General features: G+C 63.7%; 57 protein-coding genes and 1 pseudogene (2 of these 58 cut by a window edge). 26 read left to right on the top strand and 32 right to left on the bottom strand.

Annotated elements, in window-relative coordinates; translation table 11 throughout:
- Positions 1-255 carry the final stretch of an MBL fold metallo-hydrolase gene (locus ACAG21_RS07925; protein ID WP_342930128.1) on the top strand. Its footprint begins 369 nt before the window's first position, so 255 of the gene's 624 nt are visible here — the last part of the coding sequence; the start codon falls outside the window, past its left edge; the stop codon is at positions 253-255.
- Between the two features lie 152 nt (positions 256-407).
- On the opposite strand, the gene ACAG21_RS07920 is transcribed toward ACAG21_RS07925, so the two are convergent.
- A complete protein-coding gene (locus tag ACAG21_RS07920; protein WP_370495398.1) occupies positions 408-1,133 on the bottom strand; it encodes an SHOCT domain-containing protein in 726 nt (241 codons plus the stop codon).
- Positions 1,134-1,190: 57 nt separating this feature from the next.
- Between ACAG21_RS07920 and ACAG21_RS07915 the strand changes: the two genes are divergently transcribed.
- Both ACAG21_RS07915 and ACAG21_RS07910 read left to right on the top strand, forming a co-directional pair.
- Complete coding sequence (locus ACAG21_RS07915; RefSeq protein WP_370495397.1) at positions 1,191-2,147, top strand: SDR family oxidoreductase; 957 nt, start codon at positions 1,191-1,193, stop codon at positions 2,145-2,147.
- A 183-nt stretch (positions 2,148-2,330) separates the two neighbouring features.
- Positions 2,331-2,753, top strand: coding sequence for a hypothetical protein (locus ACAG21_RS07910; RefSeq protein WP_370495396.1), 423 nt, complete (start codon positions 2,331-2,333; stop codon positions 2,751-2,753).
- A gap of 4 nt (positions 2,754-2,757) precedes the next feature.
- Here the strand turns inward: ACAG21_RS07910 and ACAG21_RS07905 are convergent, their stop codons facing one another.
- The gene (locus tag ACAG21_RS07905) at positions 2,758-4,599 is read right to left on the bottom strand and encodes an Hsp70 family protein (protein WP_370495395.1); all 1,842 of its coding nucleotides are present in this window, start codon (positions 4,597-4,599) and stop codon (positions 2,758-2,760) included.
- Positions 4,600-4,733: 134 nt separating this feature from the next.
- Positions 4,734-5,819: a dihydrodipicolinate reductase gene (locus ACAG21_RS07900; protein ID WP_370495394.1), complete on the bottom strand. Its 1,086-nt coding sequence runs from the start codon at positions 5,817-5,819 to the stop codon at positions 4,734-4,736.
- 92 nt (positions 5,820-5,911) lie between these two features.
- On the opposite strand from ACAG21_RS07900, the gene ACAG21_RS07895 reads away from it, so the two are divergent.
- The 4 genes from ACAG21_RS07895 (at position 5,912) to ACAG21_RS07880 (ending at position 9,497) form a co-directional block, all read left to right on the top strand.
- Complete coding sequence (locus ACAG21_RS07895; protein WP_370495393.1) at positions 5,912-7,114, top strand: MFS transporter; 1,203 nt, start codon at positions 5,912-5,914, stop codon at positions 7,112-7,114.
- Positions 7,115-7,170: 56 nt separating this feature from the next.
- Entirely contained in the window at positions 7,171-7,518 is a 348-nt protein-coding gene (locus tag ACAG21_RS07890) for an MmpS family transport accessory protein (RefSeq protein WP_370495392.1), read from the top strand.
- 27 nt (positions 7,519-7,545) lie between these two features.
- A complete protein-coding gene (locus tag ACAG21_RS07885; RefSeq protein WP_370495391.1) occupies positions 7,546-8,841 on the top strand; it encodes a cytochrome P450 in 1,296 nt (431 codons plus the stop codon).
- Between the two features lie 71 nt (positions 8,842-8,912).
- Positions 8,913-9,497, top strand: coding sequence for an ester cyclase (locus tag ACAG21_RS07880; protein ID WP_370495390.1), 585 nt, complete (start codon positions 8,913-8,915; stop codon positions 9,495-9,497).
- Here the strand turns inward: ACAG21_RS07880 and ACAG21_RS07875 are convergent.
- The gene (locus tag ACAG21_RS07875) at positions 9,470-10,195 is read right to left on the bottom strand and encodes a haloacid dehalogenase type II (RefSeq protein WP_370495389.1); all 726 of its coding nucleotides are present in this window, start codon (positions 10,193-10,195) and stop codon (positions 9,470-9,472) included. The genes ACAG21_RS07880 and ACAG21_RS07875 overlap by 28 nt on opposite strands.
- Before the next feature lie 161 nt (positions 10,196-10,356).
- Between ACAG21_RS07875 and ACAG21_RS07870 the strand changes: the two genes are divergently transcribed.
- From ACAG21_RS07870 to ACAG21_RS07860, 3 genes and pseudogenes are all read left to right on the top strand, one after another.
- Positions 10,357-10,668: a DUF202 domain-containing protein gene (locus tag ACAG21_RS07870; protein ID WP_370495498.1), complete on the top strand. Its 312-nt coding sequence runs from the start codon at positions 10,357-10,359 to the stop codon at positions 10,666-10,668.
- On the top strand, positions 10,665-10,991 hold the full coding sequence (locus ACAG21_RS07865) for a DUF202 domain-containing protein (RefSeq protein WP_370495388.1): 327 nt from the start codon (positions 10,665-10,667) through the stop codon (positions 10,989-10,991). Before ACAG21_RS07870 ends, ACAG21_RS07865 begins: the two co-directional genes overlap by 4 nt.
- A gap of 179 nt (positions 10,992-11,170) precedes the next feature.
- A pseudogene (locus tag ACAG21_RS07860) lies at positions 11,171-11,893 on the top strand (lysophospholipid acyltransferase family protein); the annotation flags it as partial.
- 30 nt (positions 11,894-11,923) lie between these two features.
- Here ACAG21_RS07860 and ACAG21_RS07855 read toward each other — a convergent pair.
- Entirely contained in the window at positions 11,924-12,700 is a 777-nt protein-coding gene (locus ACAG21_RS07855; RefSeq protein ID WP_370495387.1) for an Rv3717 family N-acetylmuramoyl-L-alanine amidase, read from the bottom strand.
- A gap of 209 nt (positions 12,701-12,909) precedes the next feature.
- On the opposite strand from ACAG21_RS07855, the gene ACAG21_RS07850 reads away from it, so the two are divergent.
- Both ACAG21_RS07850 and ACAG21_RS07845 read left to right on the top strand, forming a co-directional pair.
- Positions 12,910-13,674 (top strand): cutinase family protein, encoded by a 765-nt coding sequence (locus tag ACAG21_RS07850; RefSeq protein WP_370495386.1) that lies wholly within the window; start codon positions 12,910-12,912, stop codon positions 13,672-13,674.
- Between the two features lie 38 nt (positions 13,675-13,712).
- Positions 13,713-14,882, top strand: coding sequence for an acyl-CoA dehydrogenase (locus ACAG21_RS07845; protein WP_370495384.1), 1,170 nt, complete (start codon positions 13,713-13,715; stop codon positions 14,880-14,882).
- Here ACAG21_RS07845 and ACAG21_RS07840 read toward each other — a convergent pair whose 3' ends face one another.
- The 6 genes from ACAG21_RS07840 to ACAG21_RS07815 form a co-directional block, all read right to left on the bottom strand.
- Positions 14,883-15,452 carry a TetR/AcrR family transcriptional regulator gene (locus tag ACAG21_RS07840; protein WP_370495383.1) on the bottom strand — a complete coding sequence of 190 codons (570 nt, stop codon included), beginning with the start codon at positions 15,450-15,452 and terminating at the stop codon, positions 14,883-14,885.
- Positions 15,453-15,577: 125 nt separating this feature from the next.
- Positions 15,578-15,892 carry a carboxymuconolactone decarboxylase family protein gene (locus ACAG21_RS07835; RefSeq protein WP_370495382.1) on the bottom strand — a complete coding sequence of 105 codons (315 nt, stop codon included), beginning with the start codon at positions 15,890-15,892 and terminating at the stop codon, positions 15,578-15,580.
- Between the two features lie 139 nt (positions 15,893-16,031).
- A complete protein-coding gene (locus ACAG21_RS07830; protein ID WP_370495381.1) occupies positions 16,032-16,901 on the bottom strand; it encodes a dioxygenase in 870 nt (289 codons plus the stop codon).
- Positions 16,886-17,881: a zinc-binding alcohol dehydrogenase family protein gene (locus ACAG21_RS07825; protein ID WP_370495380.1), complete on the bottom strand. Its 996-nt coding sequence runs from the start codon at positions 17,879-17,881 to the stop codon at positions 16,886-16,888. The genes ACAG21_RS07830 and ACAG21_RS07825 overlap by 16 nt, the downstream gene beginning before the upstream one ends.
- 14 nt (positions 17,882-17,895) lie before the next feature.
- Positions 17,896-18,918 carry an EcsC family protein gene (locus ACAG21_RS07820; RefSeq protein ID WP_370495379.1) on the bottom strand — a complete coding sequence of 341 codons (1,023 nt, stop codon included), beginning with the start codon at positions 18,916-18,918 and terminating at the stop codon, positions 17,896-17,898.
- Between the two features lie 24 nt (positions 18,919-18,942).
- On the bottom strand, positions 18,943-19,398 hold the full coding sequence (locus ACAG21_RS07815; RefSeq protein WP_370495378.1) for an HD domain-containing protein: 456 nt from the start codon (positions 19,396-19,398) through the stop codon (positions 18,943-18,945).
- Between the two features lie 1,161 nt (positions 19,399-20,559).
- On the opposite strand from ACAG21_RS07815, the gene ACAG21_RS07810 reads away from it, so the two are divergent.
- A complete protein-coding gene (locus ACAG21_RS07810) occupies positions 20,560-21,843 on the top strand; it encodes an ATP-binding protein (RefSeq protein ID WP_370495377.1) in 1,284 nt (427 codons plus the stop codon).
- Here the strand turns inward: ACAG21_RS07810 and dcm are convergent.
- The 9 genes from dcm to ACAG21_RS07765 form a co-directional block, all read right to left on the bottom strand.
- Positions 21,840-23,783: a DNA (cytosine-5-)-methyltransferase gene (dcm, locus tag ACAG21_RS07805; RefSeq protein WP_370495376.1), complete on the bottom strand. Its 1,944-nt coding sequence runs from the start codon at positions 23,781-23,783 to the stop codon at positions 21,840-21,842. The genes ACAG21_RS07810 and dcm overlap by 4 nt on opposite strands.
- A gap of 91 nt (positions 23,784-23,874) precedes the next feature.
- On the bottom strand, positions 23,875-24,381 hold the full coding sequence (locus tag ACAG21_RS07800) for a very short patch repair endonuclease (RefSeq protein ID WP_370495375.1): 507 nt from the start codon (positions 24,379-24,381) through the stop codon (positions 23,875-23,877).
- A 49-nt stretch (positions 24,382-24,430) separates the two neighbouring features.
- Complete coding sequence (locus tag ACAG21_RS07795) at positions 24,431-25,639, bottom strand: hypothetical protein (protein WP_370495374.1); 1,209 nt, start codon at positions 25,637-25,639, stop codon at positions 24,431-24,433.
- Complete coding sequence (locus ACAG21_RS07790) at positions 25,636-26,529, bottom strand: hypothetical protein (protein WP_370495373.1); 894 nt, start codon at positions 26,527-26,529, stop codon at positions 25,636-25,638. The genes ACAG21_RS07795 and ACAG21_RS07790 overlap by 4 nt, the downstream gene beginning before the upstream one ends.
- Positions 26,526-28,514 carry a hypothetical protein gene (locus tag ACAG21_RS07785; RefSeq protein WP_370495372.1) on the bottom strand — a complete coding sequence of 663 codons (1,989 nt, stop codon included), beginning with the start codon at positions 28,512-28,514 and terminating at the stop codon, positions 26,526-26,528. The genes ACAG21_RS07790 and ACAG21_RS07785 overlap by 4 nt, the downstream gene beginning before the upstream one ends.
- Positions 28,511-29,401, bottom strand: coding sequence for a PD-(D/E)XK motif protein (locus ACAG21_RS07780; RefSeq protein ID WP_370495371.1), 891 nt, complete (start codon positions 29,399-29,401; stop codon positions 28,511-28,513). The genes ACAG21_RS07785 and ACAG21_RS07780 overlap by 4 nt, the downstream gene beginning before the upstream one ends.
- Before the next feature lie 101 nt (positions 29,402-29,502).
- Complete coding sequence (locus tag ACAG21_RS07775; protein ID WP_370495370.1) at positions 29,503-32,166, bottom strand: Z1 domain-containing protein; 2,664 nt, start codon at positions 32,164-32,166, stop codon at positions 29,503-29,505.
- Positions 32,167-32,171: 5 nt separating this feature from the next.
- Complete coding sequence (locus ACAG21_RS07770; RefSeq protein WP_370495369.1) at positions 32,172-32,432, bottom strand: hypothetical protein; 261 nt, start codon at positions 32,430-32,432, stop codon at positions 32,172-32,174.
- 408 nt (positions 32,433-32,840) lie between these two features.
- Positions 32,841-33,293, bottom strand: coding sequence for a VOC family protein (locus ACAG21_RS07765; protein WP_370495368.1), 453 nt, complete (start codon positions 33,291-33,293; stop codon positions 32,841-32,843).
- A 65-nt stretch (positions 33,294-33,358) separates the two neighbouring features.
- Between ACAG21_RS07765 and ACAG21_RS07760 the strand changes: the two genes are divergently transcribed.
- A complete protein-coding gene (locus tag ACAG21_RS07760; RefSeq protein WP_370495367.1) occupies positions 33,359-34,612 on the top strand; it encodes a cytochrome P450 in 1,254 nt (417 codons plus the stop codon).
- Positions 34,613-34,619: 7 nt separating this feature from the next.
- Here the strand turns inward: ACAG21_RS07760 and ACAG21_RS07755 are convergent, their stop codons facing one another.
- On the bottom strand, positions 34,620-35,693 hold the full coding sequence (locus ACAG21_RS07755; RefSeq protein ID WP_370495366.1) for a serine/threonine-protein kinase: 1,074 nt from the start codon (positions 35,691-35,693) through the stop codon (positions 34,620-34,622).
- A gap of 287 nt (positions 35,694-35,980) precedes the next feature.
- Here ACAG21_RS07755 and ACAG21_RS07750 point away from each other — a divergent pair, with 287 nt between their 5' ends.
- On the top strand, positions 35,981-36,826 hold the full coding sequence (locus ACAG21_RS07750; RefSeq protein WP_370495364.1) for a phytanoyl-CoA dioxygenase family protein: 846 nt from the start codon (positions 35,981-35,983) through the stop codon (positions 36,824-36,826).
- Positions 36,827-36,830: 4 nt separating this feature from the next.
- Here the strand turns inward: ACAG21_RS07750 and ACAG21_RS07745 are convergent, their stop codons facing one another.
- Entirely contained in the window at positions 36,831-37,469 is a 639-nt protein-coding gene (locus ACAG21_RS07745; RefSeq protein ID WP_370495497.1) for an NAD(P)-dependent oxidoreductase, read from the bottom strand.
- 5 nt (positions 37,470-37,474) lie between these two features.
- A complete protein-coding gene (locus ACAG21_RS07740) occupies positions 37,475-38,185 on the bottom strand; it encodes a hypothetical protein (protein ID WP_370495363.1) in 711 nt (236 codons plus the stop codon).
- A 126-nt stretch (positions 38,186-38,311) separates the two neighbouring features.
- Between ACAG21_RS07740 and ACAG21_RS07735 the strand changes: the two genes are divergently transcribed.
- The 6 genes from ACAG21_RS07735 (at position 38,312) to ACAG21_RS07710 (ending at position 42,793) form a co-directional block, all read left to right on the top strand.
- Positions 38,312-38,758 (top strand): MarR family winged helix-turn-helix transcriptional regulator, encoded by a 447-nt coding sequence (locus ACAG21_RS07735; RefSeq protein ID WP_370495362.1) that lies wholly within the window; start codon positions 38,312-38,314, stop codon positions 38,756-38,758.
- Positions 38,759-38,961: 203 nt separating this feature from the next.
- Complete coding sequence (locus ACAG21_RS07730; protein WP_370495361.1) at positions 38,962-39,777, top strand: SDR family NAD(P)-dependent oxidoreductase; 816 nt, start codon at positions 38,962-38,964, stop codon at positions 39,775-39,777.
- A 46-nt stretch (positions 39,778-39,823) separates the two neighbouring features.
- On the top strand, positions 39,824-40,678 hold the full coding sequence (locus tag ACAG21_RS07725) for an LLM class F420-dependent oxidoreductase (protein WP_370495359.1): 855 nt from the start codon (positions 39,824-39,826) through the stop codon (positions 40,676-40,678).
- 75 nt (positions 40,679-40,753) lie between these two features.
- The gene (locus tag ACAG21_RS07720; protein ID WP_370495357.1) at positions 40,754-41,218 is read left to right on the top strand and encodes a MarR family winged helix-turn-helix transcriptional regulator; all 465 of its coding nucleotides are present in this window, start codon (positions 40,754-40,756) and stop codon (positions 41,216-41,218) included.
- A gap of 191 nt (positions 41,219-41,409) precedes the next feature.
- The gene (locus ACAG21_RS07715) at positions 41,410-42,285 is read left to right on the top strand and encodes an LLM class F420-dependent oxidoreductase (protein WP_370495355.1); all 876 of its coding nucleotides are present in this window, start codon (positions 41,410-41,412) and stop codon (positions 42,283-42,285) included.
- A gap of 43 nt (positions 42,286-42,328) precedes the next feature.
- Positions 42,329-42,793 carry a hypothetical protein gene (locus ACAG21_RS07710; RefSeq protein WP_370495354.1) on the top strand — a complete coding sequence of 155 codons (465 nt, stop codon included), beginning with the start codon at positions 42,329-42,331 and terminating at the stop codon, positions 42,791-42,793.
- 15 nt (positions 42,794-42,808) lie between these two features.
- Here the strand turns inward: ACAG21_RS07710 and ACAG21_RS07705 are convergent, their stop codons facing one another.
- Genes ACAG21_RS07705 through ACAG21_RS07695 form a run of 3 tightly spaced genes read right to left on the bottom strand, consistent with a single transcriptional unit; the run spans position 42,809 to position 45,085 of the window.
- Positions 42,809-43,345 (bottom strand): VOC family protein, encoded by a 537-nt coding sequence (locus ACAG21_RS07705; RefSeq protein ID WP_370495353.1) that lies wholly within the window; start codon positions 43,343-43,345, stop codon positions 42,809-42,811.
- 24 nt (positions 43,346-43,369) lie between these two features.
- On the bottom strand, positions 43,370-44,143 hold the full coding sequence (locus ACAG21_RS07700; RefSeq protein ID WP_370495352.1) for an SDR family oxidoreductase: 774 nt from the start codon (positions 44,141-44,143) through the stop codon (positions 43,370-43,372).
- A 45-nt stretch (positions 44,144-44,188) separates the two neighbouring features.
- Complete coding sequence (locus ACAG21_RS07695; RefSeq protein ID WP_370495351.1) at positions 44,189-45,085, bottom strand: NAD(P)-dependent oxidoreductase; 897 nt, start codon at positions 45,083-45,085, stop codon at positions 44,189-44,191.
- A gap of 200 nt (positions 45,086-45,285) precedes the next feature.
- Here ACAG21_RS07695 and ACAG21_RS07690 point away from each other — a divergent pair, with 200 nt between their 5' ends.
- A complete protein-coding gene (locus ACAG21_RS07690) occupies positions 45,286-45,972 on the top strand; it encodes a helix-turn-helix domain-containing protein (protein ID WP_370495350.1) in 687 nt (228 codons plus the stop codon).
- Between the two features lie 72 nt (positions 45,973-46,044).
- Here the strand turns inward: ACAG21_RS07690 and ACAG21_RS07685 are convergent, their stop codons facing one another.
- Together ACAG21_RS07685 and ACAG21_RS07680 are read right to left on the bottom strand one after the other, a co-directional pair.
- Positions 46,045-46,929 carry an alpha/beta fold hydrolase gene (locus ACAG21_RS07685; protein ID WP_370495348.1) on the bottom strand — a complete coding sequence of 295 codons (885 nt, stop codon included), beginning with the start codon at positions 46,927-46,929 and terminating at the stop codon, positions 46,045-46,047.
- 44 nt (positions 46,930-46,973) lie between these two features.
- Positions 46,974-47,714, bottom strand: coding sequence for an SDR family NAD(P)-dependent oxidoreductase (locus tag ACAG21_RS07680; RefSeq protein WP_370495347.1), 741 nt, complete (start codon positions 47,712-47,714; stop codon positions 46,974-46,976).
- Positions 47,715-47,819: 105 nt separating this feature from the next.
- Here ACAG21_RS07680 and ACAG21_RS07675 point away from each other — a divergent pair, with 105 nt between their 5' ends.
- Positions 47,820-48,395, top strand: a complete 576-nt coding sequence (locus tag ACAG21_RS07675) for a TetR/AcrR family transcriptional regulator (protein WP_370495346.1) — start codon at positions 47,820-47,822, stop codon at positions 48,393-48,395.
- A 78-nt stretch (positions 48,396-48,473) separates the two neighbouring features.
- On the opposite strand, the gene ACAG21_RS07670 is transcribed toward ACAG21_RS07675, so the two are convergent.
- Entirely contained in the window at positions 48,474-49,925 is a 1,452-nt protein-coding gene (locus tag ACAG21_RS07670) for a serine/threonine-protein kinase (protein ID WP_370495344.1), read from the bottom strand.
- Positions 49,926-50,062: 137 nt separating this feature from the next.
- Here ACAG21_RS07670 and ACAG21_RS07665 point away from each other — a divergent pair, with 137 nt between their 5' ends.
- The 3 genes from ACAG21_RS07665 to ACAG21_RS07655 all read left to right on the top strand — a co-directional run bounded on the left by ACAG21_RS07665 (position 50,063) and on the right by ACAG21_RS07655 (position 54,984).
- A complete protein-coding gene (locus tag ACAG21_RS07665; protein ID WP_370495343.1) occupies positions 50,063-51,448 on the top strand; it encodes an FAD-binding oxidoreductase in 1,386 nt (461 codons plus the stop codon).
- Positions 51,449-51,680: 232 nt separating this feature from the next.
- Positions 51,681-53,945 carry a putative bifunctional diguanylate cyclase/phosphodiesterase gene (locus tag ACAG21_RS07660; RefSeq protein WP_370495342.1) on the top strand — a complete coding sequence of 755 codons (2,265 nt, stop codon included), beginning with the start codon at positions 51,681-51,683 and terminating at the stop codon, positions 53,943-53,945.
- Positions 53,946-53,970: 25 nt separating this feature from the next.
- A complete protein-coding gene (locus tag ACAG21_RS07655; RefSeq protein ID WP_370495340.1) occupies positions 53,971-54,984 on the top strand; it encodes a TIGR03617 family F420-dependent LLM class oxidoreductase in 1,014 nt (337 codons plus the stop codon).
- Between the two features lie 80 nt (positions 54,985-55,064).
- Here ACAG21_RS07655 and ACAG21_RS07650 read toward each other — a convergent pair whose 3' ends face one another.
- The 3 genes in view from ACAG21_RS07650 to ACAG21_RS07640 are tightly spaced (at most 39 nt apart) and all read right to left on the bottom strand, a layout consistent with a single transcriptional unit that may run on beyond the window.
- Positions 55,065-55,766, bottom strand: coding sequence for a DsbA family protein (locus ACAG21_RS07650; protein ID WP_370495338.1), 702 nt, complete (start codon positions 55,764-55,766; stop codon positions 55,065-55,067).
- Positions 55,767-55,775: 9 nt separating this feature from the next.
- Positions 55,776-56,255 (bottom strand): hypothetical protein, encoded by a 480-nt coding sequence (locus tag ACAG21_RS07645; RefSeq protein ID WP_370495337.1) that lies wholly within the window; start codon positions 56,253-56,255, stop codon positions 55,776-55,778.
- A gap of 39 nt (positions 56,256-56,294) precedes the next feature.
- Positions 56,295-56,328 carry the end of a protease inhibitor I42 family protein gene (locus ACAG21_RS07640; protein WP_370495496.1) on the bottom strand. The gene runs 401 nt beyond the window's last position, so 34 of the gene's 435 nt are visible here — the last part of the coding sequence; its start codon lies beyond the right edge, outside the window; it ends in the stop codon at positions 56,295-56,297.

Raw genomic sequence — 56,328 nt, 5'->3', positions numbered from 1 at the left:
CCGGGCCACTCGCCCGGCTCGGTCTGCTGGTACGTGCACGACCTCGGTGTGGTGTTCAGCGGCGACACCTTGTTCTCCGGTGGCCCCGGCGCGACGGGTCGTTCCTACTCCGACTTCCCGACCATCCTGAAGTCGATCTCCGAGCGCTTGGGGACGTTGCCGGGTGAGACCGTCGTGCACACCGGCCACGGCGACAGCACCATCATCGGCGACGAGATCGTGCACTACGAGGAGTGGGTGGCCCGGGGTCACTGACCCAGTCACACCCACACCCATACCCGGGAGTCGGCGAGGCACGTTGTGCCCGCCTCTGAGCGACAACGTTTGTCTTGGTACTCGGCCCGCGCCTGGCGCATTCCCACCTCCCCCCAGTTTGTCGCTCAGAGGCGGGCAAAAGGCCGCACACCTCAGTGCCCTTCGAGGATCCGCCGCTTCTCGGCCTGGAACTCCTCTTCGGTCAACGCCCCGGAATCCCGCAGCGCCGCAAGCGTTTTGAGTCGCTCGAGCCGAACGCCGTCGTCGGTGGGTTCGTATGCCGTGGTGGGCGACGGCTGGGGTGTCGGCCGGACCCCGTCCACGACGGCCGTCGCTGCCTTGCGTCGGGTGCCGCGCAGCCACCGCCCCGCCACGATCGAAGCGGTCAGGCCCACCGCGAACATGCCGACGAACAGCCAGATCAGAAATCCGTAGGAGCTCGAGTGACCGAACGCGAGTCGCGGTGCGATGAATCCGTTGACCTGGCCGTCCGTCGTGATGTTGTAGGTGCCGTCGGCCGGAATCTGCGCCACCCACACCCGCACGTGCGCGTCATTGTTGACTGAGGTTGTGCTGCCGATGTTTTCCGTCATCGTCGGCTGCGCGACGCCGTCGGGCGGCGAAATCGTGATGCCCAGCGGCGGCACCGGCAACCCGCTGTCGGGGCTGCCGATCACGATGGTGTGCAGGCTGACGGTGACTTCACCTTTTGGCAGATGCAGGCTGCCCGAACCGGGGACCGGGACCTCGCCGTACGCGTTGTAATCGTCCAGGAAAAACACGTTGAGCACGATGGCGACGATGATGCCGGCCAATGACATGATCGTGACGACGACGGCCGAGACAAATGAAATCTTGGCGGGCAGTCTGCTCCACATCCCCGGAGTGTGTCACCGCTAGTGACCGGGGGCCAGCGAAAGAGCACACTGATACCCATGTCGAACGATCTCGTCGCCACCGTACCGGACCTCACCGGGAAGCTGGTCGTCATCACCGGAGCCAACAGCGGTCTGGGCTTCGGGTTGGCCAGACGGCTGTCGGCGGCCGGCGCCGACGTGATCATGGCCATCCGCAACCGCGCCAAGGGTGAGGCCGCGATCGACGAGATCCGCCGCAGCGTGCCCGACGCGAAGCTGACCATCAAATCCCTCGACCTGTCGTCGCTGGCGTCGGTCGCCGCGTTGGGCGAGCAACTCAACGCCGAGGGCCGCCCGATCGACATTCTGATCAACAACGCCGGGGTGATGACGCCCCCGGAACGCGACACCACCGCCGACGGCTTCGAATTGCAGTTCGGCAGTAACCATCTCGGGCACTTCGCGCTGACCGGGCATGTGCTGCCGCTGTTGCGCGCCGCGCAGCGGGCCCGCGTCGTCTCGCTGAGCAGCCTCGCCGCCAGCCAAAGCGGCAAGATCCACTTCGACGACCTGCAGTTCGAAAAGTCCTATGCGCCGATGTCGGCCTACGGTCAGTCGAAGATCGCGGTGCTGATGTTCGCCCGCGAGCTGGACAAGCGCAGTCGCGCCGGCGGCTGGGGCATCGTCTCCAACGCCGCGCACCCCGGTCTGACCAAGACCAACCTGCAAATCAGCGGCCCCTCCTACGGTCGCGAAAAGCCGGCGCTGATGGAGCGCTTGTACAAGGCGTCATGGCGCTTTACGCCGTTCCTGTGGCAGGAGATCGACGACGGGATCCTGCCCGCCCTGTACGCGGCGGCCACGCCGCAGGCCGAGGGCGGCGAGTTCTACGGACCCCGCGGCTTCATGGAGCTGGCCGGCGGCGGCGTGAAAGTAGCCAAGACGCCGGCCCGCGCCCGCAACGAGGACGATTGCCGTCGACTGTGGGAGATTTCCGAGGAACTCACGAAAGTCAGCTACCCGGCGACCAACTAGCAACTGCCACATAGCTTTTCGCAGCGGGCTACACGCACCTCTGTCAAATGCGCCTCGGCGCATATCCCCTCGGGCCGTCCCATGACCGCTGGTCACACATAAAAGAGTGCGGTAACGAGAGTTTCGACACAGCGCGGCTACGGGTAACCGAACCGGACTGCGACTCGACAAGGGGGCATTCAGATGAGCGTGCAGGACGAAAGAACAGCTGGTGAAGAGGACGACCAGCAGGTGTCGGGAAAGTCCGACGAGAGCGATCGACCCGAAGGGGTCAAGGGTGACCAGCACCCGCAGGAGAAGCCGGAGCCGGACGAGGACGACAAGAAGGCGGCCGCCGAGATGATGGTGGCCTACGAGGACCGGCCGACGTTGGTACTGCCGGGATCCGGTGGGGCGGTCTCGGGCACCGCGGTCAACGATTGGCTGGACGAGGACGGTAATCCGAAGACCACCGACGGCCCGGCCAACAAGGATTCGGACGGCGACGGCTCGGACGACAAGGCCCGGCAAGAACAATTCGAAAAAGACAAGGCGTTGAACGAAGAGCTCAAGAAAATCGCCGCCGAGGAAAACAAGGGCGAAAAGCGGCCTGCGACCGGAGCCTAAATAGTTACGGCCCGCCAAATCCGGGAATTGGCAAGCCCAGTCCCGGAATTCGCGGGATGGGCGGAATCGCCGGGATCGGCGGAACCCGGGGTGCGGGCGGCGGTATCGGGGGTACGGGTGGTGGCGGCGGCGCCTCGACGGGAGGTGGTGGCGGTGCCGCCGGGACCGGAGTATCGACCGCCGCGGGCGGTGGTGTGTCCACTGCCGCAGGAGCCGGCGTATCCGCGGGAGCGGGAGCGTCGGCCGTCGGCGGCGGCGCGGCCGGCTGGGGCGCGGCCTGACCCGTCATCGGCGCCTGACTCGGCGGCGCGGGTTGTGGTGCGGCGCCCTTGGCAGACGGCGCGGTCGCCGGAGCCGTCTTCACACCCGGGTTCGGCGTGGTGGCGGGTTTGTCGTCGGACAGGCCGATCGCCAATGCGATGCCGACCAGCAGCACCGCCACTGCCGTACCGATGACGACCATGCCCGGCATCCGCGACCACGGAACGACGGGGGTCTTCTTCTCCCGGCGTGGCTGCGCGGGTTGTTCGAAGTTCAACGCCGGTCGCGCCGACGTATACCCTGATCCGCCAACATGATTCGGGATCTGCCCGGCCGCAGCGGGGGCGGCGGGCATCATGCGCGACTCGTCCTCGGCCTCCGACCATGCCAGCGCGGGCATCAGCCTCGAGACCGGCTCCGGGGCATCGGTGAGCACGGACGGTCGCTCCTCGACCGCGACCGGTGCTGCCGGCGCGGCCGCCACGGCTGCCGCGGTCGCGCGGGATACGGACGGGGTCAGCAGTGTCGCGCTGGTCTCCGCCGGCCCACGCGTCGCACGCAGCGCCCCACCGATGGCCGGGGCCAGGTGCGGTCGCGGCGTCGTGACCACCGGAACCCTCAGGTGACCGGAGAGCATCGTGGTGACCGCCGGAATGTTGGCGCCGCCGCCGACCGACACCACCGCGACCAGATCACGAATCCCGTTGCGCGCCAGCGTCTCATCCAGCACCGCAACGAAATTGGTCAGGGAGGTACGGATCGCGTCGTCGAGTTCGTTACGGGTGAGCCGGATTTCGCCGGGGATGCCCGGCAGCCCCTCGGCCAGGGTCGCGACCGTGGTCGACGACAGTTGTTCCTTGGCAATGCGGCATCCGGTGCGCAGCCGGCTCAGCGGCCCGATCGCCGAGGTGCCGGACGGATCGAAGGAATCGGCGCTGGGCAGGTTCGCCAGCACGGTCGTCAACAGCGCCTGATCGATCAGGTCACCGGAGAAGTCCAGGTGCCGCACGGTCGGGGCAATCGGCTGATAGTCACCGGCGGCGTCCATCAGCGTGATGCTGCTGCCGCTGCCGCCGAAGTCGCATACCGCCACGGTCCCGCGCGCCGGGATGCCGGGGTTGGCCCGCGCCGCGAACAGCGTCGCGGCGGCATCGGGGATCAACGTCACCGGCCGGTCGCCCTTCGCCCATTCGGGCACCCGACTCAACGCGGAGCCCAGCGCGTCGACGGCGTTGGATCCCCAGTGCGCGGGATGCGTCACCGCGACGTTTTCCGGAAGCTCCGCACCGTTGGTGGCGGTGTAGGCCAGGGCACGCAGTCCGTCGGCGGCCAGGACCTCGCTGCGGTGCACGGAGCCGTCGGCCGCCACGATGCCGATCGGGTCGCCGACGCGATCGACGAAGTCGGTGATCACCAGGCCCGGCTGGTCCAGGCGCGGATTCTCCGCCGGCACCCCGATCTCGGGCAGGCGCTCGCGGAACAGCGTCATGACAGGCTTGCGAGTGATGGCCTGGTCGGCGGTGACCGCGGCGAAGTTGGTGGCGCCAATCGAGAGCCCCAGCGCGGGCGTAGCTCCGTCTGACATGGTCCCAATCCCCGTTATCCAGCGGTATGCCCCCGCATCCGCCTACCCCGATTTTGTCGGTTATACCTATAGCCAATCTCTGCGTTGGCTATGCGTGAGCTGTATAACGTCGCGGCCTCAGTCTAAAGCCCTGGTCACCGTATGTTGCCGGTTCCCGCGATAAGCGGGAGATCCAGCGGCGTGACCCAGCCGGGCCGCAGATCGTTGACCGCTGGCACCGCATTCAGTGCCCGCAGCCCGGTCGCCAGACACCCGGCCGCGGCGGCGTCCCGGCCGGAGCCGTCGGTGAACCGGAACGCGGTCTCCTGGAAGATGCTCGGGGTTCCTTCGATGTCCACGCGGTAGACGTCGTTGTCATGACCGGTCGGCCAGTCGGGCGCGGCGTCGAGCCCGATCCGGTTGACGTGCTCGAGCTGGATGCGGGTCTGGCCCTGGTAGACGCCGTTGATGGTGAACCGGACGGCGGCGACGTGCCCGGGCTTGATCACGCCTCGCGCGGAGTTGCGTTCGGTCGGTGTCACCCACTTGTCCCAGGTGGTGGTGATCTCGTCGAGCATGATCCCGGCAGCGTGCGCGATCATCGGGACGGTCGCGCCCCAGGCGAAGATCAGCATGTCGCGGTCTTCGAGCATCGGTTTGAATTCGGGCTCGCGGCCGATGCCCATCTCGAATTCGTAGTCGCCCTCGTAGTTGGTGTAGTCGAGCAGCTCGGACGCCCGCACCTTGCGGATCTCCGATGTCAGGCCCATCAGCGTCATCGGGAACAGGTCGTTGGCGAATCCGGGGTCGATGCCGGTGGTGAAGCAGGACGACTCCCCCAGCTCACAGGCTTCGGTGATGGGCTGGATCCAGTTCGGCGGGTTCAGGTGCATCGTCGGCCACACCCATGGCGTCATGGCCGTCGAACACACGTCGATGCCGGCGCGCAGGAAGCTGGTGATCAGCTTGATGTTCTCTTTGGCGTGCATCGCGGTCGGGCCGTAGTGCACCAGCGCGTCGGGCTTCAATGCGATCAGCGCGTCCATGTCGTCGGTGGCGGTAATGCCGACCTGCTCGGACATGCCGCAGATGTCACCGACGTCGCGGCCGACCTTGTCCGGATTGCTGACGCCGACGCCCACCAACTCAAACAGCGGGTGCTTGACGATCTCGGGGATCACCATCCTGCCCACGAAGCCGGTACCGAACACCACCACGCGCTTTGAGCTGCTTATCGACATACCCAACCTTCCGGTCACCAGCCCCCCGCTTCACATTAAGTGGGCGGCAGGTGTGGCACCTAACATCTGACTGTGCGAACAGGGATGCCGCGATGAGTCGCACCGACGCGGCGATTCGTAACGGCCCAATCTGGCTCACCCGGAATGTGTGGGTGCTGTCGCTGGTGTCGCTGCTGCAAGACGCCGCGAGCGAGCTGCTTTACCCGCTGCTGCCGATCTACTTGACGACCGTTTTGGGTGCGCCGCCGTCGGTGGTCGGGGCGGTGGAAGGCGCCGCGGAGGGCGCCGCGTCGATCACCAAGGTGGTGTCAGGCCCATTGGGCGACCGCTTTTCCCGCCGGCCGCTGATTGCGACCGGGTACGGGATGGCGGCGCTGGGCAAGGTCTTCGTCGCCATCGCCAGCGCGTGGCCCGGCGTGTTGCTCGGACGGGTTGTCGACCGATTGGGCAAGGGGCTGCGCGGTGCGCCGCGCGATGCACTGCTGATCGACGGAATCGACCCGGCCCAGCGCGGCCGGGTGTTCGGGTTTCACCGCGCATGGGACACGCTCGGCGCGGTCATCGGGCCGTTGCTCGGGCTGGCCGGGTACGAGCTGTTCGGTCACCAGATCGGTCCGGTCCTCTATCTCGCGGTGATCCCCGCTGTGCTCAGCGTGCTGGTCATCGCGTGGGTCCGGGAACGGCCGCGAGACGTGCGGCGAACCAGCGGTATTCGGGTGTTCGCCGAGACCCGCCGGCTGCCCCGCCGGTACTGGGCGGTGGTCTCCTTTCTGGTGGTGTTCAGCCTGGTGAACTTCCCTGACGCGCTACTTCTGTTGCGGCTCAAGGAGATCGGCTTCTCGGTGGCCGATGTCATCTTGGCTTACGTCGGCTACAACCTGGTCTACGCGGTGGCCAGCTTCCCGGCCGGGTGGCTGGCAGACCGTTTCGGTCGTCCGGTGGTCTACGGTGCCGGTCTGGTGTTCTTCGCGATCGGGTATATCGGTCTGGGCATCACCGCGGACGCGGCGATCGCGTCGGCCCTGATCGTCGCGTACGGACTGTTCACCGCCTGTTATGACGGCGTCGCAAAGGCCTGGATATCGACGCTCGTCGGGGAAGACCAGCAATCGAGCGCCCAGGGCGTCTTTCAGGGGCTCAGCGGGTGCGCGGTGCTGGCCGCGGGACTGTGGGCCGGCTTCGTGTGGGGCGCCGACGGTCGGCTGCCGTTGCTGATCTCGGGTGTGGTCGGGGCGGCATGCGCTGTGGTTCTGCTGGGTGCCCTGGCCGTTCGCCGCATCGCGCCGGTTTCCTGACGGCGTCTGAGGCCAACCGCTTCCCTACCGTCGCCGGTGGTGACACGATGCAATTCATGAGAACGCACCTCGCCGCACCGTCGCTGCTGCTGGCTATCGGTTTCGGGTTCGCAAATGCCTGCGGCGTCGCGCACGCCATTCCGCAGATGCCCCAGGTCCGTTACGAGGTCAATGGCCCGGCGGTCGCCCAGTTCATCTACTACCAAACCGACACCGGGCAGCTGCATCAGGTGAACGCGCCGCTGCCCTGGTCGACGGAGTTCACCGCGTTCGGCGGGCAGGTGTTCGCGATCAGCGCGCAGGGGCCGGGTCCCATCTCCTGCAAGATTTTGATGGACGGCAACGTGGTCAGCGCCGCGACGGCGACGACCGGCGTTCCCGCGCGAACCGTCTGCACGCACTGATCCGGGTCTAGGCGAAGGGAAGGTTACGTGAGCCTCGAGACCGGTATTGCGTCGCGACCGAATGGGACACCCCCGCCCGACCTCCCGCTTGCCGATGTCCAGCTCGAGTCGCTCGATTTCTGGGTGCGCAACGACGATCTGCGCGACGCGGCTTTCGCCACCTTGCGCCGGGAAGCCCCGATTTCGTTTTGGTCGCCGATTCAGTACGAGGGGTTCGAGACCGGCAATGGGTATTGGGCGCTGACCAAGCTCGACGACGTCCACTTCGCCAGCCGTCATCCCGACATCTTCAGCTCCGCCAGCGGCATCACGATCAACGACCAAACACCGGAATTGGCCGAGTATTTCGGCTCGATGATCGTGATGGACGACCCGCGACACCAGCGGCTGCGCTCGATCGTCAGCCGGGCGTTCACGCCGAAAGTCGTTGCCCGCATTGAGGCTTCGGTGAAGGAGCGGGCCCACCGTCTGGTCACCGCGCTGACCGTCAACCATCCCGACGGCCAGGCCGACCTCGTCACCGAGCTGGCGGGGCCACTGCCGCTGCAGGTCATCTGCGACATGATGGGCATCCCGGAAGAGGACCACCAGCGAATCTTCCACTGGACCAACGTGATTCTCGGCTTCGGCGACCCCGATCTGACATTGGACTTCGAAGAGTTCATGCAGGTGTCGATGGACATCGGCGCCTATGCGACCGCGATGGCCGACGACCGCCGGTCCAACCATCACGACGACCTCACGACGGCTCTGGTGGAGGCCGAGGTCGACGGCGATCGGCTGACCTCCCAGGAGATCGCGTCGTTTTTCATCCTGCTGGTGGTGGCGGGCAACGAAACCACCCGCAACGCGATCAGCCACGGCGTGCTGGCGTTGTCGCGCTTCCCCGAGCAACGGGAGAAGTGGTGGTCCGATTTCGAGGCGCTGACGCCCACCGCGGTCGAGGAGATCGTGCGGTGGGCCTCCCCGGTGATCTACATGCGCCGCACCCTGACCCGCGATTTCGAGTTGAGCGGCGTCAAGATGGCCGGAGGCGACAAGGTTGCGCTGTACTACAACTCGGCCAATCGCGACGAGTCGCGATTCGACAATCCGTGGGCTTTCGATGTCGGGCGCAACCCCAATCCGCATCTGGGCTTCGGCGGCGGCGGCGCGCATTTCTGCTTGGGCGCCAACCTGGCTCGTCGCGAGATCCGGGTCGTCTTCGACGAACTGCGCCGCGAAATCCCCGACATCACCGTCACCGGCAAGCCGGCGCGGCTGCTGTCCCAATTCATTCACGGGATCAAAACTCTGCCGGTGTCCTGGACCACCCCGGGCTAGGGCCTCCGCAGCCCCGCCGGAAGCCACAGCGCACGCCATATCAGCAGCACCGCCCGGATTACGCTGACCGGATGACAGCCCCCGCGTTTCCCGCCCCCGAAGTGCTGGCCGCGCGCCAGAAACTCGTGCTCGACCATTTTCACGACGAGGTCCGCCAGGACTGGGATGACGTGCTGGCGACCTTCCCGCACCCCCACTACGAGCTGATCCCGCAGCTGGTCGTCCACGACGGAAACGAGGCGGTGCGTGGCTACTACCACTACACGCGCACCGCGTTCCCCGATCAGGACCACGAGATCATCGCGCTGCGACACAGTGCCGACGCGGTGATCGTCGAGTTCTGGTTGATGGGCACGCATCGCGGTTTCCTCGGCAAGGTTCCGCCCACCGGCAGCCGCTTCCGGGTCCGCATGAACGCCTACTTCGTCTTCGACGACACCGAAACGCTTGTCTGCGAACGCATTTACTTCGATCAGCTGACGATGGTCAAACAGCTCCTCGGCGGGCTGGACATGAAGAAACCGGCGAACTGGCTACTCGCAGCACGCGTGGTGCGCGGCCTGCTGTCGATGTCTTCGGACAAACCGGACCCGGCGCTGACCAATACCGTGCCGCCGGCGTTCACCCTTCAGGACGGCCACCAGACGCCCAGCTGATCGGCGAGGTCGAGGAAGTCCGAGGCATTGATGTCGAACTCGTCCGAATACGCCACGTCGGGATCGCCGTCGGCGCCGAACTCCAAAGGACGCGCGATGAACGCCGTGCGAAAGCCGAGTTCGGCTGCCGCGCGGAGGTCGTATTTGTGGCTGGCCACCATCATGATCTCGGCCGGTTCCAGGCCCAGGTAGGTCGCGGCCATCCGATAGATCGCCGGGTCCGGCTTGAAAACACCGGCCATCTCGGCGGCGAAAATCGCATCCCAGGGCAACCGCGCACGCTTGGAGATATTGATGACGGCGGACACGTCGGCGTTCGACAGCGTCGCCAACGTGAAGTCGCTCTTCAGCCAGGAGAGCCCGGGTGCGACGTCCGGCCAGGGCTCGAGTCGCTGCCAGGCCAGGGTGAGATCCTCACGCTCGGCATCGGTGAAGCCGTCGATGCCGCACTCGTCGAGCAGGGTGTCCAGCGCGGTGCGGTAGACCGAGTGCACCGAAACCCAGCCACTCTGTTGGCTGCGCGCGGCCTCGAGTGCGGCGAAGTAGCCTGCCCGCCAACGCCGGACCAGGTCGGGCCAATCGAGCTGCGGGTAGCGTCCCGCGCTGATCCGTTGCGCCTCGTCGCAGACGGTCGAATGGAAATCTGTCGCGGTGCCCTGCACGTCGAACAACAACGCCTTAACCACAACCTTCATCATGCAACGGCGCAGCGCAAGGCGCGCTGGCCGGCCACGCGGTTAGTTAAAATCACGGGTAAAGAAATGCTTGTTCCCACACTTCCTGCGAGGTCGCCGTGTCCGAGAAGGCCATCACCGAGCGCCACGCCGACAGCACGCAAGAGCCCGACTACCGGTTCACCATGGCCAACGAACGCACCTTCCTGGCCTGGCAGCGCACCGCGCTGGGGCTGCTCGCGGCGGCGGTCGCCCTGGTGCAGCTCGTTCCGGAGATGACGGTGCCGGGTGCCCGCCGGCTGCTCGGCCTTGGCCTTGTGGTGCTGGCGATCCTCACCAGCGGGATGGGGTTGCTGCGCTGGCAGCAGGCCGACCATGCGATGCGCCGCGGCGACCCCCTGCCCCGTCATCCCTCGCCGGCCTACCTCGCGGTCGGGCTCAGCCTGGTCGGAGTCGTCGCACTCGGGTTGGTCGTGCTGAAGGTCGTCGCGGGTTGACCGCGGCGCACGGCAATCCGGTCCGCGGGCTACAGGCCGAACGTACGACGCTCGCCTGGTCGCGGACATCGTTCGCGTTCCTGGCCAACGGCGTCCTGCTGGCCATCAAGGAAATCCACGGTGCACGGGGATGGCTACCGTTGATCCCGGCGGGTGTGGCTCTGCTTGCGGCGATGTGTACCTATCTGATCGCGTTCCGGCGCCAGGCGATCCTGCAGCGCCGACCGCTGCCGGCCGACATCAGCCCTCGTCGCCCCGTGTACATCATTGGAATCGCCACGCTGCTGCTCATCGTGATGGCCACGGCCGCGCAGCTGGTGTAACGGCTCGCCCGCCCTTGGTGTTCACCATGACCGAACCTGGTGTTCACCATGACTTTTCGCCGCGCCGCTGCGGATGCGGCACGGCTGAATAGCTCCTTACAATCGGCGTGCCGCGTGGGTCCAATGCGATGTATCGGGAGGCTGCAATGACGACGACGGGTTTGCCCGACACGCCGCGCGGCGTCCGTCTTCGCAGACAAGCAAACCTGCTCGCCGGCTTCGGCCTGGCGCTGCCGGTCGGCGCGGGCGCGCTGGGTGTTGGCCTGCTGACCCGCAGCCGTCGGCGCGGGCTGAACTTCTTCCGGTCCACCTGGCCGCAGTTGTTGCTCGCCACCAACGGCATTCGCTACCGCGTGATCGGCACCGAGAATTTGACGGCACAGCGCCCGGCCGTCTTCCTCTACAACCACCGCAACGGAGTCGACCCCTTCATCGCCGCCGCGCTGCTGCGGGACGACTGGATCAAGATCGCGAAGAAGGAACTGGCAAGCGACCCGATCATCGGCACGCTACTCAAGTTCAACGAGGGCGTCTTCCTCGATCGCGACGACCCCGCCGCCGCGGTGGAAACCCTGCACGAAGTCGAGGAACGCGCGAAGGACGGACTGTCCATCCTGATCGCGCCGGAAGGCACCTCGCGCGACACCATGACCGGGGTGGGGCCGTTCAAGAAGGGAGCGTTCCGGATCGCGATGGCCGCGGGCATTCCGATCGTGCCGATCGTGATCCGCAACGCCGAGATCATCGCCGCCAAGAACTCGCTCAAGATCACCCCGGGCACAGTCGATGTCGCCGTGCTGCCGCCGATCCCGGTCGACGAGTGGACGCTGGAGACGTTGCCGGGTCGCATTGCCGAGGTGCGCCAGCTCTATCTGGACACGCTCGCCGATTGGCCGACCGAAGTACCCAAAGCGGCCGTCGCAGGCTGAGTTTCAGCGGCCGTTCAGAAACGCCACGATCCCCTGCGTGACGGCCGCGGCGTACTTCGCCCGTCCGTCCGCGCTTTCCATCAGTGCCGCTTCGTCCGGATTCTTCATGTTGCCCAGTTCGACGAGCACCGCCGGGTACTGAGCCAGGTTCAGGCCGGCCAGGTCGGCGCGCCCGTAGAGGCCATCCGAGCCGACGTAGGTAGACGGGTGAAAACCCGCTTGCACCAAAGCATCTCGCATCGTGTGGGCCAGTTGCACCGCCGGGCCGGCCTGGACATCGTTGAGCGGCGGGGCCGAGTAGTTGACGTGAAAGCCGCTGCCGGACGCCGGAGCGCCGTCGGCGTGAATGCTCACGATCGCATTGGGGTGCATCGCGTTCGCCTGGGCGGCGCGCTGGTCGACGCACGGCCCGACGGAGTTGTCGTTGTCGCGGGACAGCGCGGTAGTCACGCCTTGTTGCCGCAACGAGTCGTTGATCAGGCCGACGACGGCCCAGTTGAACGCATGCTCGGGATAACCGCCGTTCGTCGCGGCGCCCGACGTTTGGCACGCTTTGGTGCCACCCCGGCCGTTCGGCACTTGCTCGTTGATCGAGGCGTCATTGACGGCGTTGTGGCCCGCGTCGAGGAAGACCGAGGAGCCGGCAAGCCCGGCTGATGCGCGCGGGGCAACAAGCGTTGTCACACCGAGCAACGGGGCCGCACCGGCAGCTTTCAAGACGTCGCGTCTAGAAGCAGATTTCAGCCGGGCGCGCCCTCGATGCGCAGGCGGATCGCTCACCGCGCGATGGTAACAACCCGCCTGTATCCTCAAGATCAAGCCGATTGATTTGTAAAGGCACGACATCGGGACCGGCCAGCAGTCCTTCGGTATTGACCGGGGATATCAGGCCGTTTAAGACGACTACCGAACTTCTGCGTGTCGCTTTTGTGGTCCTTGGCAACGGTGGTGAACTGGTCTTGGAACTCAAAGGTTTGGGATGGGCACCGATGGGCATTTATTTCGGCATGATCGCCGGTCACATCATTCGATTCATCAAACCCACCGCGATAGCAGCCGTGGGTCTTGGTACCAGTTTCCTTGTCTCCCCTACTCCGTCGGCTCTGGCCGAGCCGTGTCCCGACGCCCAAGTGGTGTTCGCTCGCGGCACGGGCGAGCCGGAAGGCATCGGCCCCACCGGGCAGGCCTTCGTCGATAGTCTGCGCGCGCGCGAAGCCGGAAAATCCGTCGATGTCTACGCCGTGAACTACCCTGCCAGCAATGAGTGGCAGACCGGCCTTGACGGAATCCGGGATGCCGGCGCTCACGTCGTGTCGATGGCGAGCAGTTGCCCGAAGACCAAGATGGTGCTCAGTGGATTCTCGCAGGGCGCAGCCGTGATGGGCTTTGTCACCTCGGCGCAGGTGCCCGACGGTGTCGACCCGGCGAGCGTGCCCAAGCCCCTGGCACCCGAAATCGCCGACCACGTCGCCGCGGTGGTGCTCTTCGGCACGCCCAACGTGCGGGCGATGAACTTCCTGGGTCAGCCGCCCTTGGTCATCGGGCCGATCTACCAGGCCAAGACCCTCAAGGTCTGCGCGACCGATGACCCGGTGTGCTCGGACGGCATGAACTTCGCCGCCCACGACACCTACGCCGACGGTGGCGCCTACATCGACAAGGGTGTGTCCTTCGCCGCCAGCCGACTCGACGAGACCCCCGGCGGACCGACCGTCGTCGTGCACGCTCCCAGCAGCACCGGCTTCGGCAACTGACGGGCTGAACATACTAAAAAGTATGTTACGGTGACCGCATGGCTGCGGTTGCCACCCGCTCGTTGCACGGAATCACCGACGAATTCGTCGCGCGGTTAGCCGCGCGTGCCGAGGAGGCCGAGCAGCTGCGCCGGCTGCCCGCGGCGACGGTCAGCGAGTTCCGGCAGTCAGAACTGTTCCGGCTGATGCTCCCGACCCGGTTCGGTGGCCTCCAGGCATCGTTTCCCGAAGTGCTGGAACCGATTCGGCTGATGGCGCACGGCTGCGCGTCGAGCGCGTGGACGCTGGGGTTCTACACGCTGCATAACTGGATGCTGTCGTTGTTCGACCCGCGGCTTCAGGACGAAGTGTTCGCGTCGGGTCCGGTACTGGCGCCGGCTCCGTTGGCCCCGACCGGCCGTGGCACTCCGGTCGACGGCGGCGTGCGCCTGACCGGCAAATGGTCATGGGCGACCGGCGCGATGGACGCCGACTGGGTGATCGTCGGTGCGCTGATCCAACGCGACGACGGCATCCTTCCGGTGCTCGTGGTGCTGCCCGCCGACCAGGTCCAGGTCGACGACGTGTGGCACACCGCGGGCATGCGCGCGACCGGCTCCCACGACCTGATCGTGACCGACGTGTTCGTCCCTGAACACCGCATCGCCAGCGTGGCCGACATCTACGGCGGCACGGCCCCGGGCGCCCATGTGCACGGGGCGGCTACCTACCGGTGGCCACTGGTGCCCGCGCTCGCATTGGTGGCGTCGATGCCCGTGCTCGGTACCGCCGAACGGGTGGCCGCGCTGTTCGCCGAACGGCTGAGCGGCCGGGTGCTGGCGTATAGCGGTGCGGCGCAAAAGGATCAGCCCGCCGCGCAGATCAGGCTCGCCGATGCGACCGTGCGGCTGCGCGCGCTGCGGGCGCTGGTGGACGACACTGCCGCGACCATCGACGAGCTCGTAGTCAGCGGTGAACGCGTGCGTCGATCGGTGCGGGCGAACGCCCGGCTGGCCGCGGCGTACACCGTGCACGAGTGCCGGGCGATCATCGCCGATCTGCTGGAGGCCGCCGGCGCGAGCGCTCATTTCTTGTCCAACCCGTTGCAGCGCGCCAAGCGCGACGTGGACATTGCGGCGGGCCATGTCGTGTTCGACTACGACGTGAGCCGGGAGTTGGCCGGGGCGTTGGAGATTGGCGCCAAGATCTCGCCGATCGCGATGGTGTGACTACTTCGCGTCGGCCAGCATCAGGTCCAGGAAACGCTCGTGTCGAGCCAGCTTCTGCGCCTGGCCGGGCGAGGCGGTGAGGTGCAGTAGGCCGATGCCCGCCGCGAAGGTCAGCTCCGCGCGCAGCTTGGCGTCCTCGTGGCTGAAGCCGCACTCGCCATAGGCCTTCGTGACGGCGCGAAGCAGGCGGCGGTCGGCGTCGCGAATGTTCGCGGCGGCGGTTTGATCGGTGCGGGCCCACTCCCGCATCGCGCGTTCGAGCATCCAGTGTTGCGGCCTGACCAACGAAATCATCAAGGCGGACAAGCGTTCCCGGGGCGGCAGCGTGTCGATCTCGGCCAGGATTTGCCGATCCTCCTCGCGGAACGCATTCCACGAGTCGACCAGTGCGGCGCGGTAGCCGTCCATGTCCTCGAAGTGCCAGTAGAAGCTACCGCGGGTGGCGCCGACTTGCTGGCACAGCCGTTCGATCTTGAGGGCGCGCGCCCCCTCCTCGGCGAGCAAGGTATAGCCGGCCTGCAGCCAGTCGTCGGCTGACAGGCGCGTCGACGGGGGCTTCCGCGCGGCCACGTCGTGCAACGTTACGGGCAATCAGGTCCGCATCGTTAGACTTGTGAAAAATTAGTCCCGCCCGTCGACGGGCGGCGCAGGCAGCCGCGCGGTGTCGTCGAGGTCGACGTCGAGCGCACTGAGCATCAGCGCCAAGCCCGCGTACCTGGTCCGTGCGCCGTCTGCACGCTTTCGGAAAGCGCCACGGCCGGCCCGGCGCGCGTACTGACAAGTTCGGTTGTCAGCCGCAAGACCGCGAGCTCGGTCCTTGCGAAATAGCCTGTTTCCCAATCGGACTCGGTGGTGACCGCGTCGATCTGCTCGGCGCTGACGCCGCTTTCGAGCGCCACGTCCCGGTGCTGGCCGAGTTCGTAGGCGCAGCCCTGCAGGTTGGCCACGCGCAGGACGATCACCTCGCGCATGCGTGCGCTGAAGGTCGGGTTGGCATACAGCTCGTCCATCTGCTGCGTCCATCCGGGAAATACGTTGGGCGCGTTGGCGAGTAGCCGGAACACGTTGAGGTTGCCGCGCCGGGCCGCCCATTCGCGGGTTGACTCGGGCTACTGGTCGAGGTCGGCTAACGGCAGGCGTGTCATGGTTTCACTGTGCCGCGAGAGTGAACGTCCAATCCAGCGTGACGAAGGGTTCGTCGACTTTCGTTCCGTTTGGCGCGACGCCGGGTTCGTGGCGCACGAAGTCGGCCTTCAGCGACTCCTGCGCCGAGAACACGGCGTCGCAATCGATGTAGGGGTCGTCTTTGAGAAAGAGCTGCGTGATCAGCGGCTGGTAGCCGTCGGCGTGGAACCAGAAGTGCACATGTTGGGGTCGCATCACGGATCGGTTGGCGGCCCGCAGGATTTCCCCGCACGGGCCGTCGGTGGGCACCGGGTAGTAGCGCGGTGTGATCGAGCGGTACCAGAACTTGCCGTCGTGATCCGTGGTCAGCAGTGCGCGCATGGCGAACTCGCCGTGCAGCGGCTCGGTCATTTGCACGTCGTAGAATCCGGTGCCGTCGCTGTGCCAGGTGTCCACCTGGGCACCGGCGATCGGCCTGCCCTGTTCGTCGACGACCCGGCCGGTCACGAACATCGGTGTTCCCGCAACACCATTGGCGATGTCGGCACCATTGGGTGCGCTCGGGCGGCCCTTGACATAGAACGGGCCGAGTAGCGCCGAGTCGGTGGACGATCCGCCGGTCTGCTCGTTGATTTTGTCCAGCAGCATCGACAGACCGAGGATGTCGGACAGCAGCACCACCTCCTGGCGGGTGGGGCTGGAGATCTTGCCGAGCCGTTCGATGAAGTCCATCGCGGTGAACCACTCGTCTCCGGTCAGCCGCACCTCGCGGGCGAAGTCGTGCAGATGCTGGACCAGGCTCCGGAAGAGTTGACGGAAGCGTTCGTCGGTGGCGGTGTCGAAGGTCTTCAACACTTCGTCGGTGATGGTCTGTTCGGTCAGATCCGTTGCCATTGCGGTTGCCTCTCTTGGGGATTGATCACGACGCGGCCCGGGGTGTGGCTGGCGACCGCGTTGTAAGCTGCTGTGCTTTCGTCGAGGGAGTAGCGGGCGGTGACGGGCAGTGGGCGGAACTCGCCGGATTCGAAGTAGGGCAACATCTTTTGTAGTAACTGCGCGCAATCGATGACGCTGAGTTTGCCGCTGTCGACGCCCAGGATGCGGGTTTCATTGCGGTACAACGCTCTTAGGTCGATGTCGACGTTTGGCGAGCCGACGACACTGATGACCACCAGCCGGCCGCGCAGCGCGAGCGAGGCCAGCGCGGCCTGTGTGGTCACGCCGCCGACCGCGTCGTAGACGACGTCGACGCCCTTGTCGTTGGTGAGTCGTTTGAGTTCGGCGGCGACGTCGGTGTCGAGGGCGACGAACTCGTCGATGGCTTGGGCGGCGGGGGTTTGCGGGTCGGGTTTGCGACGGCCCACGCCGATCAGCCGGGCGCCGAGGGCGTGCGCGATCTGCGCGACGGCGCCGCCGACTCCCCCGGATACGCCGAAGATGGCGATTGTTTCGTCGGCTTGCAGCTGGGCCGTCTCGACCGCGCCGGCCCAGGCGGTGATGAAGTTGACCCCGACGGCGGAGGCCTCGTCGAAGCTCAGTATTTTCGGCTTGCGCGCCAGTGCTTCGATGGGCACCTTGATGAGCTCGGCGTGTGAGCCGTCGCGGGTGAAGCCGACGTCACCGCCGGTGCCCCACACGTCGGCGCCCTCCCATCCGGGCGGGCCGCCGACAACCACGCCCGCGAAGTCGCGTCCCGGCGTGCGCGGCAGTACCGTCCAGTCCATCAGTCCGGCAACGTTTTTCACATCGGACGGGTTGACCGAGGCGGCTTCGACGCGGATCACCGCTTCCTGCTTTGTTGCTTTCGGGGCAGGCAGCTCGGTGACATGCAGGACGGTGGGGTCACCGAACGTGTCGAAGCGCAAGGCTCGCATGGGCTGTTCCTCCGTCACCCATGTTCGTCGGTATCGGCGATCTGGATGCCTTCCGAATTGAGGAGGTCGATGAGGTCGGCGACGTCAGCCGTGGGCAGGTCGACGTTGCCGCTCTTGTCGTACAGGAAGCGCTCGCGGTAGGCCCAGTACGCGGCGTCGGCAATGTCGTTGACCGCCTTCCAGTTCAAGGCCGCGCCGATCCCGACTCCAACGACGGGTGCGAGCTGGAAGAGTTTTGACCTGGCCAGCTTCTCGGTGAACTTGACGGCGAACTTCTGAGCCACCTTGGCGAAGGTCTGTTGGTCGAGCTCATGCCACGCGGCGTTTCGGGCTAGACTTTCGATCAGCAGCGCAAGCTGTTGGTAGGCAGCGGCTTTCGCCGATGAGGTTCCGGCTAGCCCCAGCCCGATGACCTGCATCATGAAAATTTCTTCGGCGGGCTGGGACGGGTCGTAGCCGTAGTACAAAGCGTCTTGCGCCACGACGCTGCTGCACGCGGTCAAAAGCACTGCGGCGTCGACTCCCATGGCCGTGACGACTGTCCCCAGTCCTGGCCCGGCCGCGACGCCGGCGGTTCCCGCCGCACCGACGGTCGCGACCGCCTCACCAGTGCTGATGGCGAGACCGGCTGCCGCACCTTCGACCGCTGCGGATATCGAGTAGGCGTGCCGCGTGAAAGCAAACGCCGCCACGTCGTCGATCGCTTTCAGGTCGAGCTTGCGGATGTCGTCGAGGTGGTCGACCTTATGGCCTTTGCGCGCATAGGCACCGATCACCAGACTGGGCGACGTTGTCATTTGACCGGTTTTGGTCATAGCTTTGCCGGCGTTCGCCGCCGTGGTGCCAAGCAGTGCCGCGCCGGAGTCGGTCACCTTGTCCAGACCCGACACCTTCAGCGCCTTGTTGACCAGCCCCGGGCCAATGCCACGCACGCTGTCCGGAATTGCGGGGATCAGTCGGCGCGACGGCCGAAGGGCGCGCTCTTTATGCGCGGTGACCTTCTTCAGCTGTTCTTGCTCGTAGGCAGATAGCGCCACCGCATCATCACAGCACAAGTGGGGTCACTGCGCCGCGCGCGCTCTGCGCCGAGCCCCGTCCTCGAAGTCGGCGCCGAGCGCTGCGTAGGCGCCGCCGTACTTCTGCGTCAGCCGGGCGCGGTCGGACTCGGTCAGCGTTGCCATCCGGTCGGGGTCGGTGTTGTCCGCCAGATCCGCCAGCTTCACTTCCCGGGCGATCGGGTGGTCGTTGATTTGTTGGTAGTACTCGGCGGGTGGTCGGTCACTGCGTCGGGTGAGCAGCTCGATTGCGTCGATGGCTGCCTGCGGGATTCCGCGATCGCTCAGTGCCGTCGCGTCGATGTCGGTGTCCTCGATGACGTCGTGCAGCAATGCTGCCACCACGGCGTCGGTGTTGGTCGGATCCACGTAAGACGCGACCCGGCGAACGTGCCCTATGTAGGGCATGCCGGCCTTGTCGACCTGGCCCGCATGCGCCTCGGCCGCGATTGCGTCTGCCACAGCAATGGGGTCCAACGCGCACGTCCTTGTTAAGGCAGCCGATTCGACGCGGCCAGCAACTTCCTGCCTGTAACCATACGTCCATCGCTCGAAGCGTTGAGCTGACTATTCTAATTGGAAGCGCTCTCCCGTCAAAAGCTGCAGGCGACAAATCGGACGCGCACCATCTCCAGTGACAGGATGTGTTGAGCTCGTATCCACTCGATCGAACGCGTCATTGCAATTCTCTTAAAACGATCCTCGACACTCGTACTCGTGTCGTGGAGCGACAAAACCACCATCATCATCGCGGCTAGCCGTGCAAGAGATGTCTCGGTCTTACGCAGCGCACATAGCTTGGCAATGGCGGATCCCCGCCCTCATGGGTGGATGCAAAATCGAATAGCTCATCGAGTCGTTCTGACAGCGCGCCAATCTGCGATACTGCGCGAGCTCCTGCTGAGTTACTCCCGTGCCAGTCGACGGCGCGCCATCCTCCCTTGGGGGTCCGGCGCCAAGAATTTACCAACGGTTTCAGCCGAGATTGCAATCGGTACTCAAGCGCTAGACCGATCCTGTTCGAATCGGAGGTCACCATAAGTTCTTCGGCCTCCTTCAAGGCAGGCCATGCCACCACGACTACGCGATCCCACGTCTCGGGAGGAAATGTTGTCGCAAGGTGATGGCTTTCACCAACGGGTAGATCGCGGAGCCGGCGCGACGCCTCTGTCGTCTGTCCGACGTAGACAGCCCCAATCGAGCCAAATACCGTAAACAACCGGCCCTTTGACTGCCTGAACAGCATCCGTCGCGCCGGCGAGCATATCCCCCAAGCGGTAAGCAAACTGATACCGGTGCTCCCGCCAAGCCTTGGATGCTTCTAGCGTATGAGTGAGTGTCGTCAGACTGGACAGCCACTGCACGAACGCGTGCTCTCGCTCGTTCGGTTCCATAGCGATGAAGGTAGCTGATGGCGCGCTTCGGACTCCTAGTCTGAGAAACCGCCGGACAACACGTCGTGCTGCGGTGGGCCTTTATGCTGGTTAGCTGGCATTACAGCCAGTGGGCGGTAGACACGAGCGGCCAAACTTCGCACGCGCCGCGCGAGTCGATCCGACATTGTCTGTGCCTGCTGTTTAACTTAAGGCCAACATCAGGACTGAACCTGGAGCCTTTGATCCGATGAAACTTTCCAGCGTGGCACCGTCGGCCGCCCGCCTCACTTCCTCTCTGCGGGATATCGGCTACGACTTCGTCAGCGCGGTGGCCGACCTCATAGACAACAGCATCGCTGCGGGCGCGACCGATGTCGGGGTCGAGATCGAATTCGCGGGCGAAGCATCGACAATCTACATCGCCGACAATGGTTGCGGGCTAAACGCGCGGGGCATGCTTGAGGCACTTCGATTCGGTAGCCGACGCACTTATGGCTCGGGCGATCTGGGTCGATACGGCCTAGGGCTGAAGACGGCATCGTTATCTCAAGCACGCTGCGTGACTGTGATTTCCAAATCGGCTGACCGAAAACGTCCACTTTGGAGGTCGCTGGACTTGGACCTGATTGCGGAGTTGGACGACTGGGTTCTAGCCGAGAATCCTCGCGATCATGCCATCGCGAGGAGCGAAGAACTGCTTGGCACTGGGACCGGCACAGTCGTGGTGTGGCAAAACCTAGACCGCGTGCTTCCCGCCTCTGGTGCATCTGGCGGCTGGGCGAAACGCCGTTTCGAGGTACTAGTCGAGAAGACCAAGCGGCACTTAGCGATGGTGTTTCACCGGTTCATAACCGGTGAGAACAACGCCCCTCGGATTTCTATCAGCGTGAACGGCGACAAGCTCTTGGCATGGGACCCGTTTGTTCGTCATGAACCGGGGACACAGCAACTGTCGACCCAGCAGTTCGAGCTTGAGAGCGCAACCGGAGTCGGAGCAGTCGAGCTCCGTCGCTACATCCTCCCTGGCAAGAGGACATTCAGTTCTCTCGATGCATTTGACAATGCGGCCGGCCCTCTCAACTGGAACCGGCAACAGGGCCTCTATGTGTATCGCGAGAATCGGCTGGTGCAGTGGGGCAGCTGGGCGGGCACTCGGGGCATCGACGAACACACGAAGCTTGCTCGCGCGAGTCTCGACTTCACCAGCAGCCTCGACGAAGTCTTCAATATCAACGTCGCAAAAATGCGGGTGTCCGTACCGGCCCAGCTCAAGCAGATGTTGGAACGGCCGGTAAGTGAATTATGCATTCTCGCCGATCGTGTGTACCGTCGCCACAATTCCGACGCAGCTGACGCGCCCGACGAACCGATGGAACGCGACAATAAAGCACCAGCCAGCGGCTCGCTTCCGGAGATCGGATTGGCCCTGAAGTCAGCAGCAATTCAGTCGGGTCACTACGAAACCTTTAAGAAGGTAATGGCGTTCATGCAGGATCAACACCCCGACCTTGCCAGGGGCCTAGGTTTCTAGGGACCGGCAGCTGCGCACCAGCTGCTTAGCGGGCAGACGCCGCATAGCGGCTTTTCCACCAGACAAACGTCGGCCGCCAGCGCAATAAGGCCCAAGTGCGCCGGCCGCGAATCGTCGCCGAAGCCGATCATGCTGGCTACTGCAATTCGCCCATCGGTCTGCACATTTCTCTTGTCGGCGTCGTTGCCTTGGAACCGACTGGCGACGCGCAAGACACCTTTAGTGATCAATACAGGCTCCTCGCTCTCTCTCCCGTCGTGATTAATTGGCAGAGCAAGCTCTAGTAGGTCCGCCACTGCAGACGGTATGGCCGGGAGGACTGCACGGTCGATGGTCGGTTGCCACAACGCATTTGGGGCAGCAGCCAGCTGTACGGCAAGCTGACGCACCGCCGAAATCCGCTGGCCGCGACCCACCCCCGACATGAGTTCGTCGAGGAGATCGACGGCCTCGTCATCGGGCAACTCTCCGGGGCGGATGTCGTGCCGCATATCGATGATCGGCCATACCGCATTCATCACTGTCGGCGTAGCACGGTCAAGAAGGAGTTCGGCTAAGAGGAACTTCCAACGGTTCCCAGTCTTGAACCACGGGATCGCGGCGATGGAAGCTTGCCGTTGAAACCAACGCGCCAACTTCGCGGAGGTCGCCCGAGTGGACAGCCCTGCCTTGGTTTCCGAAGCCAGGGAAGTCTGTACCGCATGGCCGATCACCTCTCCGATCAGAGGTGGAACTGCGTTACCGATCTGCTTGAAAGCCGCCGATGGTGGCCCAGCGAAACGAAAGTCGTCTGGAAAAGTTTGAATTCGGGCAGCCTCTCGCACCGTGAGCGTACGCGGCTGCCTGGGGTGGATGTACCAGTAACCGTCTTTCGCGATGTGTGCGGTTATTGTGCGAGAGAGATCGTTCTCATCGAGTTTCTTGTACTTGTCATCAAAGATGTCTTTGCGGTAGCGCTGGTACTCGGGCGCTAGGTCCGTGTACTTCGTCTTGTGGGTCATCGATTCAAACGCGGCGCGGTCATCCTCGCGTACGGGCCTAGTGATGTGGTCGAATAGCTTGCACGCGTCCGCCTCCGAGACGTTTCGCCGCATCCATGTTTGGTACTCAGTCCGGGGCCCAACGTAATTCGCCCATCCGAAGGCACCGCCGGCCGGACGCCAACCACCCTCAACTTCGGGCATATCACCAATCGCGTTCCACAAAGTGACCCGCTTCTCTGATTCTGCTGGCCAAGTGAAACGGACACGATCTTTGAGGGCGACCAATAGCAGTCGTTGCCGCATTTGGGGGACCCCGAAGCGCCAGCTATCTATGACCCGCGCCGACACTGAATAACCGATCTGTTCGAGTTCCTCGGTCATACTGCGCAAGATGAACATTTCGCGATCGAGGGCCATATCAGGAACGTTCTCCATCACGACGGCGCGAGGTCGTGCTAACTGAACGACTTCCAAAAAGGATCGCCACAAGTCACGGCGTTCGTCATGCGGGTCGGCCACACCCGTCAAAACTCGGTGCCGAATCATCGACCGCCCCGCCCTAGAAAATGGCTGGCACGGCGGACCGCCTGTCAAGACCTCTATCCTATTGCGCTTCAACAGCTTCGCGACCCGCTTAATCATTGCTGGATCCGCTAGGTCGTCGTCCAGCGACATACCGGCGAAATGATGCCGGTGTGTCTCGACGGCGAAGCCATAGTGGTCAACCCCTAACACCACCCTAAAGCCGGCTTCCTCGAAACCCAGACTCATACCACCGGCTCCACTGAACAGGTCCGCGGCCAACGGCACGCCGTGAGCCCGCAGATTGGCGCACAGCGCGGCCAGATCCTCGTCGGAGCGCGTGTGGCATGGATGGGGAGCAAGCTCGACGAAAGGCCCTCGGATCTGCTTAACCGCATATGACGATCCAGAAGTCGTCACTTGGCGCGCGGTCATACAGCCAGATTAAGTGAGGGTGACGACACCGTACTGAGGCGCGCCGTTGTGCGCCGAGGCGCAGCGGTCCGCCTGTGTCACAGGTGTGCGATCAGTCGGGTCGCCGGATGTCGTTCCGCGAACGGGCATTCGCAGCCCAATCCGCGGCCTCCTTCGGAGTTTGGACCCGCGCCAGCCAAAGTTTGTGAATCGTCTCAGCCGCTTCGGCAGGGTCTTCGTGTTCCCAAATGTGGACTGGTAGCCAGCCCAGACACCGCAGCTTCTCATCCTTCTCTTTATCTCTGGTCACATTTGCCTCAAGCTTCGCAGCCCACCACTCTGCATTATTTTTTGGCGCGGTGCCATGCGAGGGGCAACGGTGCCAGAAGCAGCCATCGACGAACACCGCTATCCGCGCGCGCGTAAACGCGACGTCGGGCCGCCCAGGCAGTGTCCGGACTTGCACACGGAAACGCAAGCCCCGCCCGTGAAGCTCTCTCCGGAGAGCCATCTCAGTACCGGTATCTCTCGTGGGCATTGCACTCATCTGGCGGCGGACGCTCTCGCTGAGCGGTAAAGGCGACGAGTGGGCTGCACGCGGCGCGTCCTCCGTACCCATTAGTCCTTTGTCCTCAAAGCTTCGTCTACAGCACCGAAATGCAGGATCTTCACGTGGCTCTTCGAAGGAGTCGACGCAGCGCGGATTCACTGCTTGCAGCGCTGACGTCCATTTCCGCGAGTTCAGTTGTGTCCGTAGGTGTCTGCGGCGGCCACGCCGTATCGGAGGTAGGCGCCGACTCCGCCAACACATAGTAAGTTCCACGTCTGACGCCGCGCCGCGCCAGCAGGCCCTCCTTCATCAGCGCTTGGAGTACCTCCCGTGCCTCACCTGAGGTAATCGGCACGATCTCTCGCAAATTGCTGTTTGTGACGCGACCAACCCTCCGGGCAATCCCGAGCGCTGTTTGGGCAACGTTCTCGAAATCCGGCGTCACGGTGCTGCTGGAAGAAATATTGGCAGCCTCGTCCTCGGACATCGTCATTCGTTCAATTGCGACGACGCCAGGACTTACCATTGGCACGTCGTGATGCTTGCCGCTCGTTTCAGCTTCCGACAGGCTGCGGTGGCGGCCCCCGGGATCGCCAGATTCGCGCGAGATGGCCGCAGCTGCAGCGTCGAAGCAACCTTCGACGACCTCATGAAGCTCGTTGTCGCGCAGCGCGGCAAAAGAAATGAAGGGCGTTAGGCGGAGCAGTCTCTTCATGGCATCACGCATCAGGTGCATGCGTGATTCGGCTTCGCCGCGGTCGACACGGTCGAGGAACTGCAACGCAATTGTTCGTGCCAGCCTCTGATCGCTTGCGATTGTAGGGCGCTCAGTTATGTTCACGAGCTCGTCTTCGCCCAGAAGAGTTAGGTCAACTTGGGGACCCATTATCGCGGCTCTCCACCAAAGACGCCTGAAGGTATTGCGGTTGACATCACCGATGAACCTGCGCGCATCGGCGTCTTTGCCGAATCTCCAAACAGCTACATCGAGGAGCCAGCAGCAGGTCAGGTAACTCCAGACCTCTTCGTGTGAAGCCTCGTTGAGAGACATCGGAATACGCTCGTGCAGCAGACGGGCCAGTCGTCCCTCGAATACGGAGAGGTTAGCAACGCGGCCTGGCATCCCGTACTGACAGGCGAGTTCTACAACTTCTTTGCGGAGTTCGAAAAGTCGCTGGTCGTCAATCCGCGCCCCCCCTACGGGGGTGAATGTGACTACCGGAGTTTGATCGGGCATCCGGCTGCTGATTTCGGGTAGGTCTTCGCCCAGATGGCTGTTCAGTAGCTCGAGTGCCGTCTGCCTGTCGATGCGCGGCAGGACGATCACGCGACTACTCCAAACTTTGCTTGTAACTCAGCGGAAAACCGGGCTGAGTCCTGAAGACTGCGCGACCGGAGGGCTGGGAGTTGGATGCCCGGCCAACACATCGAGATGAGTTCGAACAGCATGCGGCCTACAGTGCCGTCCTCGAAAGTTTCTGGTTCGTCCACGAAACGATCATTGCGCAACGCGCCGGCGATAAGCGATCTAGCAACATCAAACGTTACAAACGACCTTAGTAGTGCGGCTCTAGGGTCTGAACTGCCTGAACGCAGCAGCTCGGGCATAACTTCGTGGCCGCTATTGACGATAAGTCGCATACCGCCCAAGACCGGCGCTTCGAGTTCATCGGGGTCCCAGTCCAACGCCCAGGCCGCATTGTCTGGGTAATGAGGCAATGTCTTGAAATCGGCTGCCGTGATTGGGAACCGCGCAGCCCCACCTTCGAGCGAGATTTGCGTTTCCTCCTCCCACAAGATCGCACCGAAGCGGCGCGGAGAGATCGGCGACGGGGCGCCACCAGGGTTTCGCAAAACCAATCGTGTCCGCAGGGTCAACCGACCCCCAGACAAAGCGCCAGGCACACAAAGTGTTAAGGCAGTTCGCGCCAGTCCGCGCAGAGATCCCAGCTCGACCATCGGTCCGTCGCCCGTAGTACGAGTTCTGTTCGACGACCACGTCGTGGCGATGGCAAATGCTGCGTCATCTGGCAATGCGCACGAGCTGCGCACGCTGTCGAGGTCAACCTCCACGACCCGCACAAGTTGAAGCTCCGTAAAAGGATCCCAATGATCGACTCGATCACCAATTGCTACGCCGTCGGCAACACACCAAGGCTGGGCGACCATTGCCGAGTCTGGTGGCAACAAATATGGGGCGGCCCCCGCAGTCTTCACATGGCCTCCACTGCGAGATCCACTCTCATCATTTCGTCTCTAAGCTGAATCTCGACCGCCCACAACCCATCAACACCATCTGGGCCTACTGTCAATTCCCCGGCTGTATGGCGCGCCCCAGAAGGGTCGACCCAGCAATGAACGGTGGGTTTCACATATCCAACGGGAGGCTCTACTTCCACGAGTGCGCCATCGTTGGTCATGACTTCCACCGCAGCGGTCAGCCGGACTCGATTTCCTTTGGTGCGCAATTCAAATGGGTAAGTGATGACCGGAGTGCCGTCCATAGAGATCGCGGGGCTCGGGTCACCCGCAGCCCTAGTCTGAGGCGGTGGGAGCGGCCGCACCCGCGCCTCGCGGTCCCGTGCAGTGCCGTTCCAAGATTTATCGGTGTTTGGTTCAGTGCTCCGCGATGTAGTTGCGTCGACCCAAGCGTCTTGGGTGGCCGTGTCGATGACCCTTCGCCCCGGCGCACGGCGGCGGGTTCGGGTTTTGCTCTCACGCTTGGAAGCTTGCCTTCTTGCCCCCGGCCCCTCTTGGCCGGGCATAAGCGTCGCAAGAGCATCTGCGAATTCACCAAGCGGAATTGCGTCTGATTCTCGGAGTTGCTGTGCCGCAGCATCGTAGCCAGCTGCGAGCCGACAGTGGCGCTCGACACGTTCCAGCGCGATCTTGACGAACGATCTCCATTGCTTGTCCTGCACAGATCGATAAATCCAGTCGTCGTGCGTCGGAGGCTCGGCGGCTTTGAACATGTCGTCAACATCGAGCGCACACTTGAAAACGCCCGAATAACCCAACCTGCCACTCGCCGGCGTTGCACCCGCGAAGTAGTTCACGACCAGTTCGGGAGTTCGCATAAGCGCCACGTGGTGCACACCGGTCGCGGTTATTCGCGCCCCACGGGGAACCGGTCGGTCAGCCAGATCTGCAGGTGCCACTGGACCTTTCTGTATAGTCAAGCGGCCTAGACGTCGCACTGGCCGGAGACTGCGAATTTCGCTGTCAATCGTCAGATCGTCGCCATCATCTGTGGGCTCCTGGCGATGGCGGTCCATGGCTTCAACAAATCCGCGCAACCGTTGATGTGTTCGCGGGTTGGGAATCCGGATCAAGTTGCCGTTGTCACGAAGTGAGAACTCCATAGTGCGTCTTGCGCCGCCCAGGGTGTCGATCATCCTGGGCCAGAAATTCCAAGCGATCGCCTCGGCGACGAAGTCCATCGTGGCGTCGGTGCCGTCATCCGTCTCGATGCGGATTGAGGGCGCGATGACAAGGACCGTAGTTCCTCTACCATCTGCGCCAGCCCTAGCAGGCAGGCCGAGCAAGTCGGCGACCTCGTCCGCCTCGTCGCCGGTAATCGGCTCTGGCGCACCGCTTATCATGCGGCCCCACCAGTGCCTTCCGGTGTAAGGAACACCATCGACGTCGAATGTGTCACCGAGAGCGCAACCCAGTAGCCTCCGTTCAAACTCGCCAGGCGCTAGTTCGCACAGACTATCAATGATCACCGTCCTAGCCATGCTCGCTATGTAAAAGGCGGCCTTTCCGTACCCGAAAGACCCGCCGCCGAAATCCTTGTCGGGCGGCTGCCCAATATTGCGGACGAAATCAACGAAGTCCCGGGGCTCGCCCTGTCGGTCCGCACGGGTCGGTCCAGCGAGACCGTGCGTGCCGAAATCAGCAACATATAATGTGCACATCCCATCTCGAAGTTCTTCGGCAAGAGCGAGACCCGGGGGCGGGTCCACAAGCACATTGTCCCGCAATCGAGCGACCGTTTCACGGTCTAACGTCGCGCGCCCGATCTCGACACGGATGCCCTGCGAATCGGGCCGCTTTGCGTCCCAACAGTTTTGAACTGCTTCACGGATCAGCACTTCCAGCGGCTCGGTGTCCGGACGCCCGAGTTGATTTAGGATACCGATCGCGGCCAAGCCGCCCGTTGCGTTGTAGGGCTCTGAGTATCTTTGGAGCTTAATCACAATGCGGTTCCTAGGGTTAGCGAGGCCAAAAGTGCTTGGTACTCGAGCGGCCCGAGCGAACTAGCAAGTGCACTCGTCAGATCCACGACATAGCTGACATCGACGACGCCGCTCGGACGCTTACCCCCAACGAAGGAGTCAGGCACGATACGTGGCGTGCGATGATCCACCGGTAGGGTCACCCGCTCCCGAACCTCGAACGTCACGTCATCGGTTCCAGTTAGGTCTGCGGCTGCAATGCCATTCGCCATCAGGGCAGAAAATAGCTTCTGAGCTGAAACTCCCGCTCCGAGAAGTTCGTCAACGACGGCAGATACCCTTGTGCTCCCCCCGGGGACTTCCTCAAGACGTACTAGATGCAGGTGCAGGCTGCCTCCTTCAGGAGGCAGCATCTGGTCCTCGCCGTGGATCGTTATGCGGTACCCAGCATGGGAACGCGTCGTCTTGACTTCGATAGCCGTTGGACCGCTTCTAATGTCATGACGCTGGCCGAAAGGACCGACCCAGTAGCCGATATCCGTCTTGCCTTCGGTTTTGACCGCATCCCGAACAACGAGCAGCTCCCCTAGGGTTGCCGCTAACTTGTCGCGGCTCGGCGGACCGGTTGGCGGAATAAGGAACTCGCGCCAACCGTTGAGAACGTGCTCGACGGCCAGCTCGGGCGCTTCGCCACCTACCGATATTCGTTCAATCACCGCTGCCGCAAAATGATCGAAGACTTCCGAAAGCGCCGCGAATAAGCATGTGATGTCCAAGAACAGGCGACTTTCGCCGTCTACAAGTAGATTTCTGGTTGTGAGCGCGAGGGTCGTAACAGCCGGTGTGTTAACGATTTCCGCGTTCGTCGCGAGTAAGAGGTGCTGGCGCGACTGATCGTCGACGCCCACCAATACACCTTTCAAGGATTTTACGGGTAGGACCGCGAGCCCCGTCGCGCTGGGCGCTCCGTGGGTGGTGAGAGCGCTGAATGCTATTCTGACGTCGTCGATCACGACGACTCTTCTTCAGCCTCAACGGATTCGTCGGAGTCGTCTGGAACCTCAACTTCGATATCGGGCATTGATGCGACGTCTGCCGTGACGTATTCGACATTGGCTCTACTGCTACTGCTTTCAGGGAACACAAGCCCTATACCGACGACATGCGTTGCCGCGTTTAAAGGTTCGCGCGTCTTGACGGAACCACGTACAGGACGGCTATCTTTCGACACCGGATATAGCAGAATAAGGCCAGAGCCGTCGCCATGGCCTCCACGATCCGGAATGTTCCGAAACCTTGATAGGTCAGCGGGTTTCGTATCCACCTTCAGTGTCCCATCAGGAAGCCTGAGATCGATTACTCGATCGTGGCGACTCATGAGGGCCTTGATGTCAGCGTAAGTCGTACCGCCGATCTGCTGTAACCTAGCGCGGTTTATGCAACCCGTGTCTTTTCCATCGATGCCGAGATCGACGGTGCCAAGATAGTCGGATTCAGAACTGCGGCCCATAACCGCGACATTGAATCGCAGTAGTTCGCCTTCCTCACAACGATCTAAGATGTAGCGACTTATCAACGGGCTGTCGAGGTCTCGGCTATTCTCGTGGAAGTGATACGCAGACAAAAAGCTCACTACATTCTGTGAATCGATGCCCTCGAAGACGGTGATTCCAGGCCTCGGATGCCACCGCGGCACCGATGCCGCCGAAGACACGAGGTCGCGTGCTGCTCTGAGATTGTCGGCAAGCCACTCATCGTCTTTGTGATTGAAGAGAATTGTCTGCAACCGACGTCCGGCGTACGAGGCTTGCGCCGTCTTTGCGTGCTGCATCTTGGCAGCAGATGTAATGGCGAGGGTGGGATGGGTTCGGATGCGTATCCCGAACTGCTCTGGGGTGAGGTGCTCGACTTCCAACCTCTCTACGTCATAGCGAATTTCCTGTTCCACCGTCGCCAGGTGATGGAACCAGCCCCGCATCTCGTCAGTCATCCAGATACGGGTCAGATCGGCGTACCCATTGCGGTATCCGAACCAGCGCCCCATTTGCAGCAAGGTGTCGTAGGCAGAGGCGCTTCGAACGAAGAATGAGACGGCCAAGCCCTCCAGAGTCAATCCTCTCGAAAGTGTGTTACCCCCGACAGCGATGAGGACCCGCGGATTCGAGTCATCGAACGCGAGCCTCTCGACGCTGCGGGAGTTATCAGTTATGACTTTGGCGTCATCCGCAGCCGCGGGTAGCGCTTCCACCAGGTCTGACCACCCCACGGCCTCAAGCCGAAAATCGGACGCAGAAACCTTCGCGCATTCATCGGCCCATTGACGCTCGAGCGACTCCAAAAGCACAGTGTCTCCACGGGATAAACGCGCCCGTAGTGACACAAGATGGTCTGAAATCGCCTGCGCGGTCCGTTCATGAACATCGATGTGTTGGGAGGTGTGGACCAAGGCTGTGGCATGGCGATTTCCCTTGCCGCGAAGGCGCCTAGCTGCGGTGCTCATCAGAAAGTACCGCAACGCCTCGTCAAGGCTGTCTGTAATCCGTGGTTCGAATTGGTGTCGCTTCGCGGCGCCTTTGGGTCGGAGATCGTCGAGCTCTTCTTCGGGCACGGTGCGGATGAAATCGTTTCCGTCGTCGCCGACATCCGTGTCGTCGAAGTCAAGCGTTTCTCGACCGAATATCGCCTCGGGCCCGATGTACGGAAGGGGACGAGGAAGGTCGACGATGAAGTCGCGCGGGTAGAGATCCTCGTAGTCAGTCGGATCGACCAAGACGTTCGCGAAGGGTGTGGCCGTGTATCCGACATAAGCCGATTTTGGAACCTTGTTGACAATCTCGCGGATCAGCGCGTTGATCCGCGTCGGCTGCCGATCGGGCTTCGAAGTGTTGACCGTGGCCTGGTCAGCCTCATCATCGATGATCAAGACAGGGCATGCCGCCAAGACCTCCGGCCGAGCACCGAACAGCCAATTCTTGAGGGCGCGAAGCCGTGGGCCATTCTTCTTGACGACCGCGAGCACGCATTGCCGCTGAATAGACAGGAGCGCATCGACGTTTGCCGTTGGCCGAAAGTCTTCGTCGTCGGTTAAGCGGTGCCATAAGTTGCTATGAGGCTGCCAGAGCTGCTCATTGAGGCGATCTTGAGTTTGTTGACGTAAGGCGTCGTGAATTCCTGAAAGGATGATGAAAAGTCGGTAACCGGCGTCGGCAGCTTTTGCGATCACCGCAGTGAAGTTGGTGGTCTTGCCGCTCTGTACGTATCCGAGAACCAGTCCGCGACAATGATACTCGCCCTGGCCGGCGGGGTTGGGAAGATTTGCCACGACCTTCGTCGACGAGTTGTTTAAGTCGTTCAACATCTCGTCATCCCAGCCTTCAGTGCGCAGTATCTCGACGAGCGCCGACCAATTCCGGTCCTCCTCGCGTGGGCCTGGGTACCAAGTCTCGATATTGCCTGCAACAACTGAAGTTGGGACCTGAGCATTTTTTATCAGGACACTGAGCTCGCGAATTCTCCTTGCAGCCTCGTTGATACGCGCTACGTCGCCGATCTGCGACAACTCGGCAACCGCATCGTCCAGCGTCAATGACGGGCTATCGCGAAGGATTCGTGCGAGCATCTTTACAAACGGGTCTTCGGCGGCAAGCGTGTCCAAATCGGTTGTCTGCATCATCCCCGTCACAGTTCACCCCGCGCCGTATCTGAGCGCGCCGACATCGTGAGGCCGGGGAACACCTCGTCGAGAATCTTCAGCAGCTCGGCCGCTCTATCCAGATCGATGTGCAGAACTTGACTAGTGGTGCCGTCGGAGGCATACGTCTCGAGCTGAAGGAGCCCAGCCGTACCGGCTGATCGGTCATACGTCCAGCCACATTCCACCTTCGTTTTGAAGCGGATCGTTCGATCATTACGAAATCTAAAGCTGGTGATGAGCGCCACTCAAGCTCTCCATACCCACAGATCGTCGAACATGTTAGCTGGTGACTGCCTGCCGTGCCCGTTCATGGCTGACGCCCAGCTCATGAGCAAGATACCGCTGGACCTCAACCAACGCGCCGCATTTCTAGAAGGAAGTTGCGGCGAGTTGCTGAACCGATCGACGGCGAGGGCCCGTCGGCAGGCGCTACCACATCGGGATCGCTGACGTTTTCTCGGAACTTGAATCGGCGGATTCCGCGCCGCAGCATTCCTTGATTCATCCATCGACACTTTTGGTGCAGCATTCCGACTTTCGTCGTCGCATCGGATTCCCCGACTTGAACATGAAGCTGATCCAGGAACGACTATTCGAGGCCTATCGAGCACTACCTAGTCAGCCCGCGGATCCTGCTACCACACGAATCGCCCCTACGGCTTTGGCGGCAGCGCCGCCAGCCATCCATCCGTAACCAGCTCGATGATCTGACCGTCGGGGTCGCGAATGATTCCCATCATCTCGGACACCGCCTCGTCGACCACCGACCCCCCAAACTCCGGAACCCTCGCCAACACAGCAGCAAGATCAGAGACTGACAACGAAATGTGCGTCAGCCCAACCTCATCCATGACGCGCTGCGGCCCGGCATGCACCTGCCGCTTGGAGTAGTCGATCAACTCCAGCACGAAGCCGTCGCGCACTAGATACGTCGCCTTCACCCCGAGCGGCTCGGGAAGCTGCACCACCTGCGCGGTGAGATTGTCCGGCGGTTCGAGTTCCCACCAGAACTGAAACCCGAGGACTTCCTCGTAGAACCGGCGCGACCGCTGGGTATCCGCGACGCACAAGCCCACGTGATTGAAGGTCGTTCGGTAGCTGCTCATTGCTCCCACTTCAGTCGCCCGGCCCAAAAGCGTAATAATGCAAAGATAGCCAGGAAGGCAACGCATTGACTCACCGCCCCGGCGTCGCAGCAGACGCGATAGTCGACTTCGACCATCACTCCGACGAGTTCAACGAAAACGTGGACGCCGTTAACGCCGCGCTCAGGCATAAGTGCCCGGTCGCGTGGAACACGAACTACGACGGCTTCTGGTATCTCAGCAGCTACGACGCGGTGAGCACGACGGCAAGAGACGGCGGCACCTTCGCCCACAAGTACGAGCCCGACGCCGAAGACGGCGTTAACTACCAGGGCGAGATGGGCGTCCCGCGCCCCGAAGGTCAGCCGGCGCTAGGCATCGGCGAAATCGGCGGCGAATACCACCTGGCCCTGCGGCACGCGCTCGCCCCGTTCTTCTCCCCCGGTGCCGTCGAAAAGATGAGGCCGTTCATGGAGAGCAAGGCCCACGAGTTCCTCGACCGGCATATCGAAATCGGCGAGATGGATCTCGTCCTCGACTACGCCAGCCCGGTGCCGGCCATCCTCACGATGAAGCTGATGGGCCTGCCTCTCGACAATTGGAACATCTACGCCAGCATGTTCCACAACGTCATGGCCGTCCCCCAAGACAGCCCCGAATACGCCGAGGCCATCGCCAAAGTCCCGGCCATGATGGAAGAAGTCCTGCAGCACGCCGCGCAACGACGGGCCGACAAACGAGAAGACTTGACCAGCTTCCTGATTCAATTCGAGTTCGGCGGGCAGCACCTCACCAACGAGCAGCTGCTCAACATCCTCTGGAACCTGATCGCCGGCGGCGTCGACACCACCACGTCCCAAACCGCACTGACACTGAGATACCTCGGCACGCACCCGGCCAAAAGACAGCAGCTCATCGACCGCCCCGAGCTCTACCGCACCGCCACCGACGAATTCCTGCGCTACTTCAGCGTCAACCGCTCACTGAGCCGCACGGTCACCAAAGACGTCGAGCTCAACGGCCAACAGCTGAAGAAAAACGACCGGCTCATCATCAGCTGGCTCTCCGCCAACCACGACGAACAAGAATTCGAAAACCCCGACGACGTTATCCTGGACAGAAGCCCCAACCGCCACTTAGCGTTTGGGCTCGGACCACATCGTTGCATCGGCTCGCACCTGGCGCGGCTGATGTCCGAGGTAATGGTCAAGGCGGTACTCGATCGCATCCCCGACTACCGGGTCAACGACGACGAAGCCCACCAATATCTGGGCAACCCGAGCATGACGGGCCTGAGCAAGCTGCCGGTCACCTTCACGCCCGGAACCAAACGCAGCTGAGCGGCACTCAGTCCCCTGGTCCGCCTTTGTGTTTCTTCGGCCGCTTGGGCGGGGGCGGCGGCGGTTGCTCGAGGCTGCTGCTGGGTGTGGTGGTCGTGGTGAAGCTTGTCGTCGGTGGCGGCGGCATCGGCGTTGTCGTGGTGTTGACCGGCGTCGGCGGCCCCGAGGAGAACGGCGGATCGATCATCAGCAGGATCAACGCGAGCACGAACATGGCGACGGTCGCCGCGATCCACAGTTTGCGCCGCGAAGGGCCAGGACCCGCGGGCAGGTAGCCCGTCAGCGCGGGCAGCGGCGCCGGCATGACCCGAGTCGGCACCCGGACAGGCGGCGGCGAGTGGGCGCCGGCCAGCGCGGCTCGCATCGCATGCGCATGCTCAAACCGCCATGCCGGGTCGCGCGCCATCGCACGTTCGATCGTGGCGGTAAGGTTCGGTGGCGCATCCGGGCGCAGCGCGGCAATCGGCGGTGGCGCCTCGTGCAGAATCGCGTGGGCCAACGGACCGAGGTCCTCCTGCGGAAACGGCCGTCGCGCGGTCAGCGCCTCATACCCCACCACGCCGAGCGCATACAGATCGTCGGCCACCGTGGCCGGCTTGGCGGCCAGCCGGTCGGGGCTCAAATAGGCCATGCTGCCGATGATTTCGCCGGCCATCGTGTAGGCGGCACCGGATGTCTTGGCGATGCCGAAATCGGCGAGCTTGGGTTCGCCGGCGGCGGTGAACAAGATGTTGCCCGGCTTGACGTCGCGATGCAGGATGCCGATGTTGTGCGCCTCGGCAAGTGCGTCGAGAACCCCGTCGAGGACGGCGTGCACAAACGGCACCGGCAGCGGCCCGCGCGCGATGTGGTCGGCCAGCGACACCCCCGGCAGCCGCTCCATGACGATGAACGGCAACCCGTTGTGCTCGCCGACATCGTGCACCACGACGACGTGCCGGCCGGTCAGCTGCGCGGCCGCCCGCGCCTCCATCTCGAACCGGGGTCGGCTGTCCGGCCGCGCACTTGCTCCGGGATAGAGCAGCTTGACCGCGACGGGCCGGCTCAATTTCATATCCCACCCGTCGCGCACCTCGGCCATCGCGCCGCGACCCAAGCAGACCGCGCAGTTCGTAGCGAGCGCCGACGACAACCGCGCCCGTCGCAGTGACCACCTCGTTGGTGTCGTGGGCGCGGTGACGCGCAGTACCGTCGAGCTTCAGGTCGATTCCGCCTGTCGGAGAGCTGACATTCTGTTTTGGTTGCCGCAATGCAGCCTCCTACCAGGTTCGGGTTAACCAGAGATCCCGAAACCGAAACCTGCGGTAGCCACGCAAAACGCATGCCACCCTCCTTGACCAGCGGTCAGCCGAGGTCCACTGTCGATACATGAACGAGCCCGTCACGACGCTGGCCGACCTCAAGAACGACTTGGCGGGCCGGCACAAATGGACTCCGAGCAGCGGCACACAAGTCGACCCGGCGATCGTCGACGCCGACATGGCGGCCCTGGATCGCGACGGCTATGTCATCTGGGAGAACCTGCTCAGCGCCGACGAGTGCCAGCAGATCCGCGACACCGTCACCCCCTGGCTCGGCCACACCGGACGCAACGCCTTCGAAGGCCGGAAAACCCAGCGCATCTACAGCGTGCTGAGCAGGACTCGCCAGTGCGACCGAATTGTCGAACATCCGCGCGTGCTGGCGGTACTCGACCGGCTGTTGATGCCCAACTACCTGCTTTCGGCGTTGCAGGCCATCAACATTCAGCCCGGAGAGACCGCGCAGCTGCCCCACCACGACGACGGGTTCTACCCGATCCCCCGACCGCGAGACCCGTTGGCCGCCGCGACGATCTGGGCGATCGACGACTTCACCGCCGACAACGGCGCCACCGTCGTCTTCCCCGGCAGCCACCGCTGGCCCAACCGCCCACCCGGCCCCGACGACACGTCGATTCCTGTCGTCATGCCGGCCGGCTCCTGCGTCTTCTTCGTCGGAACGCTCTGGCACGGGGGCGGCGCCAACACCACCGACCAGTCACGGCTTGCCATCACCGCCCAGTACTGCCAACCATGGCTGCGGACGATGGAGGCCTTCGCACTGTCGGTGCCACAGGACGTCGCGCGACGACTCTCGGCCGACATCCAACGCATGATCGGCTACAGCATCCACCCACCGTTCGTCGGCGCGGTCGACGGCCTGCACCCCATCAGGCTGTTAGAGCAGCCGTAACCCCTCAGTACGCCAGGGTCGGAGTACGGCGGATCCACTCAGGCGTCTCCAATTGGTCGAGGCTGAAAGCCGCGAGGTCGGCGCGCGATAGCGTCCACCCTCCCGGCGGATTGCGTCCGTCTTCGATGCGGTAGTCGCCGCGCGCGCGAGCGTCGGTCAAACGCGCCGCGCGGACCAGGGTCCACTGCAAGTCGCTTTCTCGCACGATGGCCTCCATATTCTGCATGTCTGCGTACACCTCGCGCAGGAACAACGGACGAATCACTGCGCGGTAGACAAGAGGAAGCGCCGGGTCGTGAAAATTGACCCCGCGCGAGGAGATGCAGATAAATCGCGAGATCTGTTGCCGCTGTAGGGAATTGACGATGTTACGAGTGCCCGCCGAAAACAACCCGTCGGGATGGCGCCCCGTACTGGCAATGGCCGAGATGACGGCCTCTGACTCGTGGACGGCCGCGTCGACCGACCCCGGGTCGCGCACATCAGCGATGACGGTGCGCAATCGGCCGGTACCCGACCACTTCGCCGCGATGTCGCCGAGGGTCGCTGGGTTCCGGGCGACAGCGATGACGTGGTGTCCACGCGTCAGTGCCTGATCGACGATGTGGGTCCCGGTTCGGCCGGTGGCGCCGAATACCGCCACGGTGCTCAACGTCGAACCTTATTTCGCTCCAGGGTTCGATCGACCTGGTACACAGCGAGATCCGACGTCGAGTAGTGGTTGGCCACATCGATGTGTTCGCGGAACCGGTCGTCGTGAAACGCCGCGGTGAAGTGATCGGTCGACACCCACTGCACGAATTCAGTGAGGAGCTGACCGTCTTCGGCGATCAAGAAGCTGCCGGAGACGAAGCCCGGAAGGTGCTGGATGTGATCACGCGTCTCACTCTGGTTGTACTCGTTGATCCAGCGTTGCTTGCCCGGCACGGGGTCGATGGTGATGATGCCGGTGACCAGTTGACTGTCCGGGTGCGGCACCTCGATGACAGCGCGGCCCTGGCCATCGCCGCTCACCACGGCATCGACTCGGTACAGGCCGGTGCTGACGATGCTGAGATCCCCGTTGTCCCAACGCGCGGCGGCCGGGTGACCCGCGGTTGCCGGGTCGGCGAGCAGAGCCCTGGCGTCGGCTCGGTGGTCCCATTGCAGATATTGCACCACACGCTCGATGCCGGGCGTGGCCGACTGCCCTGCTGCGGTCACCCTGGTCAACCAGGCTCCACCGGCGAAATCGGCTGTGCCCGCGGTGAATTGCTCTGCAGCATCACACAAGGACGCCACCACCGAAGCATGGGCCCGGGACGCCACGTCGAACGTTGTCAGTACACCCAGGGTCGGCGTGGCGGTCTCGATGATCATCGGAGTTCGCGGTGGGCCGCGTCGGCGGAGACCCGCGAGTGCCCCGGAGGTTCAGGGAACATGAGACTCCTAGCTATGTCAGGTTCCTTACATAGACGACGGTAGCATAGATGTAAGGTTCCTAACATGACGGAGGCAGAGCAGGGTCCCGGATACCTGGTCAAACGAGTACAACAGTCCCTGCGACGCCATTGCGATTCGGCGCTGAAACCGACGGGGCTGTCGATGGCTCAGTACTCGGTACTGCGAGCACTCGCCGCCCATCCCGAGGCGTCGGCCGCGGAACTGGCTCGTCTCTGCTTCGTTACGCGACAATCCCTGCAGGACGTGCTGAATACCCTGCGGGCCGACGGACACGTCGAGCCGTCCAGCGCACCGGCGCGCGGTCGGGCACGCTCACTGCAACTGACCGCACGGGGCGCGCGACTCCTCGCCGGCGGGGACTCGGCGGTGCGCCACGTTGAATCGATGATGTTGCAGGGAATGTCGGCCGCAACGCGCAACCGACTTGCCGAACTCTTGATGCGATGCGCCGAAAACCTCGAAACCGCAGATATCTCCGCCGTCGAATGACGCGTCCGAGTGGCCCGGCCCCGGCAATGGCGCTCAACGAGGGCCATTGGCATAAGCCGTCGTCCCCTGCTCCGCATCTCGACGAGGGTCGAGTCACGCAGACATCCGGTTGCGCGCCCGTCGCGCCGACGTTACGGTCGAAGTTAGTCAACCCGACTTGATCAATCTATGCTGACTGTTTGACGTTGAAAGAGGCTACTTTCATGGCACATCCCAGCGCGGTCCTGCAGGGCAAGAGTGCATTGATTACCGGGTCAACCCGCGGTATCGGGGAGAAGATTGCACAGCGCTTTGCCGAAGCCGGCGCGCAAGTGGTGCTCACAGGCCGTACCGAATCGGCCGGTGTGACAACCCAAGAACGGATTCGCGCGTCCGGCGGTGAGGCGACCTTCGTCGCTATGGATATCGGGATCGAACAGGACGTTGCCCGCGCGGTCGACGGCGCGGTCCGCGCCTACGGACGACTCGACATCCTGGTCAACAACGCCGCTCCGACCGATGTGGTCGCGGGTGGTGACAACGACGTCGCAACGTTGAGTACCGACAAGCTGAGCGCAATCATCACCCCGGGACTTTTCGGACAATTCTGGGCCTGCAAATACGCTTTACCCCATCTGAGCCAGACGGGCGCGGGCGCGATCGTCAACATTTCCGCGTCGAGTTCCCTGATCGGCGTGCCTAAGTCGGCCGGATATTCCGCGGTAAAAGGAGCGATGAACGCACTGAGCCGTCAGATCGCGGTCGATTTCGCCTCGGCGGGGGTGCGGTCCAACACCATCATCACCGGGCCGATTCTCACCGATAACGCCCAGACGCTGCTGGACGCGAATCCCGACGCCGCAGAGGCTTTCGCATCAATGCTGCTGACGCGGCCCGGACGGCCCATTGACATCGCTGAGGCGGCTTTGTTTTTGGCCTCGGATGCCGCCGGTTTCATCACGGGCATCGAGTTGCCGGTCAACGGCGGTCTGTTGGCTACCCGCAACATTCCGGCGGTCAGTCAGTTGCAGCGGTCATAGCCGCCAACGGCAAAACGCTCTTCTAGATCCAAAGGTGGTGGCGGGCATGCAATTCGCGTTCAAGACTCCTCCGCAGAACACGACGTGGCCCGATATGCTGCGATTGTGGCAGGCGGCCGACGAAATCGAGGTTTTCGAGTCGGGTTGGGTTTTCGACCATTTCTCCCCGCTGTTCCCCGACCCCAACGGGCCCTGTCTCGAAGGGTGGACCACTCTGACGGCGTTGGCACAGGCCACCACGCGGTTGCGGTTGGGGGTGCTCGTCACCGGCATGCATTACCGCCACCCGGCGGTCCTTGCCAATATGGCCGCCGCACTGGACATCATCTCCGGCGGCCGGCTAGAGCTCGGCATCGGCGCCGGTTGGAATCAGCGGGAATCCGACGCCTACGGAATCGAACTGGGGTCGGTCACCGAACGACTGGATCGATTTGAGGAAGCCTGTCAGGTGCTCATCGCACTGCTGACGCAAGAGTCCACCGACTTCAACGGCAGCTTCTATCGGCTCAAAGCGGCCCGCAACGAACCGAAGGGCCCGCAGCGACCGCACCCGCCGATCTGCATCGGCGGCGGCGGCGAAAAGCGGACCCTGAGGATCACCGCCAAGTATGCGCAGCATTGGAACTTCTCCAACGGCACACCGGATGTCTTCGCCCACAAACGCGATGTGTTGTTCACCCACTGCGCCGACATCGGCCGCGATCCCCAAGACATCAGGATCTCAGCACAACTCGCATGGAACGCAGAAACCGATCTCGCGGAGGTGATCGACGAATGCACAGCCCTGGGCGAGCGCGGCCTGGACTTAGCGATCGTCTATCTACCGACCCCGTATGAACCGGCCGAACTCGAAACGCTGGCTCATGCGATCCGCGACTCGGGGCTACTGACTTCCCGGTAGCAGCAAGCCAACTAACTCAAGGGGTTTTGATCAAGATAGCTTGGCAAAGACGCTGCTGCGGATATCCTGCAACATGTGAATGCGGACGATACCTACCGATCAGCTGCGCGCGCCGCGCACGATTTACGGGTCGTGTTCAGCAGGCTGCGCCGCCAGCTTCTAGCGAGCGCAGACAATTCGGGACTGACTCCGCCACAGCAGGCCATACTCAGTCGGCTTGGCAAAGAGGGGCCAATGTCCGCCGCCGACCTCGCACACGCCGAAAAGGTCCGACCGCAAGCCATCACACCCATCCTGGGTGCGCTTGGAGCCAAGCGGCTCATCAAACGACGGCGAGATCCCACCGACGGAAGACGAATACTGTTGTCGCTCAGCGCCGCCGGCGAAAAAGTGATCTCCGGGCGAAACCGGATCGCAGACGAATGGTTGACCACCGCGCTTTCTCGCCACTGCACCCAAGCAGAACGACAAACCATCATCGACGCGATGGCCGTATTGGACCGGGTGACCAGCGCCGCCGCAACCGATCCGCAGAACTAAGCAGCGATTCGAACCCGTTCCAGTAGGTATTGACAGCCTAGGTTGATCAAGTTAACTTGATTACTGGGTCGCTGCCGTTTTTGGTTGGGCGGCCCGGAATGGCTGTTGTGGCGACCACGTCTCGCCGACTCCGCGCGGGCGGCTGGCAGCCCTGAGGCAGCGATCATCAGACGGATAGGGATCTCGAAGATATGGATCTAGGCATACATTTCATCGATTTTCTGCCGGGCGCTCCGGAGAAGTTGGGGCCAACCCTGGCGGAGTCGGCCCACGTCGCCGAACAGGCCGGGGCCACTATGTTCACGCTGGCCGACCACATGTTCCAGATGGAAGGGATCGGCCAGGCAACTGATCCCTTCCTGGAGGGCTATACATCGCTGGGATTCGTTGCCGCGCAGACCGAAAAGATCGCCTTGGGCATGTTGGTGTCCGGGGTCACGTACCGCTACCCCGGCGTCCTTGCCAAGACGCTCACCACATTGGACGTCCTGTCGCAGGGCCGTGCTGTGCTCGGCATCGGCGCCGCCTGGTATGAGCGCGAGCATGTGGCGCTGGGCATTCCCTATCCGCCACTGGCGCGACGTTTCGAGATGCTCGAGGAGTCAATCCAGATCTGCCGGCAGATGTGGAGCGACAACGACGGGCCCTACCACGGTCGGCACTATCAGCTCGCCGAAACGATTTGCCAACCACCGCCCATTAGGCGACCCCCGATCCTCATCGGCGGCTCGGGGGAAAAGAAGACGCTACGGCTGGTCGCCCAATACGCCGATATCTGGAACAGCAGTGTGGCTACCGCAGAAGAATTCACGCGCAAAATCGATGTTTTGCGGCAGCACTGCGACGTGATCGGACGGGACCCCGCCGAGATCCGCAAGACCCTGATGATAGGACCGCATTTGGACCCGCTCAACGATCCGACAGGATTCTGGCGCGCGGTGGAAGGGTTCGCTCAAGCCGGCGTCGAGCTCATCAACATCGGTCCGCTGCCCGGCAATCCGGATCCAGTCGGCTATGTTGCCCGTCTGGGCGACCAGGTTGTCCCCCGGCTGGAGAGGTTGGGGTGATGATGTGAGTCAACACGTTGACGCCAGCGGCCGGCAGCCCGTCGTGAACGCTCGCGTCGTCGTCGTCGGGGTTGCCGGCAGTGGCCGTTCAGGAATCCTGACCGACAAAACGGTGCAGGCCGAAACCGTATCGTTCAGCGATGCGGCGACCAGGACCGCCCTCGAGTGGAAATCAGCCGACCAACCGCTGGATGAGGCGGCCGTGCTCTCTTGCCGGCTTTGGCCACTCACCGAGGGCGCTGCGTCCGACAATGCACCTTCAGCCGCTGGCCAAGGTGAAATCAGTTGGAGCATCACCTCGATCGGGCCTCACACGTACATTCCCTTGCATGCGACTTCCAGCGTGGACCACTGCCTGGTACTCAGCGGCACCGTCGCGATCGAGTCCGAGACCGGTGAGGCGTGGCTTCGAACCGGCCACGCGGTGACCATCGTGGCCGCCTTCCATGCGTGGCGTGCGGGACAGAACGGCTGCACGATTGCCACCGTGAGCCGGCAGGTCGGATAGTGCTGGTCACGGGAGTCACAGGAGTGTGGGTGGCGACAATTGGCCCGGCTGAGGCCAATTGCTGAAAGCCTCGGCATAGCTGTGGCTCATCACCTCAATCACGGTGCCCCACGGATCCGTGGTGTAGGCCAGCATCCAGGGCCGGCCGGGCACGAAGTGGTACGGCGCCGCCAGCAATGTGCCGCCTTGATCGACGATGCGGTCGACCATGCCCGCAACGTCCGGGTGGGTGATGCATAAGTGCCACAGACCACGGTCGAGCCAGGGCGCCGAATCCAGCGGCGACCGCGGCCCGCGCGTAGGCGGGTCGACGAACTGGAACAGTTCGATACCAACCGAATTGGTGCTCAGCAGATGGGCCTGCCGAGCTCGGCGAAACCTACTGCCGAACAAGCCGGCGGCCTCTGGGTGTTCGTCGGAATCAAGCTCCCGCGGGCCCATAATGCAGCGGAAGCCGAAGACCTTGCCATACCAGTCGATCGCCGCATCGATATTGGGGACGGTCACCCCCACGTGATTGATGGCCAGGCCGGCCGTGGTTTCCAGTGACATCCGTGATTCCTTTCGAGTCCATCCTCACCAGGGCAGATCGCCGGCGTCCCAACGTTTTTGAACATCGGGGTACAGTGAAGTGAGGTCGTGAGGCAGCGACGCCTTGACGTGGCGGGTCATGTCGTCAGCCAGCACCTCCTCTTCACCGTGCTGAATTGCAGCCAGCGTCTGGGAAGCGACGTCGCCGGGTGAAAGCTTCGCTGCTGCCACGGTGTCGGCCATATCGGTGTCGATCCACCCCGCGTGCACGCCGACGACGAGGGTTCCCTGCGCGCGCAGTTCGACGCGAATCGCGTTGGTCAGGGCCCACTCGGCCGATTTCGACGCCCCGTAAGAACCGTTGAACGCAGATGCGAACCAGCTGGCGATCGACAGCACGTTGACCAGCGCGCCGCCGCCTTGGCGGGCAAGCACGGGTGCGAATGCACGGCACATCGCCAGTGTTCCAAAGTAATTGGTCTCCATCTCGCTGCGTGCCGCGCTCAGGTCGGGTGACGCGAGCAACGGGCTTCGCAGCATCGCCCCGGCGTTGTTGATCAGCACCGTGACGTCCGGGCACCTCGATGCCGCGTCTCGGACGTCATCCGGTTTAGTGATGTCGAGACTGAACGGGACGACGCGAGCGTCGTCACAGTCGACCGCGCCAGGATTTCGGGCCGCCGCGTACACGCGGGCTGCTCCCCGGTCGAGCAGCTCTTGCACGAATGCCTTACCGAGACCGCGGTTCGCCCCGGTCACCAAAACGCGCTTGCCCGCAATAGTAACGCCGCCAGGCGAATTGACTGTTGCCTCGTTCATAACCAGCTCCCCCTTCGGGTTCGAGTCGTTGGGCTGACCGCTTTCCTAGGGCCGCCCATCAGCAAGCCCGGCGCCGTGGGTGGCCATGGCGTACAGCGCGACGTAGTCAGACTGGCCGTATCCGTGGCCGATGGCGGTCTGGAGCAGTTGGTGAGTGCTCGCGGCAATCGGCATCGGAACCTCAAGCTCCCGTGCCGCAGCCAGCCCAAGATCGAAGTCTTTGCGCATACCCGCTGTGGTGAAGGTGGGTTCGTAGTCGCGGTCGCGAATTGCTTTGCCCTTGGCCGACAACAACTTCGAGCCCAGCACCGACCCGTCGATGAAATCCAGAAAAACCGAGGGTGCCACGCCCCCCTTCTCCGCCAGAGTCGTCGCCTCGGCCAGCGCTTCGGTAAAGATACCCACCAACAAGTTATGGGCCAGCTTGACCAGTAGCGCCTCCTCGCGCGTGCCCGCGTAGGTCACGCCGGCTGCGATCGCCTCCAGATAGGGCCGCACCGCATCGAAAACCTCCGTCGGGCCCGACGCGACAATGGACCCGGATCCAGCGGCAATCGCGTCGGGGTTGCCGCTGACCGGTGCTGACAGAAACCCGACGTTGCGGCGCTCGGCCTCGGCCCTGACCTCAGCGGCGGCCTCGGCGGACACCGTTGAACAATTCACGATGATGCGCGGCGCGTGCTGCTGGCTCAACAATCCATCGGAGCCGACCGTGACGGCCAGCAGATCTGGCGAAGACATCACGGTGACGAACACGATGTCGCACCGGCCCAACGCGCCGAGAGTTTCCGCGCGGGAGGCGCCCAGGTTCACCAACGGCGCCGTTTTCGATGCGGTCCGATTCCAGACGGTCACCGCGACGCCGTTCGAGATCATGCGGGCCGCCAGAGCACTCCCCAATCGGCCGGTACCCAGCCAACCAATCCGAATGTCAGGATCCATGTTTGTCTCAGCTCCTCGTCCGTTGCCTGTCCGCTTTACAGTACATGAGTGTGCAGGATAACGCACAGCACAACCGAATGGCAGCGCGGAGTAAGCGCGACTTCTGTTCCTCTATCAGGGTTTAAGTGCGCACTGTGGCTGCTGTTGTGTACCCTAACCGGAAAAACAGCTGTACAACATAACGGACGGTCTGAGCAACTGTGACAGAAAACGGATCAACGGCTCCCACGGTCGGGGGGACGGCGACGGGCCTCGGCCCGCGACTTCGACAGCTCCGGAACGCGCGCGGCATCTCGGTGCGGGAACTAGCGCGCCGGGCCGGCTGCTCGGCGAGTCTGGTCTCGCAGGTGGAACGCGGAGTTACCACACCGTCCGCCAGCGTCGTCTACGCCTTGGCCAATGAGCTCGGCGTCTCGCTGGACGCCCTGTTCGGCACCGGCGACCTCCCGAAAACCGCGCCCGCGTCCTCAGCGCCAGGTGATGCGCTCGCGCCCCCACCCACTGCGTCGCACCACTGGGGTCGCGCGAGCGGCGCCAACGGGACGGGGATCGTGCAACGCGCGGGCGATCGCAGCGTCATCGAACTCTCGACGGGGGTCCGCTGGGAGCGACTCACTCCGACGCATGACGACCGGGTCGACTTCCTCGAGGTGGTCTACGCCCCTGGTGGCCAGTCCTGCGACGGTGGCCAGGCCGTACGGCACGACGGCCGCGAGTATCTGTACGTGCTGCAAGGAGAGCTGGAAGCCGTCATCGGCTTCGACACACTGCGGCTCGGTGAGGGCGATTCCTTGGCCTTCGACCCCGCGACGCCACACCAATATCGCAACCGCACAACGAGAATCGCGCGCGCTTTATCCGTCGTCGTGCACAATCCCGCGGGATGAGACGCCGCCGTTAGCCGGCATCGGGTAGGCCTGAATGGACGCCACCATCGTTCCTTCCGCGTCTGCCCAGTATTACCCGCCACGCGTCTGCTGTTCGAAGGAGACAATTGCCGCGCAGATCTGATGGGGACGGTCCTCCTGAATGAAGTGCTTGGCACCGCCCAGAATGACCGTGCGGTGGCGCGCGAACGCGGCTTCGAATCGCTGACGCTCGCTGGCCCGGAATCCGGTGTCAGCATCGCCCCATACGATCAGCGCCGGCTTGTCAGCCAGTGCGGGCAATCCGGCTTCGACCTCGGCGAGAAAGGCTCGGCTGGCGAGGATTTCGTGTGGGAACAATGCGGTGGGCACTCGGGATCGCGGTGTCGGGAACGGGCCCCGGTAGGCGGCCTTCTCGGCGGCGGTCAAGCTGCGGCTGACGCCAGAGGGCATGAGCAGCCTGACGAAGAGATTGAAGCGCTTGATCAGCCACCGGCTGACCAAGTTCCCCGCGATACGCGAGAACATGGCGATGTGGGTGACATCCTGGGCGGGCCATGCCCAGGTGTTGCCGATGATCAACGAGTGGATCAGGTCGGGGCGGCGGCCGGCGAATCCGAGCCCAATCGGGCCACCCCAGTCCTGCACCATCAACCGTATGTCATTGAGCCCCAATGCTTCGACGAAGGCTTCGACGATCGCGGAGTGCTCGACGGGTTTGTAACCGTAGCCTTCACGGGCAGTGCTGAGCCCGAATCCGGGATAGTCGAGGGCGATGCATCGGAAAGAGCCGGACAACTCCGCGATCATATGCCGATACAGGAAAGACCACGTGGGATTCCCGTGTAGGAGCAGCAGCACCGGGCCGGCGCCTTCGTCGACGTAGTGCACGGTATTGCCATCGATCTCCAGATAGTGGTTCTCATACGGGAACACTGTCGTGTCGAGCCAGGGCGGCACTTCCGGTGCAGCAGTCATGAAACTACTTCTCTCGTTTGATGTTTAGCGCTCAGCGTTCAGGTTTACTCTTGGGTGACAAAACGATTCATGATCGAGAAGGTGCCGTTGGGCATCAGCCGTGACATCGGATAGAGAAACTTCACCTGCCCGATTCGCAGCTCGTCGCGGCCTGTTGTCAGCCCACGGACAACCGCGTTGCCCACCGCCGCCGGGGTGATTTTCGGGCCGCCGTAGCCACGGGTCAGGTCGGTGTCAACGGTCGGCGGCAGCACTTCCAGCACCTGGAGCCGCCCCTTCCTGGTCTGCTGGCGCAGCGCCTGCGTGAACGCGTGCATGCCTGCCTTGGCCGCGGCATACCCGGGATTGGCCGCCAACGGCGCATAGATCAGGCCCGTGGTCACATTGACAATCGCACCCTCGGATCGATCGAGCAGCAGTGGCAGCAAGGCGATCGACAGGTGCATCGGCGCCAGCAGGTCAACGGCCACCTCGTCCTCCATCAACGTCTGAGCAGTCGAGCCCCGGAGGTCGATCTGGGTCATCGTGCCGGCATTGTTGATCAAAATGTCCAGTGGGCGGCCCCTGCTCAGCTGATCGACAAGCCTTGCCCGCTCGGCCGGATCGCGAAGATCGGCCGTCACGGTTCGGATTTGGGGGTCGATGTCCTGGACTGCCTGAAGCCGGGCTCCGTTACGGCCGACGATCAGTACGTCGGCCCCCGCGGTTCGCAACGCTTTCGTAATCGCCAAGCCGATGCCTGCGCCCCCGCCCGTCACCACGGCGAGCTTTCCGTCAACCTTCACCCGATGAACTCCTCGTTCGACGCCCATGATCGCCGCGATTCGACCTAACAATACGATACGGTAGCGTAGCGTTACAACAGGGGTCAAGATCGCGATAATGAGTCCGTGGAAAAACCGACCGTTACCGGCCTCGACAAGCGAGTCGAGCGCTCCGTCGAGGCAGTGCTCACGGAGACGTACCGGCTGCTGACCGAGGGCGGCATCGGCGGAGTCAGCGTGGAGGAAATATCCCGTCGTTCCGGCGTTGCCAAAACGACGATCTACCGACACTGGCCATCGCGCAGCGCCCTGCTACTGGACGCCTGCTCCAAACTCGGCGCGTCTCGGCCGATTCCGGACAGCGGCAGCTTCGACGCCGACATGGCCACACTGGTCCACGACCTCGCCGCGGACCTGCGGGGCGCCCAATGGGCGTCGATTCTGCCGTCGATCGTCGATGCGGCCGAACGCGATCCGGAGCTGGCCCGCGTGCAGGCCGCCCTACACGAAGCAATGATGTCGCCGTTCGTGGCCGTGACCGATCGCGCGCAACGACGCGGCGAAATCTCCTCAGACCGGCCCCCCACGGAGGTGGTCGCCAGCCTGGTGGGCCCGCTCTTCTATCGACGCTGGTTCTCCAAAGAACCGGTGGACGACGAGTTCGTGACACGCCTGATAAATGCGGTGGGTGGGGGTCACTGAGAGCAGTGATGGCATGGCGCACCCGCATCGGCGCCCAAAGTACTTACGGCACCGGCCTTCTCGGCCCGCCCGAACCGGTTACGACGCCGTCGCGTATTCCAGCACCCGCTCCGACGAATCGACGTGACCGTTGCTGATGATCTTCAGCCGATCGGGCCGGACCTGGTAGACAACACCGTCGACCGGATTGGTGACATCGAATCCATCGCCGACGCGTTCGGCGTTGGACAGTTCGATGTTGGCTCGGTCGCTGATCCGTTCACCGCGGTAATAGTAAGTACCACTGAGGTTTTGGCACACCACCGCCAGCGACTTGTTGGTGCGCACCACGGCGGCGGGCGGATTCCCCGGGTCACACCGGGCGGTCTCGCCGACGAACCCCAACCCGTCGGCACCCTTCACCGGCCGTGACAGCGTCGCCGTCTTGGGGGTCGTCGACGGCGCGGCCGACGGCACAGGTGGCGCCGCCGTCACAGACGTGGGCGGCGAGCCGTTGTGATCGCCACCGAACACCGATATCACGGCCAGTATCAATCCGGCGATCAACACCACCACGGCCGCCGCGGCGAGAATCAGCGGCGCATGGATGCGGCGCGCGGGTGCAGGCCGTGACGTCGCGGAAGGCTCCGCCGATGGCGGTGCATAAGGGCTGAAACCGGTGTCGTCCGGATTCGGATAGATCGCCGGGAACGGTCGGGTGCGGGGCAGCACCGGACCGGCAGCAACCGGCTCATGAGAAGGCGACACCACTTCCCTGGCCGCCCGGGCGAACTCGCCCGCGGAGCCATACCGTTGCGCCGGCTGCTTTGCCATCGCGCCCGCGATGACGTCGTCGAGGCCATGGCCGATGCCGCGGCGCATGATGCTGGGCCGCGGCGCCGGCAAGAACAGGTGTGCGTCCCGCATCTCCTGCTCAGCACCCTCGTACGGCGGTTGACCGGCCAGGCACCCGTAGAGCACACAGGCCAGCGAGTAGATATCCGCCGCAGGTCCAATCCGGCCGCCGCTGAACCGTTCTGGCGCCAGGTAAGCCAATGAGCCCGAAAGCGACGTGCCGAAGTCGAGCAGGTACGCGAAGTCGTCGCGCGTAAGCAGCACATTCTCCGGCGTCACATCGCCGTGCACCAGCCCGGCGGCGTGCGCGGCATCCAGTGCACGCGCCACCTGCCCGGCGATCGACACCGCACGCGACGGTTCCAGCGCACCCTGCTCGCGCAGCAGGTCGCGCAGGCTGCGGCCCTCGATCAACTCCATATCGACGAAGAGCACTCCGTCGATTTCGCCGACGTCGTGCACCGGGATGAGGTGCGGCTCCTGCAATCGCGCCGCCGTTTGGGCTTCTCGCCAAAAGCGTTGCTGAAAGCCAGGACTGCGCGCAATCTTCGCACGCACCAGCTTGAGGGCGACCATCCGATCGTTAGCGGTGTCGTACGCCCCGAATACCTCGCCGGTGTCGTCCGCGCCGAGGAGCGATCGCAGCTCGTATGCCCCGAACCGCGTACCCAGACGCGAGCGATACGAGGAGAACAATGCGTATTCCTTCCGCCGACCCCGAAGACAGTCAGCCTCGCGGGTTCCCGCTATCGGCCTCGACATAACGTGCGGCGGCTCACCACGCCGACGGCTATAGAGTTGATCGGCACGCACAGTCAGAAGGTGAGGCCTTCATGAGCGACATCGCGACCCGGCTGACAGAAATCGTCGGCGGCCACAACCTCCTGGTAGGCGACGCCATCCCCGACGACTACTGGCACGACGAAGAGTTGAATCACCCGCCGCAGCGGCCGGCATACGTCGCCAAACCCGCCACCGCCGAAGAGGTGGCGCAGCTGCTGAAAGCGGCCACCGAGCACCAGGTTCCGGTGACCGCCCGCGGATCCGGCACTGGACTGTCGGGCGCGGCACTGCCCCGTGCAGAGGGGCTGGTCATCTCGTTTGAGCGGATGAATAAGGTCCTCGAGATCGACACCACCAACCAGGTCGCCGTCGTCCAACCGGGCGTGACGCTCACCGAGCTGGACGAGGCCACCACCGCTTCAGGCTTGCGCTACATGGTCCAGCCGGGCGAGCTGTCCTCCAGCGTCGGCGGGAACGTCGGCACCAACGCCGGTGGGATGCGCGCGGTCAAATACGGGATCGCTCGCCACAACGTGCTCGGGCTGCAGGCCGTGTTGCCGACCGGCGAGATCATCCGCACCGGCGGCAAGATCGCGAAGGTGTCCACCGGCTACGACCTGACCCAACTCATCGTCGGCTCCGAAGGCACTCTCGCTTTGGCCACCGAGGTGATCGTCAAGCTGCATCCGCGCCTGGAGCACAGCGCCACGGTGCTCGCGCCGTTCGCCGATTTCGATCAGGTCATGGAGGCGGTGCCGCAGGTCATCGCCAGCGGCTTAGGCCCCTACATCCTTGAATACATCGACAACCTGACGATGGCCGCTCTCGTCCACACCCAGAACCTCGAACTCGGTGTCCCCGACCGGATCCGTGACAGCTGTCAGGCGTATCTCGTTGTGGGACTTGAGAACCGAACCGCGGACCGATTGGAAGAGGATATCGAGCGAGCCGGTGAGCTGCTCGCCGAGCTCGGAGCCGCGGATGCCTATGTGCTGGAAGGTGGTTCGGCGCGCAAGCTGATCGAGGCGCGCGAGAACGCGTTCTGGACGCTGAAGGCGATCGGCGCCGACGACCTGATCGACACCGTCGTCCCGCGTGGGGCCATGCCGAAGTTCCTCGAGGCCGTGCGTGGTCTGGCGACGGCGGCCGGCGGCGGCGCGGCGGGCTGCGGCCACGCCGGTGACGGCAACGTGCACCTGGCGATCTTCTGCAAGGACCCCGACACCCGCAAGCAGCTGTTGACCGACATCTTCGCTCTCGCAATGGAATTGGGCGGCGCGATCTCCGGTGAACACGGGCTCGGCCGCGCCAAGGCTCCGTACTGGCGCGAACTCGAAGACCCCGTCAAGGTCGACCTGCTGCACCGGATCAAGCTGTCTTTCGACCCGGCCGGCATCCTCAACCCCGATGTCGTCTTTGCCGCAGAACCTCAGTGACACCGCATCACCGATTTCGAATTCATTCCCGAATCGCTATCACCGGGGTACTTCTGGTATAGCCAGACAGCCCACCCCGTAACGACCCGAAGACTTTTCGGCGAAATCGTTAAAAGCACCACTATAGGGAGCACGGACGCCCGCACCGTGCCTTATTCTGCTTCGGACAACCGCATACGACAGGGCAGGAGAAATGTTCTCACTGACGCGACGCCGAACCGCGCTAGCTCTGTTGGCGACTGTCGGTCTGCTCGTGTTCGGCTTGCTGTTGTTCACCAGAACCGGCCCGTCAGATCGCGCGGTCACCGGTCCGATCGGACTCTGGATTATCGGCATGTTCTCCAACGGCTGCGCCGTCGCCGCCGCGCGGATCGGTCGGGGTCGCCAACGTCTCGCGTGGACCGTGCTGAGCATCGGGCTAGCCGGCTGGACGGCCGGCCAAGCGGTGTGGTGGTACGTAACTCTGGGCGGCATTCCCCCCATGGCGGGCGTCTCGGCGGCCAACTTGGGTTTCGTCATCTTGCCCTTGTGCGCCTTGGCCACCGCCGCCACCATTCCCAGCCGCGACGACTCCCGGTTCGGGATCGGCCTCCTGCTCGACGGCATCCTTGTCGCGGCGTCGTTGTTGATCGTGTTGGCCATCCTGGTGCTGGGCCATTTCGGCCAACCCGAACAAATCGTCACGATGCCCTTGATGTTGTTGGCCGCCGCGACCGCGGTGTACGCCGGGCTTTTCGTGATGTCGATCATCACCGTGCGCAAATCCGAGCCGGGCCGCAAACTCTCCCCGACATTTATGACCGTGGGCTGGGCGGCCATTGCGATCGCCGGAATCATCCACGTCTGGGAAGATCATCCCGAACGAGTGCCCCATGACGTCGTCATTTTCGGCTGGGCCGTCGGAATGTATTTCATCGCCCTTTCTGGAATTGCGTCTCGCCCCGGCCCCGAGCTCGATCTCGGCTTTTCTGAGCCGCTGCCGAGAATCTCGCTGTGGCTGCCGTACGGGCCCGTGTTGTTGGCCATCGCCGTGGGGGCTGTGCACTTTTGGCCCACGACCCGGGCCGAGGCATTCATTTTCTCGGTCTGCGTGCTGCTATTCATAGCCACGGTCGCCCGCCACTTGCTATTGCTCGACCGCAAACAACATCTGGCCGCTGCCCTGTCAGAAGCGGCCCTGCGGGACCCCTTGACCGGGTTAGCCAATCAGCGGCTATTCGACGATCGGCTCGCGCACGCGGCCCGGTTGCACATTCACCACGACGTCCCGGCCAGCGTAATTGCGCTCAATATCAGTGATTTCAAGATGGTGAACGACACGCTCGGTTATGCCGTCGGCGATGAGCTACTGCGCAGTGTCGGTGAGCGGCTCCAAGTCAATGTGCGCCCCGCCGACACGGTCGCGCGGATGAACGGGGACGACTTCGCCATCCTGGTCCAAGACCGCCCCGAGGTCGCCGCACAAGTCGCAAGAAAACTGGTCTATGCCTTCGCCGAGCCTCTCGAACTCGAGAATCATCGGCTGCACATACACCTCAACATCGGCTTGGCCTCAGCCGGAACCGAACCCGGCTCGGCCCTGATGCCGGCCGAGCTTCTCGACCAGGCCAGCGCGGCCCGCAGCTGGGCTCAGCACGCCAGCTCGACCGATGTGCAGACTTTCACCCCCGCCATGTTTGCCGAGCGCGGTAAACACCCGACACACGACGACGGCATGGCCCGCCTGCAACTGCTGGGCGAACTGCGACGGGCCATCGACGATCGCCTGCTGACGCTGCTGTACCAGCCGAAGTTCGACATGGTGACCGGATCCGTCTGTGGCGCCGAAGCATTGGTCCGATGGGAGCACCCAGAACTCGGCACGCTCGAGCCCGGCGAATTCTTGCCGTTGGTCCGCGACCACGGACTCATGGACGCCGTGACCGACCTGGTGCTGTCGCGGGCGGTCGCCGACGCGTCGGAGTGGTACGCGGCCGGGGCGGCTATCCCCGTCGCGATCAACCTGTGGGCGCCCTCGCTGGACGAAGACGCCCTGCCCGACCGCATCATGTCGGTGCTCGAGGCGCGCTGCATGTCCCCCAGTTCGCTCACGGTCGAGATCACCGAGGACCTGTTGGTGGCCGACCTGGCGAAGGCGCGCGCGGTGCTCGATCGCTTGCGCGAGTCCGGCATCCGGGTGGCGATCGACGACTTCGGCAGCGGCTACGCCTCGCTGACCTACCTGCGCGAACTGCCGATCGACGACGTCAAACTCGACCGCCTGTTCATCGCGCCGATTCTGCACGACGAACGCGCCGCCACGATTGCCCGTTCGGTGATCGAGTTGACGACGAAGTTCGGCATCGCCTCGATCGCCGAAGGTGTCGGAGACGCGGAAACAGCCCTGCGTCTCAAGGAATACGGTTGCGACGCAGTGCAGGGCAACTTCTTCTGTCCCCCGGTGCCTGCCTCGGAGATTCCGCGCGTTCCGCAGAACGCCACGCTCGCGGCCCAGTAATCACGACAAGGCATAGGGTTGCGCCGTGCACATTGACGTGATGACGGTTCCGCAACCGTTGACTCAGATCGGCGGCGTGGCCCAGCGCACTGAGGCCGCCGGCTTCTCCGGCATGCTGTTCACCGAAACCGGCCGCACCGCCTATCTCAACGCCGCGGTGGCCTCGCAGGCAGCTCCCGGACTCCAGCTGTCCACCGGTGTCGCGGTGGCCTTCCCGCGCAGCCCGTTCGTCACCGCCGCCGCGGCATGGGAGCTGCAGGAGGCGACCGGCGGCAACTTCCGCCTCGGCCTGGGCACCCAGGTGCGCACGCATGTCGTGCGCCGCTACGGTGTTGCCTTCGAACGCCCCGGCCCGCGGCTGCGCGACTACGTGCTGGCAGTCAAGGCGTGCTTCTCGGCGTTCCGTACCGGCAAGCTCGATCACCACGGCGAGTTCTACGACCTCGACTTCATCACGCCGCAGTGGAGCGCGGGCCCGATCGATGCGCCCGATCCGAAAGTCGATGTCGCGGCGGTCAATCCGTGGATGTTGCGGATGGCCGGCGAGGTGGCCGACGGCGTGCACGTCCACCCGCTCGGCGAACTCGGTTACCTCAAACGTCATGTGCTGCCCAACATCGCCGCCGGCGCGCAGCGGGCCAGGCGCTCACCGTCGGACATCGCGATCATCGTCCCGGCCATGACGATCGTCGGCGACAGCGACGAAGAACGCGACTCCCAACGCGAGACGGTGCGCACCAGCATGGCCTTCTACGGCAGTACCCCCAATTACGCGTTCATCTGGGACGAGGCCGGATTCGAGGGCACCACTGCCCGCATCCGCGAGAAGCAGAAGGCCGGCGATTTCGCGGGCATGGCGGCCCAGATCAGCGACGAACACATCGCGGCTTTTGCCACCGAGTCGACGTGGGATGGCCTGGCCGACGCGCTGACCCAGAAGTACGGCGGAATCGCCACGCGCGTAGCCCTTTACAACGCCCTGGGCGATGACGAGCGTTTCGAGCGGTACGGCGAGGTCGCCCGCCAGCTGCGTGGGTGACGCCGGGCCGCGAATTGTCGCTCAGAGGCGGGCAAAACGTGTGCCTCCCCCGCCGGCGGCGCAGTCACACTCGCCACATTTCAGCCCGAAGATCCACCGGTGAGCCGCTCGACGTCGAGCACTTCACCGCGATTGATGCTGACCCAATCGCGACCGTCGAGGTACGGACGCAGACTCTTGCCGATCAGCTCGGCGTCGGCCGCCGTCTTGGGCCGCTGCAGCTCGTACACATGCGGCAGCTCGGCCATTCCGGTCACGACGTCCCAGAGTCTCAGCGCCGCCGACCCCGTCGGCGGATCCACCAACACCGGACCGAACAGGCACTGTTCGTCGATGAACAGCGTCGGGACACCGTAGCCGCCCGCATCCACCACTGTCTGATGCTCGGCGCGAACCTCGTCGTGGGTGGTCGGATCGGCAAGTGCCGCATCAAGATTCGCATCGTCGACGCCGATGTCGCTCAACAACTTTCGCGCCACCGCGGGCTCGTGCGGCTTGCCGCCCAGGGTGTGCAGCTCGTGGCCGATCGCGGCGTACCACCGGTCGAGCAACTCCATGTCGGTGCGACGCAGCAGCGCGCCGATCCGCATCAGCGACCAGCCGTAGGACCAGTCGCGCTCCCACGGATGCTTCTTGCCGTCGGCCCGGTTGATATCTTCCAGGCTGAAGAACCGCCAATTGATGGTGATGCCCAGTTGGTCACGCACATCGCGGATCCACAACGACGTCTGAAACGCGAAGGGACACATCGGGTCGAAGTGGAAGTCCACGACGGTGTTCATCGCTTGACCCTACGACTTGGGGCGCACTCCGGTGGCGCGATACACGAATACCGGGTCCACCGGGAACCGCAGTGACGTGGTCGGCACCCGCTCCAGCACCTCGTCGGGCACACGTCGCTTGTAATGCAGTTTCATCGACCCGCTGAAAGCACGGTCCACGCCGCGCAGATCGATGTCGATCAGCAGACCCTTACGGGTGATCGTCGCGGCCGCCGGACCCTTGTTGGTATCCCAGGGGCAGTCGATCGACCGCAGATTGGCGTCCGCACGCGTCGGGAAGGTGGCGACGACCCGTGCGGCGCTCAATGCGAACGCGCCCGTATAGCGCGCGACACCCGAGGCCGAGAAGACGCCCGGGACATGCCCACTGAAATGCCGCACGACGCCGACCCGGCCGGCCAGAAAGATAAGCCCCTCGGCCTCGAGCTCGTCGTGCAACTCGGCGGGCACATTGGTCAATTGCGACCACTTGCGAAGTAAGCCAAGCACAGCCAGACGTTAGCTGAGGCAGTGGCCGTTCGCAGTGTTTTACTGCACAGTCACGATCGCGGTGTACTGGCAC

Source organism: Mycobacterium sp. pR1184 (genome assembly GCF_041287235.1).
In the GTDB taxonomy this organism is placed as follows: Bacteria; Actinomycetota; Actinomycetes; order Mycobacteriales; family Mycobacteriaceae; genus Mycobacterium.
This window is presented reverse-complemented; position numbering and strand designations above follow the sequence as displayed.

Coding starts and splice junctions, on each gene's coding strand:
- ACAG21_RS07750 (WP_370495364.1), top strand. CDS start 35,981: ATGAACGAGCCCGTCACGACGCTGGCCGACCTCAAGAACGACTTGGCG.
- ACAG21_RS07730 (WP_370495361.1), top strand. CDS start 38,962: ATGGCACATCCCAGCGCGGTCCTGCAGGGCAAGAGTGCATTGATTACC.
- ACAG21_RS07685 (WP_370495348.1), bottom strand. CDS start 46,929: ATGACTGCTGCACCGGAAGTGCCGCCCTGGCTCGACACGACAGTGTTC.
- ACAG21_RS07905 (WP_370495395.1), bottom strand. CDS start 4,599: ATGTCAGACGGAGCTACGCCCGCGCTGGGGCTCTCGATTGGCGCCACC.
- ACAG21_RS07875 (WP_370495389.1), bottom strand. CDS start 10,195: ATGATGAAGGTTGTGGTTAAGGCGTTGTTGTTCGACGTGCAGGGCACC.
- ACAG21_RS07920 (WP_370495398.1), bottom strand. CDS start 1,133: ATGTGGAGCAGACTGCCCGCCAAGATTTCATTTGTCTCGGCCGTCGTC.
- ACAG21_RS07880 (WP_370495390.1), top strand. CDS start 8,913: ATGACAGCCCCCGCGTTTCCCGCCCCCGAAGTGCTGGCCGCGCGCCAG.
- ACAG21_RS07810 (WP_370495377.1), top strand. CDS start 20,560: ATGAAACTTTCCAGCGTGGCACCGTCGGCCGCCCGCCTCACTTCCTCT.
- ACAG21_RS07725 (WP_370495359.1), top strand. CDS start 39,824: ATGCAATTCGCGTTCAAGACTCCTCCGCAGAACACGACGTGGCCCGAT.
- ACAG21_RS07775 (WP_370495370.1), bottom strand. CDS start 32,166: ATGATGCAGACAACCGATTTGGACACGCTTGCCGCCGAAGACCCGTTT.
- ACAG21_RS07755 (WP_370495366.1), bottom strand. CDS start 35,693: ATGGCCGAGGTGCGCGACGGGTGGGATATGAAATTGAGCCGGCCCGTC.
- ACAG21_RS07845 (WP_370495384.1), top strand. CDS start 13,713: ATGGCTGCGGTTGCCACCCGCTCGTTGCACGGAATCACCGACGAATTC.
- ACAG21_RS07700 (WP_370495352.1), bottom strand. CDS start 44,143: ATGAACGAGGCAACAGTCAATTCGCCTGGCGGCGTTACTATTGCGGGC.
- ACAG21_RS07695 (WP_370495351.1), bottom strand. CDS start 45,085: ATGGATCCTGACATTCGGATTGGTTGGCTGGGTACCGGCCGATTGGGG.
- ACAG21_RS07740 (WP_370495363.1), bottom strand. CDS start 38,185: ATGATCATCGAGACCGCCACGCCGACCCTGGGTGTACTGACAACGTTC.
- ACAG21_RS07850 (WP_370495386.1), top strand. CDS start 12,910: ATGGGCATTTATTTCGGCATGATCGCCGGTCACATCATTCGATTCATC.
- ACAG21_RS07765 (WP_370495368.1), bottom strand. CDS start 33,293: ATGAGCAGCTACCGAACGACCTTCAATCACGTGGGCTTGTGCGTCGCG.
- ACAG21_RS07825 (WP_370495380.1), bottom strand. CDS start 17,881: ATGCGAGCCTTGCGCTTCGACACGTTCGGTGACCCCACCGTCCTGCAT.
- ACAG21_RS07895 (WP_370495393.1), top strand. CDS start 5,912: ATGAGTCGCACCGACGCGGCGATTCGTAACGGCCCAATCTGGCTCACC.
- ACAG21_RS07705 (WP_370495353.1), bottom strand. CDS start 43,345: ATGTCACTGGAAACCACGGCCGGCCTGGCCATCAATCACGTGGGGGTG.
- ACAG21_RS07910 (WP_370495396.1), top strand. CDS start 2,331: ATGAGCGTGCAGGACGAAAGAACAGCTGGTGAAGAGGACGACCAGCAG.
- ACAG21_RS07915 (WP_370495397.1), top strand. CDS start 1,191: ATGTCGAACGATCTCGTCGCCACCGTACCGGACCTCACCGGGAAGCTG.
- ACAG21_RS07835 (WP_370495382.1), bottom strand. CDS start 15,892: ATGGACGAGCTGTATGCCAACCCGACCTTCAGCGCACGCATGCGCGAG.
- ACAG21_RS07735 (WP_370495362.1), top strand. CDS start 38,312: ATGACGGAGGCAGAGCAGGGTCCCGGATACCTGGTCAAACGAGTACAA.
- ACAG21_RS07650 (WP_370495338.1), bottom strand. CDS start 55,766: ATGAACACCGTCGTGGACTTCCACTTCGACCCGATGTGTCCCTTCGCG.
- ACAG21_RS07870 (WP_370495498.1), top strand. CDS start 10,357: ATGGCCAACGAACGCACCTTCCTGGCCTGGCAGCGCACCGCGCTGGGG.
- ACAG21_RS07665 (WP_370495343.1), top strand. CDS start 50,063: ATGAGCGACATCGCGACCCGGCTGACAGAAATCGTCGGCGGCCACAAC.
- dcm (WP_370495376.1), bottom strand. CDS start 23,783: ATGACCGCGCGCCAAGTGACGACTTCTGGATCGTCATATGCGGTTAAG.
- ACAG21_RS07830 (WP_370495381.1), bottom strand. CDS start 16,901: ATGGCAACGGATCTGACCGAACAGACCATCACCGACGAAGTGTTGAAG.
- ACAG21_RS07800 (WP_370495375.1), bottom strand. CDS start 24,381: ATGGGTACGGAGGACGCGCCGCGTGCAGCCCACTCGTCGCCTTTACCG.
- ACAG21_RS07900 (WP_370495394.1), bottom strand. CDS start 5,819: ATGTCGATAAGCAGCTCAAAGCGCGTGGTGGTGTTCGGTACCGGCTTC.
- ACAG21_RS07890 (WP_370495392.1), top strand. CDS start 7,171: ATGAGAACGCACCTCGCCGCACCGTCGCTGCTGCTGGCTATCGGTTTC.
- ACAG21_RS07715 (WP_370495355.1), top strand. CDS start 41,410: ATGGATCTAGGCATACATTTCATCGATTTTCTGCCGGGCGCTCCGGAG.